The organism is Pseudomonas sp. SWRI51 (genome assembly GCF_014268825.1).
Taxonomy (GTDB): domain Bacteria; phylum Pseudomonadota; class Gammaproteobacteria; order Pseudomonadales; family Pseudomonadaceae; genus Aquipseudomonas; species Aquipseudomonas farsensis.
The window spans coordinates 1-52,094 of sequence record NZ_JABWRG010000024.1; the positions used below are offsets into that span (position 1 = coordinate 1).

Genomic DNA, 52,094 nt, shown 5'->3' on the forward strand with positions numbered 1-52,094 from the left:
GCGCAGCAGCCCTGAAAACCCAAGGGGCTGCTACGCAGCCCAACGCGGGGCAAGCCCGCTCGCCACCAGAGGAAATATGTCTGGCGGGAACAGGCTTGTACAAAACCATAGAATCTCCCACAGTCATCTGGGCAAGCCCGCAATGTCGCGACTTTGCGCGGTCCGTGTGGGAGCTGGCGACAGCCTGCGATTGGGCCGGCAGGCCGAGTCGAGTTGCCCGAACCGCAAGCCCACGGTGCTGGATGTGATAGACAGCCAACCTTGAACGCAAAAACGGCCGGGCCCCGCCAAGGGCCCGACCGCTTTAGGTCACGCTAACGCTTAATGACGCTTGGCGCTACGGATCTGGTGCACCACACCCATCGCCACCACCACACACGCAGCAATGCCAGTCGAGATCACCAGAATCTGGTAGTCAGGCATAAACGCCATGGTCACCAGGGCAGCGACGATAAACGCGATTACCAGGTAGGTCAGCCAGGGGAACAGCCACATCTTCAGCTGCACCTGCTTGCCTTCGGCAATCAACTTGCGGCGCATACGCAGTTGCGAGCAGGCGATCACCAGGTAGACCAGCAGCGCGATCATGCCCGTGGTGTTCATCAGCGTATCGAGCACGTCTTTAGGGCGCAGTGTCTCGCTGAAGTTGATCAGCGCACACACCACAGCGACCGCACAAGAACCCAGAATCGCGTAAACCGGCACCCCGGTGCCTGCACGGGTGATCTTGAACAACGATGGAGCATCGCCACGCTGGGACAGCGAGAACAGCATGCGCGAAGCGGTGTAGTGCCCGGAGATCAAGCAACTGCTCACCGAGGTCAATACCACGAAGTTCATCAGCAGCTCGGCATACGGCACACCCAGCAGCTCCAGCGTCCGACGGTAGGCGCCATAGCCCGAGACCCCCAGGTGCGGGTCGTTCCAAGGCACCAGGCAGACGATCAGGAAGATCGAACCCACGTAGAACAGGCACACGCGCCACACTACCGAGTTGGTCGCCTTGACGATCTGTGCAGCCGGGTCCTTGGCTTCGGACGCCGCGATGGTGACGATTTCAGCCCCCAGAAAGGCGAACATCACCCCAAGCAACGCACCGATTACCGTGGAGATGCCGTTGGGCATGAAGCCTTCAGCCGTCAAGTGCGTGATGCCGCGCACCTCGCCGAACTGCCAGACGTTCATCACCGCAGCGGTGCACACCACCAGGAAGCAGACAATCGCCACCACTTTGATCAAGGCGAACCAGAACTCGAACTCGCCGTAGTGCTTGACGTTGAAGAAGTTGACAGTGATCAGCAGCAGCGTCGTGGCCAGCACGAACACGTTGACGCTGACGTCGGGGAAGAAGCCGTGCAGAATCTTGCCCGCCACGTAGGCTTCCCAGGCCATCAGGATCACCCAGTACCACCAGTATAACCAGCCGATGGTGAAACCGGCCCAGCGGCCAATGGCGCGGTCAGCGTAGGTGGAGAACGAGCCGGTGTCCGGCGAAGAGGTCGCCATCTCGCCCAGCATGCGCATGATCAGCACCACCAGGATGCCGCCAGCGAGGTAAGCCAGCACGGCTGCTGGGCCTGCGCTGTGGATGACGCTGCCGGAGCCGACGAACAGTGCGCCGCCGATAACACCGGCGATCGACATCATCGTCAGGTGGCGCGATTTGAGCGAGGCACTGAGTTTGCTCTCGTGCTCGCCTTTCGCGGTGGTGGATGTGGATGTTGCGTCCATCAGTTATGTACCCCGTGCTTCTTTTTATCCAAGGAAAACTGTGAAACCCCGATGGCTATCGGTCTCACCTGTACAGTGCAAATGCGGGCAGGGAGGTGTGCGCAGCACACGCAGGCCATCCATGGCGGCCTGCTCACGCGGTCAGAAGTCGCCCTCTGAACGTGCAGAACCATGCTGGGGCCAGGCCATTGAAGGCCGACCGGCAGAAAGAAGTTTCGAGGCGAACCTCGACGGTGAAGCGGCGATTTTATGATTATTCATGACGCTGGTACGCGCTGTGTTGGAGATATCTGACACGTAATGTAAAAATGTCTGACGCAGAGAGCCATGCACAGTGGCATGAAATCCGCACTGCACTGTACAGGCTGCCAATGCAATACACCCCGCAGGCGCTTGGCGTTACGCACCCCGAAGGCACCCGAATGTTCCAGCTACACCCTGAATCCCCTACCCCGCTGGTCAACCAGATCATTGACGGGTTGCGCCAACTGATCGACAACCAGACCCTCAAACCTGGCGCGAAGGTGCCGTCGATCCGCGCGTTCGCCGCCACCTACTCGGTGAGCACCTTCACCGTGGTGGAGGCGTACGACCGCCTGGTCGCCCAGGGCTTGCTGGTGAGCAAGGGCAATGCAGGCTTCTTCGTCAATCGTGCTGCCAACGAACTGATAGAAAGCCAGAACGTCGAAGCCGACACCTCGCGCCCGACATTCAACTCCGAGTGGTATCTGCAACAGATCTTCGAAATCCGCCAACTGCCGTTCAAGCCCGGCTGCGGCTGGTTGCCCAATGAATGGATGTACGAGGAAGGCCTGCGCCGCGGCCTGCGCCAAGTCGCCGGCAGCCCGCTGGAGCTGTCGGGCTATGGCGACCCCATGGGCCTGGCAGAGCTGCGCGCACTGACTGCGCAGAACCTGCAACAGGACCTGTCGATCGTCGCCAACCCGGCGCAATTAATGCTCACCCACGGCGCCAGCCAGGCCTTGGACCTGGCGGTGCGAACCCTGGTTCGCCCAGGTGACGTGGTGCTGGTGGACGACCCCGGCTACCCCAACCTGATGAGCATCCTGCGCACCCAGGGCGCAACCCTGGTTGGCGTGCCGCGTACCCCGGCCGGCTACGACCTGGACCAGCTCGAACGCCTGCTCGCCCACCACCGCCCTACCGCGTTCTTTACCCAGCCGCACCTGCACAGCCCGACCTGCTCGCGCACCCCGCTGGCGCAGTTGCATCGGCTGCTGCAACTGGCCAGCCAGCATGGTTTCCGCCTGGTGGAGAACAACCTCTACGCCGACATGATCGCAGACCCGCTGCCATGCCTTGCCAGCCTCGACCACCTGCAGCAGGTGGTGTACGTGGGCAGCTATTCGAAAAGCATCTCGCCCAACGTGCGGGTCGGCTACCTGCTGGCCAACCCTGAACTGACCCAGCAACTGGTGCACCTGAAAATGCGTTCAGGCCTGACCACCTCCCAGGTGATGGAGCGCGTGGTCTATGCAGCGATCATCGACGGGCGCTGGCGCAAGCACCTCAAGCGCCTGCGCCAGCGCCTGGCCGAGGCGCACCAGGAGGTGGGACGCCACTTGCACCGGCTCGGTTTCGAGCTGTTCACCGAGTCCGACGAAGGCATGTACGTCTGGACCCGCCACCCAGCCATCCCAGACAGCGCTGCGCTGCTGGACGACGCCTTGGAGAAAGGCATCATGCTCGGCCCCGGCCAGTTGTTCATGGTCGATGCCAAAGCGACCGGGTGGATGCGCTTCAACGTGGCGTTCAGCACCGACCCTGCCATGTGGGAGCTGTTAGAAAAAGTGCTGGTCAAGCATGTAAAGCGCGGCAGCATGTAGCGCACCGCGGGCTCTATCGGCAGCCCAGCCAACCCAGTGAAACTTTCGCCAACCCCGCCCAGTCCAGACCCCTATCGATCAATGACTGGGAGCAGATGATGACGGGTACGGTAGGCGACTTTCTGGTGGAACGTTTGTACGAGTGGGGCGTGCGGCGCATATTTGGCTACCCAGGCGACGGCATCAACGGCGTGTTCGGCGCGCTGAGCCGCGCCAACGGCAAGATCCAGTTCATCCAGGCCCGCCACGAAGAGATGGCTGCGTTCATGGCCAGCGCCCACGCCAAATTCACTGGCGAGCTAGGCGTGTGTATCGCCACCTCTGGCCCTGGCGCCTCGCACCTGCTCACCGGCCTTTACGATGCGCGCATGGACCACCAACCGGTATTGGCCATCGTCGGCCAGCAGGCGCGGGCAGCGCTTGGTGGCCATTACCAGCAGGAACTCGACCTGGTGTCGATGTTCAAGGACGTAGCGGGTGCGTTCGTACAACAAGCGTCCACCCCTTCGCAGGTGCGTCACCTGCTGGACCGCGCAGTGCGCACCGCCGTCGGCGAACGCCGCGTGACAGCAGTGATTCTGCCCAACGACCTGCAAGACCTGCCTTACAGCGAACCGGCCAGGGCCCATGGCACTGTGCACTCCGGCGTCGGCTACAGCAAGCCGCGCGTGGTGCCTTTCGAGGCGGATCTACAACGCGCAGCCGATGTGCTCAATACCGGGCGCAAAGTGGCAATTCTGGTGGGGGCAGGTGCGTTGCAAGCCAGTGAACAGGTTCGGGCTGTCGCGGAAAAACTTGGCGCCGGTGTGGCCAAGGCGCTGCTGGGCAAGGCTGTGTTGCCGGATGACCTGCCGTGGGTCACCGGCGCAATTGGCCTGCTCGGCACCGAACCCAGTTACCAGTTGATGAACGAGTGTGACACCTTGCTGATGATCGGCTCGGGCTTCCCCTATTCGGAGTTTCTGCCCAAGGAGGGCCAGGCGCGCGGCGTACAGATAGACCTGCAGCCAGACATGCTCAGCCTGCGCTACCCGATGGAGGTCAACCTCACCGGCGACGCCGGCGAAACCCTGCAAGCGCTGCTGCCGCTGCTCGAACACAAGGACGACCGGCGCTGGCGGCGCAAGGTAGAAGGCTGGCGCGCGCGCTGGGACAAAACCGTGCACAAGCGCGCTCTGGCCAAGGCCGAGCCGATCAACCCGCAACGTGTGGTACACGAGCTGTCGCCACGCCTGCCAGACCACGCCATCATCACCAGTGACTCGGGTTCCTGCGCCAACTGGTTCGCCCGCGACCTGCAAATCCGCGAGGGCATGCAATGCTCGCTGTCGGGCGGCCTGGCATGCATGGGCGCGGCGGTGCCCTACGCCATCGCCGCCAAGTTCGCCCACCCCCAGCGCCCGGTGGTGGCATTGGTGGGCGACGGCGCCATGCAGATGAACAACCTGGCCGAGCTGATCACAGTGGCCAAATACTGGCAGCAGTGGGAAAATCCACGGTGGATCTGCGCGGTATTCAACAACGAGGACCTCAATCAGGTGACGTGGGAGCAGCGGGTGATGGAAGGCGACCCGAAGTTCGAGGCGTCGCAGTCAATCCCTGACGTGCCGTATCACCTGTTTGCAATATCCATTGGCCTGGAAGGTATTTTCGTCGACCGCGAAGAGGACGTGGGCCCCGCCTGGGAGCGAGCGCTGGCGGCAGATCGCCCGGTTTTGATCGAGTTCAAGACAGACCCCAACGTGCCGCCTTTACCGCCGCACATCAAGCTTGAGCAGGCGAAGAAGTTCGCCGGCACCCTGCTCAAGGGTGACCCCGACCAGGCCGGGGTAATCGTGCAAACCGCCAAGCAGGTGCTCAAATCGGTGTTGCCGGGCTGACCGTGCCATCGGACCCCTTCCCCCTCTTGCAAGCTGCGTGAAACAAGGCATGCAAGAGGGGGAGCGCTGGGCTTATGCCTCTTGAAGCGCACGTGGCCGAGCGTTGCGCTGTTCAGCACCGCTGTCAGCGGCATTCTGCAACTGGAAATCAAACTTCAGTTCAGCGTAGCGGCCAGGCACGCCGCGAGCGCCGTCTTCGCGGAACACGATTTCCCCCACCAGCCCTTCTCGCGTCGCATAGGCGAAGTCGTCCCACAGGTACTTGTCACCCGAAAGGTTGATTTGAGTGGTCAGGTGGCGGTAGCCCGGCGCAGAAATGAAGAGGTGCACATGCGCCGGCCGCTGGCCATGACGGCCCAGCAGATCCAGGCATTCCTGAGTAGGGCCTTGCGGGTCGCAACCGTAGCCAGAAGGCACGATCGAACGCGCGCGATAGCGGCCTTGCGCGTCAGTGACGATGCGCCGACGCAGGTTGTAGTCCGACTGGCTCTTGTCGAAGAACGAGTACGTGCCACGGGTGTTGGCATGCCAAAGGTCGACAGTGGCTCCGGCCAGGGGCTTGCCCTGCGGGTCGAGCACCTGCCCTTCAAGGAACATCACGGTTGCGCTGCCGTCTTCACTGCCATCATCCATCCGCGCTTGCCCTTCGGCGAGCGGAGCACCTGCTACGTACAGAGGGCCCTCAATCGTACGTGGGGTGCCGCCCGTAAGGCCAACCTCGGCATCCTTGGCGTCCTGGAGCAAATCAAGGAAGTGCTCGAGCCCCAGGCCTGCTACCAACAAGCCAGCCTCGCCCTTGCCGCCCAGGCGGTTCAAGTAATCGACGGCATGCCAGAATTCATCCTCGGTGACCTCGAGGTCTTCGATCAACCGCGCGGTGTCCTGCAGAACGCGGTGGATGATGGTCTTGATGCGGGCGTTTCCGTCGGTGTTGCCAAACCCGCTTACCTCGTCGAAGAACTTTTGGGTCTCGGCAGATTGCGAAATTTTCACGGTCATGATCGGGTGCCTCGTCTTGTTCTGGTTGGATCGCAGCTCAGCGGTCATCGCTGTGGATGGACGATGGGTGGCGGCAAAGGCCTTCGACCTGGATGTCCATGTAAGGGAACAGCGGCAGTTGCATGAGGGTGTCGTGCAGCGCCTCAACGCTCGGCACATCAAAGACGCTGTAATTGGCGTACTGCCCCGCAATACGCCACAGGTGTCGCCAGGTGCCGTCTCTCTGCAGGCGTTGCGCCAGGTCTTTCTCGTCGGCCTTGAGCTTGGCGGCCTGTGCCGGGTCCAAGTCGACGGGGAGCTTCACGGTCATCTTTACGTGGAAAAGCATCTGTTCTTTCTCCTTGCAGATCAGCATCAATGCCGGCAGAAACGCGCCAGGCGTTCTTCATTCAGGCTCAGGCCAAGCCCCGGTGTCCGAGGAACATGCAGCTCGAAGTCCCGGTAAACAGGAGGCTCGTTGACGATTTCTTCTGTCAGCAGCAGTGGCCCGAACAGCTCGGTCCCCCAGGTCAACTGGCGCAGCGTCAGAAACGCATGGGCAGAGGCCAGGGTGCCGATCGAGCCCTCGAGCATCGTGCCGCCATACAGAGCAATGCCGGCGGCCTGTGCGATCTGCGCAGTGCGCAGCACTGCGCGAGGCCCGCCATTTTTGGCGATCTTCAGTGCAAAGATGCTGGCCGCACCGTCGGCTGCCAGGCTGAAGGCATCTTCAACACTCTCGATGGATTCATCGGCCATGATGGGCGCTGGGCTGCTTTGGTTGAGCCGGATCTGGCCACTACGGTTGATGCGTGAAATGGGCTGTTCGATAAGGTCGATGCCGTTGTCAGCGAGCAGCCGGCAAGCCCGGATGGCTTGTGACTCGTCCCAGTACTGGTTGACATCGACCCGCACGCTGGCACGCTCGCCCAGCGCGCGTTTGATTGAAATGACGTGTTTGAGATCTTGTTCGAGCGGGTTCGCGCCAATCTTGAGCTTGAAAACGCGGTGACGGCGAATTTCAAGCATATGTTCCGCTTCCGCGATATCGCGGGCCGTATCGCCGCTGGCCAAGGTCCACGCAACTTCCAGGCTGTCGCGCACACGGCCGCCGAGCAGCTCGCTGACTGCCAGCCCAAGACGCTTGCCTTGCGCGTCGAGCAGTGCAGTCTCGATACCTGACTTGGCAAAGGTGTTGCCCTTGGCCAGTTTGTCCAGTTTCTGCATCGCAGCGTTGATGTTGCCAGCAGGCAGGCCAAGCAACGCCGGAGCAAGGTACGCATCGATGTTGGCTTTGATGCCTTCCGGGCTCTCGTACCCATAGGCAAGCCCACCAATGGTGGTTGCCTCGCCGATGCCTTCTACACCGTCACTGCAGCGCAGGCGCAGCACCACCAAGGTTTGCTTCTGCATCGTATGCATGGCGAGCTTGTGCGGGCGAATGGTCGGAAGGTCGACAATGATGGCATCGAGCCTGTCGATTGTTGGGTAGGTCATGGTGAAGTCCGTTTGGTCAGAGAGATGATGGTTTGATGTGCCCGGCGCTTGCGCTTCGCCGCTACCCCAAATCCCCTCCCCCCACTGGAAGCGTGACGCCGGTGATGTAAGAGGCATCGTCCGACGCCAGGAACAGAATCGCGCCCACCTGCTCATCGATGCTGCCGTAGCGCTTCATCAGGCTACTGCTGAGGGTCTGGTCGACAATTTGTTGGTACCAACCCTCCTCGTCCTGGCTCTGCTGCTCGCTGTTTCGCGGTATGCGCCGCGGTGGTGCTTCAGTACCGCCTGGCGCCGTTGCGTTCACCCGCACCCCACGCTCCGCTGTCTCGAATGCAAGGCACGAAGTCAGTGCGTTGACACCGCCCTTGGCGGCGCCGTACGGCACGCGGTTGACGCCTCGCGTGGCGATGGAGGAGACATTGACGATCGCGCCGCAGCCCTGTTCAAGCATGTAAGGCAGAGCGGCATGGCAACACCATAAAGTCGGGAACAGCGAGCGACGTACCTCCGCCTCGATCTGATCTTTCTCGTAGTGCTCGAACGGTTTGGCCCAAATCGTGCCGCCAACATTGTTTACAAGCACATCCAGCTTTCCGAATGCCTCTACCGCCGCAGCCATTACCCGACTGCACGCTTCATGCTCTTCCAGGTTGGCCGTCAGGGTGAGCACACCAGGGCCGGCCAGTTCATGAACAAGATCCGAGCGATCCACTGCGACGAGCAATGCCCCTTCAGCCTTGAGCTGCCGAGCAACGGCCAGCCCTATTCCCTGGGCAGCGCCTGTCACCAAGGCGACTTTGCCTTGAAATCGGTTCATACACTTCTCCCTCGCCGCCTCCTGCATGACCGCCAGGAAGCACGCGCCAGGACGCCATGACAGCGTCGAATAAAAAAGAGGGCTGCCTTCACCCGCGCGATGACAGCCCCCAAAGGTCAGGATGCGGCTGCGAATTTCTCGTAGTAGAAATTGGCCGGGGTAAGGCCTTGCTCAGCCATATAACGGTGGACTGCCTCCACCATGGCAGGCGGGCCGCACAGGTAAACGTCAACGTCACCCTCATTCAGGTGGGCCGGTGCGATGTGCTGGGTCACGTAGCCTTTCAGTGGGTGCTGGCTTTCAGGGTTCGCCACACAAGCGCCGTAGGTGAAATTCGCAATGCAGGCTGTAAACCGGTCCAGACGCTCGATCTCGACGAGGTCGAAATCGTTGGTCACGCCATAGATCAGGTGCACCGGAAAATCACTGCCCTGCTCGGCGATCCGCTCCAGCATGGCGGTGAACGGTGCAAGCCCAGTCCCCCCCGCCAGCAGCAACAGTGGCCTCTGGATGGGGCGCAGGTAGAAGCTACCCAGTGGGCCGACCAGGCTCAGGCTGTCGCCTACCTTGGCTTCGCGGGTCAAGAACGTACTCATCAAGCCGCCCGGCACGTTGCGGACCAGAAAGCTAACCTGGCCATCCTTCTGCAAGGTGCTGAACGAGTAAGCACGCGAGTGTTCGGTGCCTGGCACCTGAAGGTTGGCGTATTGCCCCGCAAGGAATGCCAGCCGCGCCAAGGCGTCGCCCTTGATAGAGAGCGCAAGGGTGCTCTCTGACAGCTGCTCGACGCTGCTGATGACTGCCTGGTAACGGGCTTGCTCCAGCTTGCACACCTGTGAGGACGCAGGAATGCTGATGACGCAATCGCTTTCGGCGCGCATCTGGCAAGTCAGCACCAGGCCTTCGGCGATTTCTTGCTCACTCAGTGCGTCTTCAATGAAATTGTCACCCAGGTCATAGCGCCCGGATTCGGCTTTGCACTTGCAGGTACCGCATGCCCCGTCACGGCAGTCCAACGGAATATTGACCCCCTGGCGATAAGCGGCATCGGCTACGGTTTCGTGGCCACCGGCTTCGATGAAGCGTGTCACGCCATCTTCGAAATTGAGTGCGATCTGGAAACTCATGTTGCACCTCGCGGGCGAGTTCCAGCACCGCGCGCCGAGGCACGCGTGCGGACACTCGCCTTGCTTCGTATCAGATGTGGTAGATGTCGATGACCTGACGGACATAGTCATTTTTCAGTACCACTTTTTTCGCCTTGATCAGCGGCTGTTCGCCGCGCAGATCCAAGGTGTAGAAGCTGGTACCGAAGTAGCTGTCAGTGGTCTTGTAGCGAAAGCTCAGCGTGTGCCAGTTGAAACGAACGTTGCACACGTCATTGCTGTGCTCGACAACTTCGATGTTGCTGATGTTGTGAGAGGTGCGTGTATCCGGGACGGTTGCGCTCGAGCGCTCGGTCTTGATGCGGAATACACGGTCCTCAAGCCCGCCACGGTTGCCGTACCAGATCAGCGATATTTCACTCTGCGGGTCTTCGGTCAGCGTGTCGTCATCGTCCCAGGACGGCATCCAGAAGCTTGCATCGACTGCATACAGCTCCAACCACTCATCCCACCGAGCGTCATCCAGCAAGCGTGCTTCGCGGTACAGGAAGTCGCGGACCGTTTCATGAAGGCTCATTGCACAGCCTCCACAGGGATGAGTTTCTGCTCGTGCTCAAGCGCCTTGATCATCATGTCCTGCCAATACTTGTGCTGCAGGACGAACAAGCCTTCGTCTTCCGTACGCACGCCAGACATCAGAGGCTTGAGTTCGATTTCCTGCGCCGCCTGGTCTGCACCTTCAACCCAGTGTTCAGCCCCGCGGGACATATCGTTCCAGCCTGCCCCGCCACCATAGCCGGTCTGGCAAGAGCGGAACTCTTCAAGGTCATCCGGGGTGGCCATGCCACTGACGTTGAAAAAGTCCTCGTATTGGCGAATCCGTTTTGCCCGAGCATCGGCGCTCTCGCCTTTCGGGGCGATGCAGTAGATGGTGATCTCGGTCTTGTTGACGGAAATCGGTCGCGCCACACGAATCTGGGAACTGAACTGGTCCATCAGGTAGACGTTCGGGTACAGACACAGGTTGCGCGAGTTCTGGATCATCCAGTCCGCGCGTGCCTGCCCATGGTCCTGTGCCAGTTGCTCACGACGCTCGAACGCCGGGCGGTCCTCGGGGTTGGCCCAGCGGGTCCAGAGCAGCAGGTGGCCGTGGTCGAAGGAGTAGAAGCCGCCCCCTTGCTTGGCCCAGGCGCCTGCACTCATGGTCTTGATTTCATCGCCCGCTTCGCGCTGCTTGCGCTGATTCTGAGTGGCGGCGTAGTTCCAGTGTACGGAGCTTACGTGGTACCCATCAGCGCCGTTCTCGGCGGTCAGTTTCCAGTTGCCTTCATAAACATACGAGCTGGCGCCGCGCAGTACTTCCAGCCCCTCAGGGGACTGGTCGACGATCATGTCGATAATCTTGGCAGATTCGCCTAGATGCTCGACCAAGGGTTTGACGTCTGCGTTGAGGCTACCGAAGAGGAAGCCGCGGTAGGATTCGAAGCGGGCGACTTTGGTTAAATCATGCGACCCCTCGCAGTTGAAACTGGCAGGGTAGCCCGCGCTGCTGGGGTCTTTGACTTTGAGCAGCTTGCCGCTGTTGTTGAATGTCCAGCCGTGGAACGGGCAGGTGTAGCTGGAGCGGTTGCCACGCTTGTGCCGGCACAGCATGGCGCCGCGGTGGCTACAGGCATTGAGAAACGCATTCAGCTCCCCGTCCTTGTTGCGCGCGATGAAGATCGGCTGGCGCCCCATGTTCAGGGTGATAAAGTCATTTTTCTCCGGGATCTGGCTTTCATGCGCCAGATAGATCCAGTTGCCCTCGAAGATGTGCTTCATCTCAAGGTCGAACAGGCGTGGGTCAGTGAACATCTCCCGCTTGCAGCGGTAGACACCCTTCTCGCGATCGTCCTCGAGCAAGGCATTGAGGTAGTCGAATCCCAGGAACATGGCCAGGGCCTCCATTGTTATTGTCAGGCCAGGCCAGCTTAGGGCGAGCATCTGCGTTCAGATATCCACTCGCTGCACAGTGATATCCACTCCTTGCATTAATTCGGTAGGATTGAGGGCTCAGCATGGAATGTCACATTCGTCCCGCCACGAGCAGAGATGCAGTAGCGATAAGCCGCGTAGTCATTGCCGCCCTGCGGGAGTCAAATTCACAGGACTATCCGCCTGGTGTGATCGCTCAGGTTGAGCAAAGCTTTTCTCCTGACGCCATCACCACACAGCTTACGAAGCGTAAGGTCTTCGTAGCCTTGTTGGGCGAAAACATTATTGGCACTGCCGGTCTCGACGGTGATGTGGTCAGAAGTGTTTTCGTTGACCCGGCTCACCAGAAAGGCGGTATCGGGCGGCATTTGATGGATGTCATTCATACAACTGCTGCCCACGCAGGAGTTGGCGCTGTACGTGTGCCATCGTCAATTACAGCTGAACGGTTTTATACCGCGTTGGGTTATCAAAAAATCCGCGACGAGTTTCATGGGGCGGAGCGCACCATCGTCATGGAGAAGCGGCTGTAGGATTAGCCCAGACTATTTACCCACTTATGCGACACGGGCTTGTCTGTTAATGGGCTAGCGGCTGTTCCTGACGGTTTCCGACGGCAACTCGCCAAACTGCTGGCGATAGGTTTCGGCGAAACGCCCAAGATGGGTGAACCCGTACTCAACCGCGATCTCGGTCACACTGCGAACCGCGCAGCTTCTGTCGCTCAGGCAGGCGTGCACCCGCTCAAGCTTGCGCTGGCGAACATAGCGCTTAGGCGTGACCCCTAGATGCCGCTCAAACAGCACGTAAAGCGACCGCACACTCATGCAGGCCTGCGCAGCGAGGGTATCCGGCGATAGTTCGAGCTTCAGGTTACGCTGGATGTAATCCAGAATCGGCGCCAGACCCCTGTTCGGACTCCCGAGGCATTCGTACCGAATGTTGGTGCTGAGCAGCGTCAAAAGCTTGCTGGCGACGATTTGGCTGTAGTGGGACTGAACGCGAGGCAGAGAGTCTACAACCTCCGCTTCATGGCAAATCATCGACAGCAACGGGACAAAACCCGCCAGCTCATCCAGCCGATACTGATTCCTGGTAAACCTCACCCCTTGAGCCGGTCGCGCCCATCGCTGCTCGTCGCAAATGGAGTCAACCAACTGCATGGGCACCTTAAGGATGAACTTCTCGCAGTCAGCGGAATAGGTCAGGTCGACCTGCTCATCCGGGTTGATGAGCAGCAATTCCCCAGGTACCAGGTGATGCGCTTTCTCCCTGCTTCGCCACAGGCAGTTGCCGCTTAGCAGCACTTGGAGGTGGTATACGTTTTCCAGGGCTGGGGAGGTCACGCGAACGCTCCCCCCGTAGCTGATCCGGCAGAGGTCGAGCTCAGCAAGTTTGCGATGGCTGAGACTCGCCTGGGGATGAGTGGTATGAGACAAGCCGATGCAGTGCTTCCCTACATGCCGGTTAACGTAGTCCGACACGGCATAGGGGTCAGCGTGCTGGAACACGCTACTACTTTCGCTTAGCAGACGGCTTTCCATTAGGCAGGCACTCGGTGACGTCGTTATTGTGTGCCGTTTCCTACTAGGCTTGTGGCCTGTGGTCACGGTCAGATTCGTTGCGCCGCGGCCGAGGCCGCGGGCACATAACCAGCATCGTATGAAGTTTGCGAAGCTTCAGGCAATGAACCCGACGAAAAGCCTGTTCGATTAACGAACAGCTACCCTCACCCGGTCACCACCTGGTAAGTCACTTGGTGCGCCTCAGTGGGCAACGGCACCTCCCACTTGAACAGCATCCGGCGGATGTCATCGTTACGCAGCGAGGTGTCGCGCCGCTGGTTGCGCCGCATGATTTCGCCCTCCGGGCGCTCCAGGTACACCATCTGCACCTGCGCGCCATAACCGTACAGCAAATCCAGTGTGCGGCTGCGCATCTGCGCCGACAGGTGCGTCGAGTTCCACACAAACGGCCGGTGCTCGCGCAACAGGGCCTTGGCGCGGTCAATGGCGTAGTGCGCCGCCGCCCCTTCGTTCTGCCCATGGCGCAAGCCCAACGCCTGCCGCGCGTCGTCAAACGACACGACCGGCAGTTGCGGGTGATGCTCGGCGGCCCAGGTATCTTTGCCACTGGCCGGCAGGCCCGACAACATCAGCACCTGCGAGCCCTGGGGTTGGTGCAACGAGTAGTCCGGATGCACCCGCGCACCGCGCAGGTACTGGATGCGCGTGTAGTCATCGGCAAATGCACGGGGCCCATGCAGGCAGCCTTCTTCTGCAGCCAGCTCGCGCCACACCTCGATGGCCGTCAGCACATCGGCCTTGCCACTGAAGTGCCGGCCCTCCATGTCAGCCTCGGCAATGGCACACAGCATCCAGACCGGCAGCTCCCAGGACAGCTTGTGCAGCAGGAACTCCGCGCTGCGCCCGCTGCGGTCGCCTTGCAGGGCGAAGAACGGCAACTGATGCACCGCGATGATTCTGCAGATCTGCTCGCGCAACGCGAACGGTACGCCCGCCCGCCACAGCAGCAAGCGCGCATCCACCGCCCCACGCCGGGAGTGGCCGGGCTGGCCGATACGCCCGGTTTCGGGGTCGATGACGGTGGTATCGGGTTTGGCGATGTCGTGCAGCAAGGCTGCAAAAAACAACACAAAACGCTGGTCCGCCGTGGCCTGCTGGTAGGCGCGCTGCGCCAGCAATGCCTGCACCACCATGCGCGTATGAATCCAGACGTCGCCCTCGGCGTGGTAGGTCGGGTCTTGCGGGGTGTCCGCCAGGCGAGCCAGCGCCGGGATAACCGCAAGGCACGCCGATGCGTCCATGTCGTGCCCGGGTGCGGGCACCAGCTGTTGCAAGTGTCGAATATCCATTTCCGGATGCTCCTTCAGTAGCCACGGCGCGGGCCGTGCCAGTCCATGGACAGGCTCGGTGCGTAAAGGTCGACGCCGTCGGCCAGTTGATTCGGGATGAACGGTTGGCTGGCATGGTGCTGGTCGGCATCAAGGATTGCCTGCACAAAATCCTGCCGTACCCATTTGAGCCGCCCCAGGGTCTGCTGGTGGTCTTCAAGCTTCAGGTACAGACCCTCCATGCGGCTGGAGTGATCGCATTGGCGCCAGGCGCGGGCCAGGTCCAGGCCCTCGCGCTGCACCACCTGGGCGAATACCTCGCGCCACTGCGCGCTCTTGGCCAATGAGTCGCCCACCAGTGCCATCAAATCGGCATAACGCGCCGGGGCCGGCCCCTCATACAGCACCGGCACCGACAGCACCGGCCCACCATCGAGCAGGCGCCGGCGCGCTTCAGTGGACAGGAACAGGCCCCTGGCCCGGTCCCAGACATCGAACTCGCAGAAGTAATGCGGCAGACGGTCGTAGAACACCGAATGCTTCTTGTGCAGCCACTCGCCGTACAGCACGAAGCGGTCTTCCAGGCGTTCGAGCAACCAGTGTTCATGGGCTACCGCCCACTGCTTGAACAGGTTGAACTGTCGCTCGCGCCCGCCTCCGGTGAGGTAATGGCCACGCGATTGCAAACGCAGCTCGCCACCTTGGGTAAAGCTGATGCCGGCGTTAGCGCCGTCGAGTTTTTCTTCTACCACAAGCCAGGCACCGGCCAGAGCGCTGTAGCGAACCTGGCCGTCGTCAGTGTCGCCATCCTGCAGGCGTGAGCCTTGCAAGTGCGGCGTGCGGGGGTATTTGAGCAGATCAAGGGTGTGCGCATCGGCACGAAAATCCATGTTCATGGGTTTCTCCACAGAAATTGGGAAAAACCGACGACAGGATCAGGCAGGCATGGCGATGAAGCGCCGCCGCGCACAGGCGCAGGCAGCCATCAGGCAAGATGGACCGTCGTCGGTATCAGGCGTGTTGGCTGAGGCAGGGCACTGGCTTCACCACTTGGAAAAAGGTTGCAGGGGTTTGAAGGCGCGCATTCAACAGCAACTGGCAGGGCCAGGTCAAGGGCAAATGTGCATCGACTGTTTCAACCGCCGGCGAGCAGGCTGCGGTCAAACACGAACCCACGAGGCTCACGCGGAGTGTGCCGATACAACTGCTGCGGGCGGCCCAGGCGCGGCTGGTTCTTGTCGCCGGTATCGACCACCCAGCCCTCGCCTTTCATGCGCTCAAGGCGCTTGCGCACCGAAGTGCCATTAACTGGCTGGCCCAGGCACGCCTGCATCGCGGCCAGGGCATCGAGCACCGTGAAGCGCTCCGGCACCAGGTACAGCGGCAAGTTGGTATACAGGCTTTTGGCAGCCAGGCGCTCGCCAGCGCGCTCAACCAACAGCCGGTGATCGAACGGCAGCGCCTGCTTGCCGGTCAACAGGCTGTCAAGGTCGTGAAAGGCTAGATGCTCGCTTTGCAGGGCCGTGTCCGGGTCGAGCAGCGCCAGGTAATAGGTGCTCAATGACCAGCCACGCGGATCGCGCACGGCATTGCCCTCGGTCCCCACTTGCTCCAGATGCCGTGGTTGCACCAGGGCCTTTTCGCTCAACGCGCGGGCAGCAGCGGCATCGAGGCTGCTATCGGCGCTGCGGCCATTGACGATGACACCGGGCAACGCCCACTGCCCGGCATGCGGCTCACGCTCGCGCTGATGCAGCAGCACCTGAAGGCGCAGATTATGCGGTGACAGGCGCAGGGCAACGATATCTACGCTGGCCAGGACTTCTGCTGTGCTCACTTGATGCCTCCCCTCTGAGAACCTGCCTATATTCCACCAGAGCAATTAAATAGGGCAAGCAACAAATTATTTGGTTGGCCGGCCTTGACACACTTAGTGCACCAGATGGATTATGTACCCATTCCAGCCGGGGAGACCCCTCAGATGAAAATCGCAAGCTTCGATGTTGACGCCCAAAATGGCTTTACCAGCAACGCCCCGCACGAGCTGCCGGTGCCGGGTGGCGAGCTGATCGCCCCGGCGCTCAACGCCATGGCCCGCCGCGCCGACCTGCGCCTGGGCAGCAAGGACGCCCACCCAGCCAATGCGGCCTGGGCTGTCGCCGAACACGGGCAAATGCTGCAACCGCTGACGCTGGCCAATGCCGACCTGACCTGGGTCAGCCACTGCGTCCCCGGCACCGCAGGCTTCGAGCTGCTACCTGGCCTGCCCGCCCCCATCGACTACGACTACTTCGTCTGGAAAGGCGTGGAGCCAGACCTGCACCCCTACGGCGCCTGCTACCACGACCTGGCCGAACGCCGCTCCACCGGCGCCATCGAATACCTCAAGGTGCAGCAGGTGCAGGCGATCATCGTCGGCGGCCTGGCCCTGGACTACTGCGTGCGCACCACTGCCCTGCAACTGCGCCGGGCGGGCTTCGAAGTGCTGCTGTACCTGCCGGCCTGCTGCGCCCTGAGTGCCGATGGCGCCAACGCCGCATGCAGCGAGATGCAAGCCGCCGGTATCTACCTGTGCGCCGACGAACAAGCGCTAGACACCCAACTCACCGCCCTCAAGGAGCCCCGCCCATGACCGACAGCGTATTCGGCCCACGGATCGTTCAGAACCTGCTGGACACCGACTTCTACAAGATCACCATGATGCAGGCGGTGCTGCACAACTACCCCAACGCCGAAGTGGAATGGGAATTCCGCTGCCGCAACAACGAAGACCTGGCGCCGTACCTGGCCGAGATCCGCTACCAGGTCGAGCAGTTGAGCGAGCTGTCGGTCACCCTGGACCAGTTGGCCTACCTTGAGAAGATCCCGTTCATCAAGCCGGACTTCATTCGCTTCCTCAGCCTGTTCCGCTTCAACCTGCGCTACGTGCAGGTAGGCCTGGACGATGCCGGGCAACTGGCCATCCGCGTGCGCGGGCCGTGGCTGCACGTGATCCTGTTCGAAATCCCGTTACTGGCGATCATCAGCGAGGTGCGCAACCGCTACCGGTACCGCGACGTGGTCATCGAGCAAGTCGGCGAGCGCCTCTACCAGAAGCTTGATTGGCTCAAGGCCGAGGCCAGTGCCGATGAACTGGCCGGCTTGCAGCTGGCCGACTTCGGCACCCGGCGGCGCTTCTCGTACCGGGTGCAGGAAGAGGTGGTGCACATTCTCAAGCGGGACTTCCCCGGGCGCTTCGTCGGCACCAGCAACGTACACCTGGCCCGCGAGTACGACTTGAAACCCATCGGCACCATGGCCCATGAATGGTTCATGGCGCACCAGCAACTCGGCCCACGCCTGGTCGACAGCCAGGCTGCTGCGCTGGAATGCTGGGTTCGCGAATACCGCGGGCAGTTGGGTATCGCCCTGACCGACTGCATCGGCATGGATGCGTTCATGCAGGACTTCGATCTGTATTTTGCCAAGTTGTTCGACGGCCTGCGCCACGACTCCGGCGACCCATTGGTCTGGGCCGAAAAAGCCATCGCCCACTACCAGCGCCTGGGCATCGACCCGCAAAGCAAGACGCTGATCTTCTCCGACGGGCTGGACTTCGCCAAGATGCTCGAACTGTACCGGGCACTGAGCGGCCGCATTCACGTAAGCTTCGGTATTGGCACCAACCTCACCTGCGATATTCCGGGTGTGGCGCCGATGAACATGGTGATCAAGATGACCGCCTGCAACGGCGCCCCTGTGGCCAAGATTTCCGACAGCCCAGGCAAGACCCAATGCCGGGACGAGAATTTCGTGAGCTATCTGCGGCATGTGTTCAAGGTGGCGTGAGGAGCAAGCGGCAAGCAAAAGCGGATTGGCGCTTTCTTGCAGCTTGTAGCTTTGGGCTCGAAGGTCCAAAAAACGCTGTGAATCGGTAGGTGCATGGTTATAAGATAACGTTTCTTATCGTGATCTTTCTGCCTGTGACCTCTCCTCCATGACAAGCGCATCAGCCCCCCCTACCCTGCTATCCCAGCGCCTGCAGAGCATTGACGCCCTGCGCGGGCTGGTGATTCTCTTCATGCTGCTCGACCACGTGCGTGAGACGTTCTTCATGCATCATCAGGTCAGCGACCCGATGAACGTCGAACTGACCGACCCCGGTCTGTTTGCCAGCCGCACCCTCGCCCACTTGTGCGCACCTGTGTTCGTGCTGCTCACAGGGCTGTCAGCCTGGCTGTACGGCGAGAAGTACCAGGGCCGTGGGGATGTCTCGGCGTTTCTGTTCAAGCGCGGACTGTTTCTGGTGGCGCTGGAATTCACTCTGGTCAACTTCGCCTGGACCTTCCAGTTGCCGCCGACGGTGATCTACCTGCAGGTCATCTGGGCGATTGGCATCAGCATGATTGCCCTGTCCGTACTGGTGTGGCTGCCGCGCGCTGCGCTCATCACCCTGGGCACAGTGATCATTGCCGGGCATAACCTGCTCGATGCCCTGCATTTTGGGCCTGAGTCGGCACTGCACGTGCCGTGGGCCATCCTGCATGACCGTGGCTGGCTGCAAGCCTGCGACAGCCTGCGCCTGCGCACTTCCTACCCAGTGCTGCCGTGGATTGGCGTAATTGCCATAGGCTATGGCCTTGGGCCGTGGTTTGGCCGTGCCAGCCAGGCAGGGGCCCGGCAAAAGCGCCTGTTGCTGGCCGGTAGCGCGGCACTGCTTGGGTTCGCGCTGCTGCGCCTGATCAATGGCTACGGCGAAGCGCCATGGAGCAGCTACGCGAACGTCACGCAAAGTGTGATGAGCTTTTTCAACATCACCAAGTACCCGCCGTCGCTGGTGTTTCTGACCCTGACGCTGGGCTGTGGGCTGTTGTTACTGCGCGGCTTCGAACGAGCCGGGACTACCCGCTGGATCAACGCGCTGACAGTGTTTGGCGCGGCGCCCATGTTCTTCTACCTGCTGCACCTGTATGTGCTGAAGCTGTTGTACCTCGCCTGCGTGGCGGTGTTTGGGCTCAACCGTGGCGGGTATTTCGGTTTTGAGGCTATCAGTGCGGTTTGGCTGGTGGCAGTGGTACTGGCGGCTGCCCTTTACCTGCCAGTGCGTTGGTTCGCGCAGTTGAAGGCTCGCCGGCGGGATATCGCCTGGCTCAAGTATCTGTAATGCCACTATCTGCCCCTACACCGCGCTGTGGTTTATGTGGGCAGCAAAAACGTTTCCCCCTGGCGGCTGATGGTCTACCATGCCGTCCGCCGGTTTCCCCAGGGAACTAACAGGGAATCCCCGGCTTGCCAGTGGCAAGCCAACGGGAACTGCCCCCGCAACTGTAGGTGCCGAGCCCGCGCCATCAATGCCACTGGAGCGAACCTCCGGGAAGGCTGGCGCAGGGCCAGGACGCACCAGTCAGGAGACCTGCCGGCGCACATTCACCAACCGGCGGGGTGTCCGGGATGGCCATCTCCACCCCTTGCGGGTGCTGTCCGTTGCCGGCCGCAATGGGCCTTGCGATGCCTGTCCGTGTGTTCATGCCGTACACAGCCCGATAGGAGATCGCCCCTCATGCTGCCCCGTTTCGCCACACTGCTCGCCAGCCTGTCGCTGGCATGTGCTGCCCATGCTGGCGCCACGCACTACCCGCTGACCGTCGACAACTGCGGTGTAGCGCAGACCTTCGCCCAAGCCCCGGAGCGTGCAGTGACCATCGGCCAGGCCGGCACCGAAATGCTCTATGCCTTGGGCCTTGGTGAGAAGCTTGCGGGCACCTCGCTGTGGTTCAACAACGTGCTCCCCGAGTTTGCCGAACAGAATGCCAAGGTGCCGCGTTTGGCGGACAACGACCCAAGCTTTGAGGCCGTAGTCGGCAAGCGCCCGCAGTTGGTGGCGGTGCAGTTCGAGTGGATGGTCGGCGCCCAGGGCGTGGTCGGCACCCGCGAGCAGTTCGCCGAGCTTGAAATCCCGACCTACCTGCTGCCATCGGACTGCGAGGGCAAGGACAATCTGGTGGGCGCCGACGGCACCCGCCTGCAGCCGTTTCGTATCGACAGCATCTATAAAAGCATCAGCGAGCTTGCCGAAATCTTCGACGTTCAGGCGCGGGGCGTGGCCCTCAATGACCAACTCAAAGGCAAGCTCAAGCATGCTCGCCAGCAGCTTGCCGGCAAGGACCTCAGCGCCACCAGCGCGCTGTTCTGGTTCTCCAGCGCCGACCTTGAGATGGACCCTTATGTAGCAGGCCGCCAGGGCGTGGCCGATTTCATGCTGCAAACCCTGGGCGTGCGCAACGTGGTCGAGTCCAACGAGGAGTGGCCGACCGTGGGCTGGGAGACGCTGGCCAAAGCCAATCCCACATGGCTGATCATCGCGCGCATGGACCGCCGCCGCTTCCCGGCGGACGACGTCGAAAAGAAGCTTGAATTCCTGCACAGCGACCCGGTAGCAAAGAACATGGACGCGGTCAGGAACGGCCGCGTAATAGTGCTCGATGCTGACGCCATGCAAGCCGGCATCCGCTTGTTCCCTGGGCTGGAGCGCCTGTCCACGGCCTTCGCCACCGGTAAAGCACCGCAACCATGAACCGCATGCTTCCTCTTGGCGCCGTCGCGCTGCTTGCCTTGCTGGCAGCGCTGCTGGCCGGTATCGCAATCGGCGAAACGCGCCTGAGCTTCGAGGTGGTCGCCCAGGTGCTGGCCAACCACCTGTGGCAGGCAGGCCACGTGCTCGACCCGATAGACGCCGGCATCATCTGGAACTACCGCCTGCCGCGCACGCTGGTGGCTGCCGCCTGTGGTGCTGGCCTGGCCACCTGCGGGGTAATCCTGCAGGCGCTGTTGCGCAACCCGCTGGCCGAACCCTACCTGCTAGGCCTGTCTGCCGGCGCATCGACCGGCGCCGTGGCAGTTGGTTTGCTGGGCTTGGGGGGGACGCTGCTGTCATTGTCTGGTGGTGCTTTCGTCGGTGCGTTGGCGGCGTTCGCGCTGGTTTTGCTATTGGCGCGCGCCAGCGGCAGCAGCCACAACAACGCCCAGGTAATTCTTGCCGGCATTGCCGGCTCGCAGCTGTTCAACGCGCTTACGGCGTTTCTGATCACCAAGTCGGCTACCGCCGAGCAGGCCCGCGGCATCATGTTCTGGCTGCTGGGCAACCTCAGCGGTGTGCGCTGGCCATCGGTGTGGCTCGCCCTACCTGTGGCCCTGCTGGGGCTGGTGGTGTGCCTGTGGCACCGCCGCGCGCTGGATGCCTTCACCTTTGGCGCCGACTCCGCCGCCTCACTCGGGGTGCCGGTGCGCCGCACGCAACTGCTGCTGATCAGTTGTGCCGCGCTGGTCACGGCGGTGATGGTGTCGATCGTCGGCGCCATCGGTTTTGTCGGCCTGGTTATCCCCCATGCCCTGCGCTTGCTGCTGGGCCCGGGGCATAGCCGCCTGCTGCCTGCCAGTGCGCTCGGCGGAGCGCTGTTTCTGATCGTCGCTGACATTCTTTCGCGCACACTGATCAGCGGGCAGGTAATCCCGGTGGGCGTGGTCACTGCGCTGATCGGCGCACCGGTGTTTGCACTGATTCTGATCAGCCGCCGGGGCCGCCCATGACCCTCCTGCATACCATCGTCAGCGCCCCGCTCGCCTGCCAGGGCTTGAGCTTGCGGCTGAGTGGGCGCGAGGTTTTGCAGGGCATCGACCTTGCGGTAAAAGCCGGCGAAACCCTGGGCATCGTAGGGCCCAACGGTTCGGGCAAATCGACCTTGCTCAAGCTGCTCGCCGGGCTGCTTACGCCAAGTAGCGGCAGCGTGGAACTGCTCGGTGAGCCATTAGCCAAGCTACCGCGCCGGCGCGTCGCACAGTTGCTTGCACTGGTGGAGCAACAGGCCGACACCCAGGACAGCATCAGTGTCTACGACGCCGTGGCACTAGGCCGCACACCGTGGCTGTCGGCACTGGCGCCGTTCAGCAAGGCCGACCGCGCCATTGTCGAGCAAGCCCTGGCGGACGCTGATGCCAGCCACTTGGCCACGCGCATCTGGCGCGAGCTGTCCGGTGGCGAGCGCCAGCGCGTGCACATCGCCCGGGCCCTGGCCCAACGCCCGCAGTTGTTGCTGCTGGACGAGCCGACCAACCACCTCGATATTCAGCACCAACTGAGCCTTCTGCATCAAGTTCAGGCGCTGCCGGTGACCACCTTGGTGGCGCTGCACGACCTCAATCAGGCGCTCACCTGCGACCGCCTGGCGGTGCTCGACAAAGGGCGCCTGGTCGCGCTTGGCACCCCAGAAGCGGTACTGACCCCGGAGCGTTTACTGAGCACTTTCGGTGTGCAGGCCCACTACCTGACCGACCCATTCGATGGCGCGCGCATCCTGCGTTTTCGCGCCCCCTGAACAGGATGTTCTGCCCATGTTGCTGCGCCCTGCTGCCCTGCTGCTCACCACGCTATTCGCCGCCACAGGCGCGCTAGCTGAAGTGCATGAAGTAAGGATGTTGAACCGCGGCGCTGATGGCGCCATGGTGTATGAGCCCGACCACCTGCGTATCGCACCTGGCGACACGGTGCGGTTTCTACCCACCCAGGCCGGGCACAACGCCGCCAGCATCGCGGGCCTGCTGCCGGACGGCGCGGTGGCATTCAAGAGCAAGATCAATCAGCCGTTCGAGCAGACCTTCGCAACACCAGGTCTGTACGGCATCCAGTGCATTCCTCACCTGGCGATGGGTATGGTGATGCTGATACAGGTAGGCGAACCCGGCGCGGCGACGATCCCCGAAGCCCTGCCCGACCGTGCCAGGCGCCGCCTGGCTGCGCAACTGGAGAAGTTGCGGGCACAGCCTTGAGGCGGGTGGTGCAGCCGCCCAGTGGGCGGTTCTGCAAGTGTGCGCCGTCAGGCAATCCTTGGCCTGATCGGCGTCCATCCTGCAGCGGTGGTGAAGTGGCTTGGCTGAGCGAGGGCTTACGCCAACGCGCCAGCGCATCACCGGCCCTTCTTGTATCGCCTTAAACGCCTTATTGGTTCAGTTTCCACTGCTCTTTTTCTTGGGGAGTAAGGCTGGCCTTTACCTCGCCGAATGTCTGATTGAACTCGCCACTGACATTGCCAAACACCGAGAAATTGGTCAGCAAATAGCGCTTCACTGTCGTTGGCCATCGACCCTGGCGATGGGCAGCGTTAATGATGCCCTTGGCGTCCTGATAAGTGGTTTGGCGATTGACTTCGGTCAAGCGGCGTTCAAAATCGCCGAAGGTCCATTCATCGGTGCGGGCTTCGAATTCGTCGAGCAATTTAACTTTATAGAGAGCAAGGTTTGGCATCGTGCGTCTTCCTTTGGTTGTATGGAAAGAAGACGGTAAGCGACCCTAGGCGGTTTGAAAATATACACGGTGTTACTCAAACCGATTGATAGGTAGGAAGTTTCTGACTTCTATCTGACATTACAAGCATCAAGTTCAGCCTGGCGTTGCAAGCGCGTTTCAATGCCCAGGCGGTAACGGCAGTAGTCGATGACCATCTCACGCTCATCGGCGCGCAGCCGATACAGCGGTTTGTCATCACCTTCATTGGCAAAAATATTGAAGAACTGCAGGCGCGGCGTCAGCCCGTGTTTGATAAAGAACGTGGTCTTGATTTCCTCGTCTTCGTAACTGGTGTAGTAACCAAGTTTCAGTACCAAGGCCACGAGCAACGCAGCGGCCAGAACAAGCCATTTTTTCATCGGGAGTGCCTCACCGGCAGCGCACACTGCATATGGGTGGTCTGCCAGACCGGGTCGTTTTCGACATCGACGATGGCGAACCCTTGGCGTTCCCAAAAACGGATCGCCCCCGGGAGGAATGGATGGGTGTGCAGGTACAAGCGCTCTACCCCTGCCTGCAGCGCATGCTCGCGCAATGCGGCAAACAACGCGGCTGCCAGGCCGTGGCGGCGGTAGCCAGGGGCGACGAACAGACGCACGATTTCCACCGTTCTACAGGTGTGATAGTCCAGTTGAGCAAAGCGATGATCGTAGGGCAGGTAGCCGATGCCGGCGATGAGCTGACCTTGGTCGTGAGCGACCAGAAAATGGCCGGGGCCGTCGATATACGTTTCGTTGAAGGTGGCCAGGTCCGCAGGCATGGGGGAGCTGGCGAGCAGTGGAAAAAGGCCGCGTCGGGCACCGTCGATGAAGCGCACGGTTGCGGCAGTGGCGGCTCGGCTGACGGGGGCGATGGTCCAGGTTGGCATGCATTTGGGCTGGTTGCTGGGTGTGGGGATGTTCTACCGTAGCGGGGCGTCACGATCAACCAGCTGAGATCCACACCATCGCTACAAGCAGCAGGCACGAAGCTATTCTCATGCGCCTCGCAAGACCGCGCGGAAAGCTTAGATAATCATCCTTATCCAGCTCACCACGGCGAATAAAAAACTGCGGCCATAATAGCGTCGCCGACATTGAACTGACCTTCATACAACGCATGTGTAGCGTGGAAAAGCCTCCGCCCAAGCCATCATAAAGACATTGGCTGCGCTGAAGCGCACTGCACATCAACTCAAATTGCTTTGCAGTTGCAATATGCATATGTAGCGCCATACCCGAAAAAATGACAATAAGCTGCACAGAAAACACCAACAACTCAAACCCACTAGAGGAATAGTTTAGACTAATCATAAAGGCGCTCAAACATCACCTCCCCGGCCGTTAGATAACGACGGCTCGAGGAGAATCCTGCGAGCAAGATCAAACGAAACATGTATGAAGCGCCCGAGCATCACGTGTTGGTCACTTTCACGAAGGCGATGAGTATTCCCAGGATCAAAAACCCCAGCAGCAGGCTCCAGGTACTGATTAACAACATCCATCTCAGCCGCCGAGGGAATTCTTCGCTGTCCTCAACGCTCAACCACCCGTGGCGAATGCCGAGCGATGGATAGATAACGGCAAGGCTCATGGCGCTGACCACCAATATACGCGACCTCAGCGTCGAGGCCCCCCAGCAATTAATTTCATCCTCAAAACCGCTACTACGCCGAAAGGCGCGTCGCAGCGCATTGAAGTATCTAGAATGGGCGATGAATGCTTGAGTTGCCGTACCGATAATCAGAAATGTGAAGGGCAGCAGCACAATGAATAACCGCACGCTCGCAGGCCATGCAACAAGGTCAATCATAATTGGCCTCATATAATAAATCACCCGCCCACTCTCCGACGAAACTCCCAGCCTTGGTGCCTCCGAAAGAGCCTGCACCGATAACGGCTATCCCACATATGGCTTTACCCACGACGCCGAAATTACAGATCGCCTTGACTGCTAACCCCCCAATGCTACCGCCCGCAGCACCTCCGGCCACGCTTCCGGAAAAACCACCGACCTCTATAAACCGCACCCTTTTACAACTGTTGGTTTCACCGGCCTGACAAGCCTCCACTACTTTCAAATACGACGAGCCTGCGCCTAATCCAATCGCTACAAATGCACCCGCTTTCAAATATTTTGCTGCCCTGGCGACCTCATCCAAATGCGTCGTATAACCCGGTATCGAACCAGGCGTTCCTGCTTTAATCCAGTGATGCACTAGACTCTTGGTGGAAATACCTAACCCCTTGCGTAAGCGCTCATGCCCACCTAGCGTGAGGTACTTATCCAGAAACGCGCTGCGTAATTGAGCGTCCAGTTGCTGATACAAAAACCGTCGCGATTCAAAGAACTGCGGGCTGTTTAATCTCCCATGTGCAGAAAACTCGCGCTGATGTAGCAGCTCAATACCCTTTAGCGTGTCTTCCACCCGACCAAGGCCGCTTGCAAGCATGTCACGTCCGACACCCATCGAGAGGCTTGCCCCACTCAAAACACCCGCAATTTCGCCGATATGCTCCATCATGAAGTTGGCTTCCTGCTCATCGAGAATCGCCAACGCGTCGCGCGCACGTGCTGCGGCCGCCATCAGGTGTGCTTCTTCCTGCGTGCAGGCATCGGCGTTGTCGGGGTCACCCAGAACGAATAGTTCGCCAGCCTTGAAACCTTGATCGAAGGTGGGGTTGAGCCGCTGCACGCGGCTGATGGGCAGCAATGGGTCATGCCCGAGGACCTCAGCCAGCACCTGCGGGCCGGACATGCTGCGCGGGACGATATAGAAACCCGGCTGCAGTGCACCTGACCTTGTGCCGGAGGCCGTCACGCTTTGCGCAGGGAGTGAAGCGCCGCCCAGCGGCGCGATGACTCGGTTGCTGCCTGGAGGGCAGCCGCAGGCTACCAGCGCGCCGTCGACGCAGACCTCACGACCGCCGGAGGTAAACCAAGGGATGCCCTCCACCACCTTACCCACTTGCCCGCAGCCTGGGCACTCGCTGGTGGCATCGCCGTTGCGCAGGACCTGATGGCCGTCACTGCTGTAGCCGGGGTTGCTGGCAATGCATCGCGCACCGGTGGTGGTGATATCACCGTCCAGCGCCTGGCCCTTCCCCTCGATATTGACGCGGCTCATGTGCAGGCCTTCCTGTGCAAAGCACGGGAAGCTAACAGCTCTCAGGGGGATGGAAATGCAAGGATCAGGGGTTTGGGAATAGGCTTACAACAAGTCAGGAATGGGTAACTGCTGGGCAAGTCTGGATAGCGCAGCCTGGCGGAGAATGAATTCTGTGGGAGATTCCATGGTTTTACACAACCTGCACTGGCCTCATCGCAGGCTGGCGCCAGCTCCCACGCAGGCCGTGCTCAACCGCAACATTGCTGGTTGGACCCAATCCTGTGGGAAATGATAGGGAGTCGTGGCGATATCCGGGTCTGGCTCAGGTTTCTGTGGGAGCTGGCGCCAGCCTGCGATGAGGCCAGCAGACCGAGCCGAGCCACCTGCTCTGACGCTAATCCCCGCGCAACATCTCCCTGGGCACATACTTGCCAATCTCATACTTGCCAATAGCCGCCCGGTGCACTTCATCCGGCCCATCGGCCAGGCGCAGGGTGCGCTGCATGGCGTACATATAAGCCAGCGGGAAGTCACCGCTCACCCCTGCCCCACCATGCATCTGAATGGCCCGGTCGATGACATTGAGTGCAACGTTGGGCGCCACTACCTTTATCTGCGCAATCTCGCTGCGCGCCACCTTGTTACCCACCGTATCCATCATGTACGCCGCTTTGAGGGTCAAGAGCCGCGCCATGTCGATTTCCATCCGCGAGTCGGCGATCTTGTCGATGTTGCCCCCAAGGCGCGCCAACGGCTTGCCGAAGGCACTGCGTTGCGCCGAGCGCTTGCACATCAACTCCAGCGCACGCTCGGCCATACCCACCGAGCGCATACAGTGGTGGATGCGGCCAGGCCCAAGGCGGCCTTGGGCGATCTCGAAACCTCGGCCCTCGCCCAGGATCACGTTTTCATACGGCACCCGCACATTCTCGAACAACACCTCGGCATGGCCATGGGGAGCATCGTCGTAGCCGAACACCGGCAGCGGGCGCACGATGGTCACCCCCGGGGTATCACGGGGCACCAGAATCATCGAATGCTGCGCGTGGCGCTGGCCATCCGGGTTGGACAGGCCCATGAAAATCATCACCTGGCAACGCGGGTCACAGGCCCCGGAAGTCCACCACTTGCGCCCGTTGATCACCCACTGGTCACCGTCGCGCACCGCCGTCGCGGCCATATTGGTTGCATCCGAAGACGCCACCTCAGGTTCGGTCATGGCAAACGCCGAGCGGATCTCGCCGCGCAGCAGCGGCTCCAGCCATTGGCGTTTCTGTGCCTCGCTGCCATAACGCACCAGCACCTCCATATTGCCGGTGTCCGGCGCCGAGCAGTTGAACGGCTCCGGCCCCAACAGCGAGCGGCCCATGATTTCGGCCAGCGGGGCGTATTCCAGGTTGGTCAGCCCTGCGCCATATTCCGACTCAGGCAGAAACAGGTTCCATAACCCCTCGTCACGGGCGCGGGCCTTGAGCGTTTCCATGATCGCCGTGGGCTGCCAGCGGTCACCCTCGGCTACCTGGCGCTCGAATACCGGCTCTGCCGGGTATACGTGGGCGTCCATGAACGCACTGACGCGCTCGCGCAGTGCCTGCACCTTGGGCGAATAGGCGAAATCCATCGGGGCTACCTTCCAGTCTGTGGGCAACATGGACGCAGCCTAGAACAGGCAGGCTCAATCCACCTAGCCTATTTTCTGCGTGTATAAACATTCATAACCGATATATGATCCGGCAATAATTCCAACAACGAGCGGCGCCATGAACCTCAGCAAGGTCGACCTCAACCTGTTCATCGTCTTCGACGCCATCTACACCGAAGCCAACCTGACCCGCGCCGGGCAGATCGTCGGCATCACCCAGCCGGCGGTGTCCAATGCCCTGTCGCGCTTGCGCGAGACCTTCAATGACCCGCTGTTCGTGCGTACCGCCCAAGGCATGGTGCCGACGCCCATGGCGCAGAACATCATCGGCCCGGTACGCAACGCGTTGGCCCTGCTGCGCACCTCGGTGCAGGAAAGCCGCATTTTCAACCCGCAACAGGCCAACAAGACCTTCCGCATCAGCATGACTGACCTGACCGAAGCGGTGATCCTGCCCCCATTGTTCCAGCGCCTGCGGCGCCTGGCCCCGACCCTGGTGATCGAGAGCTTCCCATGCAAGCGCCGTGAAACCACCAAGGAGCTGGCCGCCGGGCGCCTGGACTTTGCCGTGGACGCACCGCTGAACACCGACCCTCAAGTCCGCCACGTCAGGCTGATGCAGGACCACTACGTGTGCGCCATGCGCCCCGGCCACCCGCTGGCCGAGAGCAAGCTGACGCTGGACAGCTACCTGGGCATGACCCATATCCATATATCGAGCCGGCGCAATGGCTTGGGCTATGTTGACCTGGCGCTGGGCAAGATGGGCGTGCAGCGCCGCGTGGCGCTGCGTTCGCAGCATTACCTGATGGCCTCGCAGGTGCTGCAACAAACCGATATGGTAATGACCGTGCCGGAACGTTTTGCCCGGCGCCACCAGTTGCGCCATCAGCCGGTGCCGGTCGAGGTACCGGCACTGGAAACCCACCTGTACTGGCACGAGAGCACCGACCAGGACCCGGCCAACCGCTGGATGCGCGAGCAGATCATCGAACTGTGCGAACGAGTGGCTGCGCAGGAGCAACAGGCCTTGGCCAGCGCCTGAGGCGCTTGGGCAGGTTGCATTGCCAGGTGCTTTAGGTAACCTTTGCGCGGCCCTGGTCCAGGGCGTGAGCCCTCCCCCGCACAAGGAATGCAGCATGCCCATAAGGATCTTGGTGATCGGCGCCTACGGCAACTTCGGGCGCATCATCTGCCGGCACCTGAACCCGATGCCAGGCGTGCAACTGATCGTCGCCGGGCGCAATGCCAATTCCCTGAAAAACCTCTGCGAACAGCTCGCTGGCCCCGCTGCGGCCTTGCACGGCAGTTGGTGCGGCGATGCCATGGCGCCAGGGTTCGCGGAAGCCCTGCGTGAGCTGGGCATCGACTGGGTAATCCATACCGGCGGGCCTTTCCAGCGCCAGCCCTACAGCGTCGCCCAGGCGTGCGTAGAGGCAGGGGCGAACTACTGCGACCTTGCCGACTGCCGGGTGTTCGTCAACGGTATCACCCAGCTTGATGCACAGGCGCGCGAGGCCGGCGTGGCACTGCTCAGCGGCTGCAGCTCAGTGCCCAGCCTGTCGTCGGCGATCATCGACGAACAGCGACACCGCTTCAGCCAGATCGAGGCGATCGAGCATGGCATCAGTTCGTCGGCGAAGATGCCTGGCCTTTCTACCATCGAAGGCGTGCTGGCCTATGCCGGGCGGCCCATCCCGCAGTGGCGCGATGGCCAGCCGTGCAGCGTCGATGGTTGGCTGGGCCTGCAACTGCGGCACTTGCCAGGCCTGGGCTGGCGGCTGCTGAACAATGTCGATGTGCCCGACATGGACATCTTCGCCCGCCGTTACGGCGCCGGTACGCTTGCATTCAAGGCCGGCGCCGGGCTGATGGCCGGCGGGGTGGCCAACGCCGCCCTGGCCTTGCTGGTAAAACTGGGGCTGGTGCGTGACCCGCTGCCGTGGGCCCGCCGCCTGCACCGCCTGGGTGTGTATTGCGAGCGGCTGGGCGACGGCAAGAGCGCGATGTACATCCGCGTGCGTGGCCTCGACCCGCAAGGCCAGCCGCTGCACATGCACGCACAGGTGACCGCGCTGGATGACAAAGGCCCGCAAATCCCAAGCTGCGCGTCGGTGGCGTTGATGGCCAAGGTGCTGGCGGGCTACCGCCCGCAACCAGGCGCCCGCCCCTGTGTCGGCGAAATCAGCGTGGCCGAGTACCTGGCCGCCATCGGCGCGCCCCATCAGCTTCGCTACAGCCTGGATTTCCAGCAGGGCCGCAGCTGAGATGGATTACGTCCTGCTCAAATATCTGCATGTCATTGCGGCTGTGTTTCTGTTCGGCTTTGGCATGGGGTCGTACCTGTACCTGATCGCAGCCCATCGCACTGGCGATGCTCGGGTGATCGCGGCGGTGGCGCGCATGGTAGTGCGTTTCGATGCCTGCATCACTACGCCCGCTGGGTTTGTGCAACTGCTGACCGGGTTTGCCATGGTGCGGCTAACCGGCATGGATTGGACGGTGGGCTGGCTATTGGCCGCGCTGCTGATCTTCTTCGGCGTCGGCGCGCTATGGCTACCGGTGCTGATGCTGCAAAAACGCATGCAGGCAATGGCCGCTGCCGCCGCAGGCACCCACGCAGCGCTGCCTGCGGCATACGCGCGGCTGTATCGGTGGTGGCTGTGGATGGGCGTGGCGGGGTTTGCCGGCATGTTCCTGATGGTGCTGGTAATGGTCAGCAAACAGGCCCCCTGGCAGTGGTTTTGACCGCAAGCCGCTTGCAGGAGAATTTTTTTCTCCGTCATAAGCTAATGGCGAAACGTTATTTCTGAATGATGCCCGACGTACGGTAAGAAGAGGAAACCTTCGCCGCAGCGGCCCTTTAGCATGCGGTTCATGGATGCCGAACAACGGCCTCCCTGCACGGACTTGCCCGATATGACGACTGCCCCGCTGTACTTCGATTACGCCGCCACCACTCCGGTCGACGACCGGGTCATCGAAACCATGCTCACTTGCCTGGGCCGCGAGGCTAATTTTGGCAACCCCGCCTCCAGCGGCCACGCATACGGGCAAGCTGCACGCGAAGCGGTCGACCAGGCGCGGCGCCAGGTCGCAGAGCAAATCGGGGCGCAAGCGGACGACCTGGTGTGGACCTCGGGCGCTACCGAATCGAACAACCTCGCTCTCAAGGGCATCGCCCAGGGCTGCAAACAGCCCGGGCACCTGATCACCAGCCAGTTGGAGCACAAAGCGGTGCTGGACACCGCCGCTGAACTGGAACGCCAGGGCTGGGCGGTGACGCGCCTGGCGCCCGATGCCGAGGGGCTGATCCAGCCTGAGGCGGTGCAGGCGGCGCTGCGGGCCGATACGCGGCTGGTGTCGCTGATGGCGGTCAACAACGAGCTCGGCACCATTACCGATTTCGCAGCCATCGGCCAGTTGCTGCATGCACACGGCGCGTTGCTGCATGTGGATGCTGCACAGGCAGTGGGCAAGGTCACTATCGACCTGGCGCGCCAGGCGGTAGACCTGATGTCGTTCTCGGCACACAAGGTCTACGGGCCTAAGGGCATCGGCGCACTGTACGTGGGGCCGCGCGCCCGTGACGGTTTGCGCGCCCAGATGCACGGCGGCGGGCACGAGCGCGGGCTGCGTTCAGGCACCCTGCCCAGCCATCAGATCGTTGGCATGGGCAGCGCCTTCGCCCTTGCCGGGCGGCCGGGGGATGCCGAGTATCAGCGAATCGCAGCCTTGGCTAGCCGCCTGCGCGATGGCCTGCTGGCTTTGCCTGGGGTCAGCTTGAACACAGCCTCTGCGCAGCGGGTTCCGCACACGCTCAACCTGTGTATCGACAGCCCGGGGTTCAACAGCCGCGCTTTGGCGGGGGATCTGGCGGTGTCTAGCACCTCGGCCTGCAACTCGGCCAGTAATGCCGCGTCGCATGTGTTGCTGGCCTTGGGCATCGGTGATCAGCGTGCGCGTAACAGCGTGCGGGTGAGCGTTGGGCGTTATACCCAACAGGCCGACGTGGACCGGGCGATTGCTGCGTTCGAGCGGGTAGTCGGTGCGGCGGCCTTGGCGCTGTGGTGATGTGACAGCAGCAGGTAGTTTTGGCTGCGACTGGGCTACAGTTGCAGCATCCGCCCGATTCAAGAGCACGCATGGCCTTCCATCACCTGACCCGCACCCATCCTCGCCTCAGCATCGCCACGCTAGTCGGGCTGTTGGGCGTATGGCTCATCCCCACACCCGACACGGTGCAACGCATCCTCGCTGGCTGGAACCTCGGGGTCTGGCTGTACCTGCTGATGGTGTTGTGGCTGAGCATTGGCGCCAGCCCCGAGAAGGTGCGCAAAGTGGCGCGTATCGAAGACGAGAACGCAGGCCTGGTGCTATTCACCGTGAGCATCGCTGCAATTGCCAGCCTTGCGGCGGTCACGCTGCAACTGGTGTCCAGCCGCGGCCTCGAAGGCAGCGCGCTGGTGCTGCACTACCTGTACACAGGGCTTACCATCGCGGGGTCATGGCTGTTGATAGGCTGCATTTTCAGCCTGCATTACGCCCGCCTGTTCTACTCGGACGATCGGCACGAGCCGCCGCTGCGCTTCGCAGACGGCGAGCGCAACCCCGATTACTGGGACTTCCACTATGTTTCGTTCACCATCAGTGTCGCCGTGCAAACCTCCGATGTGGGTATCAGCGGCCGGGGCATGCGCCGTGTGGTGCTTGCCCATTCGCTGGTGGGCTTTGTGTTCAACACCGCCATCCTGGGTTTCACCATCAATATTGCCGCTGGCCTGCTCGGCTGAGTGCCGCCGGTCCGAAAGTTCTGCGCGCTTCTGACAATACCCAGCCACTGGAAAACGTTTGCTTCACCGGCACACCGGGGCCGCACAGCCAAGCGGCTGTGTGACCGCCGTCATGCATTGGCACATTGGTAATATTTTCCCCGGATCGTAGCCGTTGCGGGTGCTATGGTTAGCTCCCGAGGGGCCAGGCAAGGCCCGGTTTACTTAAAAGTCGTCGAATCACCGCGTTCCACCCGTGAACAAGGAGGCTGGCATGAACAAGATGACATTTCCCAACGCCTGCCAGGTGATGCGCTGGCATTTCCATCCGCTTGGCTTCGAAGCCACCATGGATGCCCCGCGCAGCATGATCGTGCGCTTGTTCGACCGCGCCAGCGGCGAAACCTTGCTGGCGATTGCCGGCATCCCCTGCGCGGCAATCATGGCCGCCACCGACGTCGAACGCATCATCGAGGCGGTAGAAGCCGAAATGGACACCTTCAACCTGGGCTTGCCGGTATTGCCCGATGCGGTTTGAGCCGCACCAGCAATTTACTGCCTGAGCTCGACCCCGCCCCTGGCGTCAAGCTTGGCCATGAACTGCTCGGCCGGCACCGGCCGACCTAACAGATAACCCTGCAGCGAATCACAGCCCAGCCGGGTCAGGAATTCCTGCTGGCCGTCGGTTTCGACACCTTCTGCGACAATCCGCAGCCCCAGCGCCTGGCCCAATGCGACGATGGCCGAGACAATCGCTGCGTCGTCACCATCCTGTTCCAGGTCGCGTACAAAACCGCGGTCGATCTTCAGCTCATTGGCGGGCAGGCGCTTGAGGTACATCAGGCTTGAATAGCCGGTGCCAAAGTCGTCGATCGACAGGTCAACGCCCATGTCCGACAACCGCTGCAACACCGCAAAGCTGGCATCGGCATCCCGCATGGCCGTGGTTTCGGTGATTTCCAGGGTCAGGCGGTTGGCTGGCAGGCCGTTCTGGGCAAGGGCCTGGGCCACGCTATCAACCAAGCCCGCGTGGGAGAACTGGATCGCAGACAGGTTCACCGCAACACGCCACTCACCGTAGCCCTCGTCCATCCACTGACGCATTTGCCGGCATGCTTCGGCCAGCACCCAGTCGCCAAGCGGGATGATCAGCCCGGTTTTTTCGGCCAGGCCAATAAATCGGTCCGGGGCCATCAGACCGTGCTGTGGGTGCTCCCAGCGCAACAAGGCTTCGGCACCGATAGGCTCACAGCTCACAGCGTCGAACTTGGGCTGGTAATGCAGGCGAAACTCATTGTTGTGCAGCGCTGCGCGCAGATCGTGCAGCAGTTGCAGTTGCTGGCGCGCGTTGTTGTTCATCGAGGTATCGAAGAACCGGTAGCCGTTCTTGCCGGCGTTCTTGGCGTGGTACATGGCCGCGTCGGCGTTGCGCAGCAGCTCGTGCTGGTCCATGCCGTTGCCTGGATACAGCACGATGCCAACGCTTGCCGACAACTGCAGGTCATGCTCGGCCACCCGGAACGGCTTGGCCACCAGATTCACCTGCTTGACCGCAACACCCATGGCGTCGTCCGGCTCCTGCAAACGCACCAGCAGCACGAATTCATCACCCCCTATGCGGGCCAAGGTGTCCTGGCTATGCAGGTGGCCGCGCAGGCGGCTGGCTACGGCCGTCAGCAACTGGTCGCCCACATGGTGGCCAAAGGCATCGTTGACCGGTTTGAAGCCATCCAGGTCGATGAACATCAGCGCAAAGCAGCCGCCCTGCTCGGCGACCCGGGCCATGGCCTGGTCGATACGGTCGGCCAGCAGGGTCCGGTTGGGTAACCCGGTGAGGATGTCGTGCAACGCCAGCTGGGTCAGCTCCTGGTTGGCCTGGGTGAGTGAGCGGGCAAGCTCGGCGGTGCGCGCGTCCAAGCGGGCATCCAGAACCGAGGTGAGTAGCGCCACGGCCAGCACCGCAAGGGTGGTGATCAGCACCAGGTAGTCCAGCCCATCGCCGGCAAGCCCATCGGGCAGCGCGCCGCAGAAGCTGCCGACGGGGAAGTTGGCAGCGGCCATGCCGGTGTAATGCATGCCGACGATGGCAACGCCCATCACTACCGCCGCTGCGCCGCGAATCTGCCGCACATATGCCGTCTGCTGGCGGAGCCGGAAGGCAATCCACAACGCCGCTGCCGAAGCGCCTACGGCAATGGCCAGGGACGTGCCGAACAGCGATGGGTCGTAGTCGATGCCTGGCTGCATGCGCAGCGCCGCCATGCCCATGTAATGCATGCAGGCAATGCCTGCGCCCATCACCAAGGCGCCCAACCCCAACTGCAACCACGGCAGGCGTGGCTGGCTTACCAGCCATAAGGCAAACCCCGAGGACAGCACCGCAATCAGCAGTGACAGCGCCGTCAGGGTCGTGTCGTAGCCCAGGCCCACCGGCAGACTGAACGCGAGCATGCCGATAAAGTGCATGGACCAGACGCCCATGCCCATGGCCAGCGCCCCGCCGAGCATCCACAGATACACCGCCCGCCCTTTGGCCGTGGCAATACGCCCGGTCAGGTCCAGCGCGGTGTAGGAGGCAAGAATGGCCACCAGCAACGAGATCAACACAAGCGAGGATGAATAGCTACCGATCAGCATGGGCACGTCCGCGGGTAGGCCAGGAAAGGCCTGAAAATCGCGCAATTGTACGCAAGCGTTGGGGAAACGCACGGTTTTAGTGCTGGCAAAATGATTACAGCTGGCCGCATCGACACATTTTGCCAGCATCGGATTGGTGTACCCTGCGCGCCACACGTCTAATCTGAACTACACACCCGCACCAGGGGGCTGCCATGCGCACCAACATTGCCCGCAGTTATCTGCTCCCGCTGACCTTGCTCGCCCTCGGCCTGGTATTGACCGGCTGCTCAGGCAAATCTGCACGCTATTCAGCCCAAGGTTCGAACTGTTACGCCAAGGCGCTGCCCAGCAGCGGCGAAGGTGGCTTGGCCTTTGGCCCAACCCTGGCCGCTGCCAGCCGCAAGTCGATGGATAGCTGCATGCGCTACGCGGGGCGCTCTGGCGGGTCACCGAAAACCTGCCAGGTGGTGGTGGCCAAGTGCAAAAGCTAGGCTCGCGCGCTCAACGCCCCTCCTGATGCTGGCGCTGCCAGCGCTCAAGGTTTTGCGCCAGCAGTTGTTCAGGCAGCGGCCCGCTCGCCAGCTCCTGCATCTTGCCCGCGAGCTTTTCACGCAGCACCGCTTCGTTGCACGCCGACTTGCGCGACAGCGCCAGGTACATGCCTTCGCTCGATACCGGCGGTTCCACCACCTGCAACAGCTTCTCCTTGCCCAACTGGCGGGCCAGCGCCATGCCGGGGTAGCGCTCGAAAACCACGTAGTCATTGCGTTTGAGCAATAGTTTTTCGAACGCCTGGGTGGCGGTCGGCACAGCCTCAAGGTTCAAGTGTTGCCGGGCGTAATCATCGAACGCCTCGCCGTGGCTGTTGTTGACCAATGTTCCGCCGCGCAGCCCTTGCAGATCGGCCCAGTCGCTGTAGCGCAATGCCTCGCCCTCACGCACCCACACCACGCTCGAATTGAACAGGAATGGCGGGCTGATGAAGTCCATCAGTTGTTCACGCGCCTGGGTCCGGAAATAGCCGGCCATCATGTCGATGCGCCCGCTTGCCACTTCCTCCTGTGCCCGTGACCAAGGCCCGGCATAAACCACGTCCACCACCAGACCGAGTTCGTCGGCGGCATGGCGCAACAGGTCGGCATTGGCGCCGATCAAGTGCCGGGGGTCACGTGGGTCCCGCCACAGATAAGGCGGGTATTCAGGGTTGCCGGTGGCCGTCAGTTGCTGGCAAGCAGGCTGCGCCGAAGCTACTGCGGGCAGCCAGATAATGGCGAGCGTCAGTCCCATCCACTGGCACAAACTCCGTGCGCTCATTGCGATCCTCGCGCTACCGCTAGGTAGTGGGTAATGGCAGGCAAACAGGTGAGCCGGGTTCACCGGCGAACACACAGTGTGCACCAGAAATGGCCATTAGCCACGCATTCGTTCGGATGTTTGCGCCTAACCGAGCCGAATCACTCGCGGGGGCTCAGCGTAGCCACATCGACCGGTGTCGATGGGGTCAGGCGCAGCACGCGGTCACGCCCGCCTTCGGCCACCAGATAGCCGCCTTGACCGTCCGCAACGATGGCCTGCGGCGCCTTGAGAAAACTCAAGACCGTGTGCCGCGAGCCATCGCCGGCAATGCGCAGCAGCCGCGCACGGTGGGTGGAGTCTTCGCTGATCCACAAACCGCGCTGGTCGCAGAACAGAAATGTCGGGTTGTTGAGGCCATCGACCACCACTGGGTCGGTGCCCTCGGGGTTGTACGCACGCACCTTGCCATTGGCCTTTTCGGTGTACAGCAGGCGGCCATCGATGCAGCGGGTCAGGCCTTCGGTTTCGCTCAACCCTTGGCGCAGCACGTCAAGCTGTGCAGTGCGCCAGTCATAGCGCAGCAACCGGCCATCGCCCTTGCGGTCTTCGATGGCGTATAGATAGTCGCCGTCATTGAACAGGCCCTGCACGTTATTGCCCTGGAACAACATGCGCACCTGGCCATTGCGCGAGACGCTGACTGGCGCACCGCCGACCTCCTGGCTGAACGCCCAGCCGCCGGCCACGGCCACCATGCCATCAGGTTTGGACAGGCCATCGACCACCACCACCCGGTCGCCGCCTGCGGTGATGCGCAAGATACTGCCGCGCCCGCTGTTCAGTTCGCGGCTGACCAGCAGGCTGCCGTCGCGCTCAGGCAGCAGGGAGGCGGCCTTGTCGACCGAGTCGTGCAGCACCTGCACCCCCCAACCGTCGCTTGCCTGGACGGGGTAGAACGACTGCCAGGCAAAGAAACCCAACGCGCAGGCGACCAGGCCGGCAGCAGTGGCCACGGCCACGCGAAAAGTGCGCGTGCGCAAGACATGCATCATTGTTGGGCTCCAGAAAATATGCCGGCGATGCTAACAAGCCGATGTGAAAAAAATGTCGTGGGGGTATACGCGCGAACCTTAATTAAACAAAAGGATATAAAAAGAACAAAACAATCTAACTAATACGCATAAACAAATTGAACATTGCCCTGCCCGCTACGTACGCTGCATGCACATCCCGTTACCTCGCAAAGGAGTTTCACCGTGCCTGCCCGTGCCTTCTCTCCCCTGCGCCGCCTGCTGATCGGCGGCCTGCTGGCCAGCGTTGCCAGTGCCCTGATTCCATGGTCCAGCGCCGTTGCCGACGATGCCAAGACCCTGCGCATCGGCTACCAGAAGTTCAACAGCATCAACATTCTCAAGGGTAGCGGCGCCTTGGAAAAAGCGCTGGCACCGCAAGGGGTGAAAGTCAGCTGGCACGAGTTCGCGGCAGGCCCGCAGTTGCTCGAAGCCCTGAGTACGGGCGCCATCGACCTGGGCCACGCCGCCGACGCGCCATCGGTATTCGCCCAGGCCGCGGGCAAGCCTGTGGTCTACCTGGCAGCCGAGCAGCCCTACCCGCGCGGCATCGGCCTGGTGGTACGCGAGCAGGACCACATCAACAAGGTCGAAGACCTCAAAGGCAAGCGCGTGGCCACCGGCCGTGGCTGGAACGCCCAGTACCTGTTGGCGGTAGCCCTCGAACAAGCCGGCCTCAGCTACCAAGACATCACCCCCGCCTATGTCAACAACGCCGCCGATGCGGTAGCCGCGTTGCAGTCTGGCAGCGTGCAAGCCGTGACGCTGTGGGACCCGTTCCTGGCCGCAGCAGAAAGCCAGCCGGGGCTTAAAAACCTGCGTGACGGCAGCGGGCTGTCCAACAACCGCACCTTCTACCTGTCCACCGCAAGCTTTGCCGACCAGCACCGCGACTTGCTCAAGACCTTCTTCAGCGAGCTGAGCAAGGTCAGCCAATGGGCCAACGCCAAGCCCGGCGAAGTCGCAACCCTCCTGGCGCCGCAACTGGGCATCAACGCCAGCGTGCTGGAGGTGGCCAGCGAGCGACGCAACTACAACGCCGTGGCCATCACCCCGCAAATCATCGCCGAGCAGCAGAAACTGGCCGATACCTTCCAGGGCCTGGGGCTGATCCCGCGCAAGCTCAACGTCGCCGAGGCGGTCTACCCCACCGCCGTGCTGCCGTAAGAGGAACGCCTGGATGCCCCGCCCGATCCGATTCAACGCCTTCAGCATGAACGCTGCCAGCCACCAGTCGCCCGGCCTGTGGCGCCACCCGCGTAACACCAGCGTACAGTTCAACCGCCTGGATTACTGGGCCGACCTTGCCCGCCTGCTAGAGCGCGGGTTGTTCGATGCGCTGTTCATTGCCGATGTGCTGGGCATCTACGATGTCTATCAAGGCGGCCCTGACGCGGCCCTGCGCGGCGGCGTTCAGGTGCCGGTCAACGACCCGCTGCTGCTGGTCCCAGCCATGGCCGGGGTGACCGAACACCTGGGCTTTGGCGTGACCTTTTCGTTGACCTACGAGCACCCGTACCCCTTCGCCCGGCGCATGTCCACGCTCGATCACCTGAGCAACGGCCGAGTGGGCTGGAACATCGTCACCGGTTACCTGGACAGCGCCGCGCGCAATCTGGGCCAGGTGCGTCAACTGGGCCACGACCAGCGCTACGACCTGGCAGAGGAATACCTGCAGGTGCTGTACAAACTCTGGGAGCGCAGCTGGGACGACGATGCCGTGCTGCTGGAGCGCGACAGCGGGCGCTATATCGAGCCGTCGCGGGTGCACCCTATCAACCACCACGGCGAGCACTTCCAGGTGCCGGGCATGCACCTGTGCCAACCTTCGCCGCAGCGCACGCCGGTATTGTTCCAGGCCGGCGCCTCGGCGCGGGGGCAGCAGTTCGCTGCGCGGCATGCCGAATGCGTATTTATCAGCGGCCCGACGCCAACGGTGCTGCGCCGCTATGCCGACGGCATCCGCCAAGCCTGCGAGGCGGTCGGGCGCGGGCGTGACGAGGTGCTGATCTATGCCCAGGCGCTATTGATCGTCGGTGCCACACGCAGCGAAGCCGAGGCACGCTTTGCCGAGTATCGGCGCTATGTCGACCTGGATGCAGCCCTGGCGCTGCTCTCAGGCTGGACCGGTATCGACTTCGCAGGCCTGGACCCCGATGCGCCAATCGAATATATCGAGAACGATGCCGGCCGCGCCGCCCTTGCAGCCTTTACCGCTGCCGACCCCAACCGCCGCTGGAGCGTGCGCGAAGCCGCCGAGTTCATAGGCTTGGGCGGCCGCGGCCCGGTTCTGGTGGGCAGCGCCAGCGACGTTGCCGACCAGTTGGAGCATTGGTTGGATGCAACCGGCATCGACGGCTTCAACCTCACCTATGCCGTGCAGCCGGACGACCTCGCCCAGGTGGTCGAGTTGCTGGTACCGGAGCTGCAGCGCCGCGGCCGCTACCCGACGGCCTACGCCGACGGCAGCCTGCGCCACAAACTGTTTGGCCAGGGCGATAAACTGCCGCAGGCCCATGTGGGGCGTAATGTTCACATTCAGTAAGTGAATACCGAGTATTTCAACATTTAATTTGTGGATGCTGCGCTACGGCTCTTATGCTGTCCGGGCATCCCCTGCACGCACCGGCCGGTGTGGTCCAAGGCAATGGGGAGAGAACAACAAGTCGAGACCGTTCATGTCGAAACCATCCTACTTCGCCCCCCACGGTGGGCACCCAGCTCAGACCGAGCTGCTCACTGACCGTGCCATGTTCACCGAAGCCTATGCCGTGATCCCCAAGGGCGTGATGCGTGACATCGTCACCAGCCACCTGCCGTTCTGGGACAAGATGCGCATGTGGGTCATCGCCCGTCCGCTGACCGGGTTTGCCGAGACGTTCTCGCAATACATCGTTGAAGTCGCCCCAGAAGGCGGCAGCGAGCGCCCAGAGATGGACGCCAACGCAGAAGCGGTGCTGTTCGTCGTCGAAGGCGAAATCGACATCACCGTCGAAGGCAAGCATCACACGCTGGTCCCGGGTGGCTATGCCTTCCTGGCGCCAGGCGCCGACTGGAGCCTGCGCAACAACAGCAAGGCCAATGTCACCTTCCACTGGCTGCGCAAGCACTACCAGAAGGTTGAAGGCCTGCCGCTGCCGGAGTCGTTCGTCACCCATCGCGACAACGCCACCGTCATCGAGATGCCAGGCACCGAAGGTTGCTGGAAGACCACCCGCTTCGTCGACATGGCCGATATGCGCCACGACATGCATGTGAATATCGTGACCTTCCAGCCAGGCGGCGTGATTCCGTTTGCCGAAACCCACGTCATGGAGCACGGCCTGTACGTGCTCGAAGGCAAGGCGGTTTATCGCCTGAACCAGGATTGGGTCGAGGTCGAGGCCGGTGACTTCATGTGGCTGCGTGCCTTCTGCCCGCAGGCTTGCTACTCCGGTGGCCCAGGCCCGTTCAGCTACCTGCTGTACAAAGACGTCAACCGCCATGTGCACCTGACCCTCAACCCTCAGCGTTGAGCCCCGGTTGATGTAAACGAAGCCCGCCTGCATGGCGGGCTTTGTGTTTGTGGCCATACTTGCAGCTATTAACTGCCACCGGGCCACGATCATGCGCCTGCCACACCTGCTGGCTTGCTTTGTACTGTTAATTGCATCGCCTCTGCGGGCCGCCGACAGCTGGGACCTGGCCTATGACCGCGAGGGCATCCGGGTGTACCTGAGCGCCGTGGAGGGTTCGGCGTATAAACAGTTTCGTGGCGTCAGCACCATGCAGGCGAGTGTGCGCACGCTTAGCGACCTGCAAGAGAACCTGCGGGTGGCCTGCAAATGGCTATATGCCTGCGCGCAGATGCGTTTGCTCGAGGTCGACGGGGACGCGACCTGGATTTACCTCACCACCGACCTGCCGTGGCCCACACAGCCCCGCGACATGGTACTCAAGGTGACTACCGAGCGGCTGGATGACGGCACTCTGGTGCGTCACCTGAGCGCCGACCCCGGCAAAATCCCTGAGGAAAAGGGGCGAATCCGCGTTCAGCGGCTGGCTGGCGAGTGGATCATGAAGCCCTTGGGCGAGCGCGAGACTGAAGTGACCTACCAGTTGCGAGCAGACCCAGCTGGCGATGTGCCTGGCTGGCTGGCCAACCGTTTCGTGGTCGATGCGCCGGTGGTGACCTTGCGCACCCTCAGGGCTGTGGCACAGCGCCAGCCGTGAGGCCCTTGAGCCTGCATGCCCAAGCGCTGCCCTCCGGTTCTGTGGTTAGGAATCGTCCCACGTTTGTATGGGAAACCGTGACCTGTTACATCGCGCACCAGCGGGAGATCCTGCCCACCCGACAACTCCCACTTGGGCCATGACATGTCTTCCCCGCTGCGTTCACGCGTTCTACTCGCTTCCTTGACACTCGGCATCCTGCTGACATCCGGCTGCGTATCATCACCCAAGGCCAGCGCGCAAGCGGTTTCTGAACTGCGCTTTCAGGAAAACGTGCAATACATCCTAGTGCGTAACATGCAAATCGTCAGCACGGTCGGGTTGAGGGGTCCGGTGGTGCTCACCTTCACCCTCGACCGCACCGGGCGGCCTCTGGCCTGCGTTGCCAGGCCGATGCGCCAGACCGACATCGCAGGGCCAAACGCACAGCGCTTGTCGGCATTGCTCCAGCTCGTGCAACAGCGGTGCCTGGCGACAGAATTCCCAGCGCCGCCTGAGACCTTGCTCGATGAGCGGCGCCAGGTTGAAATCAAGGCACCGCTGATATTTGCCGATCAGTTTGGCGCAAGACTATTTGCAACTTGATTACAAGCGCTCGAAACCGGCCAGCGCAGACTGACCAGCAGCCCTCGTACGCTCGCGCAACTGCCAATGTCGCCCTCGACAATGCGCAGCCTGCGCCCAGCCGCTCTACTGGCTGCACAACAACGACGGCGCCCACGAGCGCGCCGCATCAGTCCTGGCTGCCCAGACCTTCGGAGAGCACATCCATGTCCACCCCCCATGAGGTATCACCTACCACCCTGCGCCGGGTGATCGCCGCCTCGGCCATCGGTAATTTCGTCGAGTGGTTCGACTTTGCCGTGTACGGGTTCCTCGCCACGCTGATCGCCAGCCAGTTTTTCACGGGGCAAAGCGCAAGCGTCGGCCTGCTGAAAACCTTCGCGGTGTTCGCTGTGGCCTTCGCCCTGCGCCCGTTGGGCGGCATCGTGTTTGGCGCCCTGGGCGACCGCCTTGGGCGCAAGCGCATCCTGTCGCTGACCATTCTGCTTATGGCCGGCTCCACCACCCTGATCGGCCTGCTGCCAACCTATGCCAGCATCGGCGTACTGGCGCCGGTACTGCTCACCCTCGCGCGCTGCCTGCAGGGCTTTTCTGCCGGGGGCGAATATGCGGGCGCCTGCGCCTACCTGATGGAGCACGCCCCGCAGAACAAACGGGCCTTCTATGGCAGCTTCGTGCCGGTGTCGACGTTCTCGGCATTTGCCTGCGCGGCGGTGATTGCCTACGGCCTTGAGGCCAGCCTTACTACCGAGGCGATGAACACCTGGGGCTGGCGCGTGCCATTCCTTGTAGCCGCCCCGCTTGGCCTGGTGGGGCTCTACCTGCGCTGGCGCATGGAGGAAACCCCGGCGTTCCGCCAAGCCATCGCCGAGGGCAAGCAACACGCCCATTCCCCGCTGGCCGACACCCTGCGCCACCATGGCCGCACCATCCGTAACCTCGGCGCGTTCATCTCGCTGACGGCGCTGTCGTTCTACATGTTCACTACCTACTTTGCGACCTACCTGCAAACCGTCGGCCAGTTGAGCCGCGCCCAGGCCCTGCTGGTGTCCACGGTGGCGCTGCTGTTCGCCGCCGCAGGCTGCCCGCTGGCCGGCGCGTTCAGCGACCGCATCGGGCGTCGGCGCACCATCGGCCTCACCTGCATCTGGGTAATGGTGGCGGTGTTTCCGGCTTACTGGCTAGCCAGCTCCGGCTCGCTGAGCGGAGCCCTGTTGGGGGTCATCCTGCTGGCCATTGGCGCCTTGATGAGCGGCGTGGTCACTGCAGCGCTGCTGTCGGAGTGCTTCCCGACTCGCAGCCGCTACACCGCTTCGGCAATCACTTACAACGTGGCCTACACCTTGTTCGGCGGCACCGCACCGCTGGTGGCGACCTGGCTGATCGAGTCGAGCGGCAGCCGACTGGCACCTGCGTTCTATCTGGTGGTGATTGCACTGCTGGCACTGGTTGGCGGGTTGGCGTTGCCGGAGACATCGCGGGTTTCGCTGCATGATGAGCCATCGACGGATACGCCCGCCCACGCAGAGTCAGCCTAAGCGCTCGTGGCCTGTTGTAGCACAAGCCCCAAGCAACTGAGTAACTGTAGGGGCAGTAATACCTTGCCGCCCTTACAGTTGAGACACCATCGCAATTACGCATTAAATAACATCAACTCAACCCGCCTGTTTAAGACAAAACAATGGCTTGCCGGGCCATTGAGTTTTTAAAGCAGCCTGCACGCTGCGGCCTCGTCGTCATTCTTTATGCCAATTCCTTATTGCATAACGGGTTTATGACGCCAAATGAAAGGCATCAAAACCTGCCACGGAAATCTTTTAAACAATAATTGAGCTTAACCCTACAAAAGTGATGGCAATTCCCCATCATCTCACGCTAGGATCCAATCCAATCTCCGCTGCACGGTCGCCCTTCTGCGTATGGCCGACGCATCATGGAGTCCAGGGAATGGACGGCGCCCACGCAAGGGACACCGCATTCTTCCAAGGTTGAACTAATTATCAGTCGTTTTCGATTATGCAGCCCTGCGCGCGTTTGCAGGCCTGCCGTGTGCCTGATGTTTATACCTGAAACGGAGATTGAGTCATGGAACCGTTCGTTGGCGAAGTTCGCCTTTTTGCTTTTGGTCGCATTCCCAGAGGCTGGTTACCGTGCAATGGCCAGTTATTACCTATCAACACCAATCAAGTCTTGTTTACCTTACTCGGCGTCACCTACGGCGGCGATGGGGTAACTACCTTCGGCCTGCCTGATCTAAGCGGCCGCGTCGCAATTTCCCGCAACGATGTCGCCTCGCCAAGCCCAGCCTTGGATGTGCACCCATTGGGCAGCAAGGGTGGCAACGAAGCGATAAGCATGACCCTGGCGCAAATGCCCACACACACCCACCAGGTGGCAGCCAGTACTCAGAAAGAAAACCAGGCAAGCCCGGCCAACGGCTTCTTCTCCGCCTCGGCGACCGTCGACGGCAAAGCGCTGTCGCAGCCGGTATATGCCGTCAAGAGCGGGAGCGCGGTGACGCTGGACCCCATGGTGGTCGATTCCGCAGGTGAAGGGGCGCCCATGGCCAACATGCAGCCGTTCCTGACGCTGAGCTATTGCATCGCCTCCATTGGCATCTTCCCACCCCGCCCTTGACCCAACTTACTGGAGCATTTTCCATGTCAGATGCCTACGTAGGTGAGATTCGTCTGTTTGCCGGTAACTACGCCCCCCAAGGCTGGCGCTTTTGCGACGGCAGCCTGTTACAAGTCAATCAGAGCCCCGCACTGTTTGCATTGATCAGCAGCCTCTATGGCGGTGACGGCCGCACGACATTCGCCCTGCCGGACCTGCGCGGTCGCATCCCGGTGGGCCAAGGCCAAGGAGCCGGCTTGAGCAACCGCCCCCTTGCGAGCTTCGGCGGTACCGAAACGGTGCCGGTCACCAGCAACAACATGCCGGCCCACAGCCATGGGTTTACCACCACCAGTGCCGTCGCCACCACTCCGACGCCCGGGCCTACGCTGCTGCTCTCGAGTTTCACCAAAACCCAGGTGGTGACAGGCCTGTACGCCAAACCGGTCAACCCGCCCCCCGCCCCGCCGACTGCGACCGTAGCGCTGAACCCTAACGCAGTGATGGCCGCAGGTGCACCCGCGGCAACACGCAGCAACCTGATGGGGGCCCTGGCGATCAATTACATCATCTGCCTGGATGGTTATTTCCCGGACTTCAACTAACGATCAGCCCCTTTCGTAACGGAGTTACCCATGGATCCCTTTGTCGGTGAAGTCAGGCTGTTCCCCTATAACTACATTCCCAGCGGCTGGATGCGCTGCGACGGCACGGTATTGCCGATTCAGACCAACGCGGCGTTGTATGCGGTGATCGGCCTTGCCTACGGCAGCGCCGGCGCCAACACATTCAAGTTGCCCAACCTCAACGGGCGGGCCGCTGTAGGTGCCGGTGTATCGAAAACCGGGACCACATGGCAGCTTGCCCAGCCCACCGGCGCCGATACGGTGCAACTGAACGTCAACAGCCTGCCGCAACATAACCACGGGCTGAACGTCATCCCTTCGGTCACCGCCAGTACCGCGATCAACGCCCCTGCCAACAACGTGGTGCCGACGCAACCGACCCGGGTCACGCTCTACAACAAGGCGGCCGATACCTCACTGTCGTCCGAGACCCTGGCACCGGCAGGCGGTTCAGCGCCGATGAACATCATGCAGCCCTACCAGACACTGGTTTACTGCATCGCAGTGCAAGGGATATACCCACCACACCCATGAGCTGCCTTGACGCACTGCAAAGTCTGCTGGGCGCAACCCCCAGCCTGCCCCTCCCCGGCTTGCGCAGGCAAACCGGGGAGGATGTCTCGTTGCTGCGCGCTCTATTTGTGGCGCGGCGCTGGCAGGAAGTCAGCGCCGCGCCCGGATGGAGCGATGCACAACGCCTGGCCTTCCTGCACGCGCAAGAGCAGATGCAGCGCGCGCATTACGAGCGGCATTATCCGCAAGCCGATTTTCTGGTGGTCATACAGCAAAACCAGCCTGTAGGCCGGCTTTGCCTATGGCGCGCGGACCAATCGCTGCGGGTGGTCGACATTGCCCTCCTGCCGGCATGGCAGGGCCGCGGCATGGGCAGCCTTGTGCTTGAGGCAGTGGTGGCACTGGCCGACCGACTGGCTACACCTTGCTGCCTGAGCGTCGAACCGTTCAGCCCGGCACGGCGGCTTTACACGCGCCTTGGCTTCCTGCCTGGAGAAGACCAGGGTGCCTATCTGCAGATGCACAGGCCAGCCCTCCCACGGAGCGACGCCATGAACTAGCACTGCCACCTACGCAAGGAAGCATGGACAGCTCGGCATCGCCCGAAGCGTCCCCGATTCACGTCGAACGACACGTGCTGCGTGATCGTCCATCGGCAGGATGCAGCATGAACGCACCGACCCCATTCATGGCCCATTGGGCCCGCTCTTTACTGGCACTGTGCCTGTTGACCCTGGCCGCGCTGCTGTCGGCCGAGGCCCAGGCCGTGCCAAGCCTGGTCAGCCCTGCCAAAAACAGTACGCTGCCTCCGGCAGCTCTGAACCAGCCCTATAGCGTCAACTTCACCGCTTCACCGGGCACAAGCGGCATCGCAGGCTGGTACGAGTGCGACATTAACGACCCCTCCTACGACGGCACCCAACGCTGCTTGCCTGCTGGGCTTAGCATCGCCGAGTCACCCGGCAGCGCCACGACCACCCTGACGGGTACCCCGACGGTTGCCGGCACCTATACGTTCGACATCTCGGTGGCCGACGATAACTTCGTGGCGGACGTCGGCTCCTACACGCTGGTCGTGGGCTCAAGTGCCGCACCGACGCTCAGCGGCATCAGCCCCGCCAGCGGCAGCACGGCAGGCGGCACCAGCGTGACCCTGACCGGTACCAACCTCAGCGGCGCCACAGCGGTCACCATTGGTGGCACAGCCGCCACAAACATCGTAGTGGTCAATGCCACCACCATCACGGCCACTACGCCGGCCCATCCTGCGGGCGCGAGCAACGTGGCCGTCAGCACGCCGGGGGGCACAGCCACCCTGACCAATGCCTATACCTACACCACCCCAGTGCCAACCCTGAGCAGCGTCAGCCCTAACAGCGGCAGCACCGCAGGCGGCACCAGCGTGACCCTGACCGGCACCAACCTCAGCGGCGCCACGGCGGTCAGCATTGGTGGCACAGCCGCCACAAACATCATCGTGATCAACGCCACCACCATTACTGCCACTACGCCGGCCCATGCTGCGGGCGCGAGCAATGTGGCCGTCACCACGCCAGGGGGCACAGCCACCCTGACCAATGCCTACACCTATGTCACCCCAGCGCCAACCCTGAGCAGTATCAACCCCAACAGCGGCAGCACCGCAGGCGGCACCAGCGTGACCCTGACCGGTACCAACCTCTCCGGAGCAACGGCCGTTACCTTTGACGGCGTTGCCGCAACCGGGCTGGTGGTCAACTCCAGTACATCGGTGACAGTCACTACCCCCGCCCATGCTGCCGGCGCTGTTGCGGTCAGCATCACCACCCCTGGCGGCATTGCGACACTGGGCAGTGGGTATACCTATTTGGTCGCTGCCCCTGTCGCAGGGCCGGTAAGCGCGACCGTGGCCGCCAACACCAGCAACAACACGATCACGTTGAGCCTCAGCGGCGGGGCCGCCTCAAGCGTTGCAATTGCCGGCGGCCCAACCAACGGTACCGCCACAGCCAGCGGCACCACGATCACCTACACGCCAACCGCCGGGTATTCGGGCGCTGACGCCTTCACCTATACCGCCACCAACAGCGGAGGGACCTCGGCGCCTGCAACCGTCACTGTCACCGTCAGTCCGCCAACCCTCACTGTCGCCCCGGCCACCTTGCCGAACCCAAGTTACGCCAGCGCATACAGCCAAACCCTGACGGCGAGCGGGGGTAACGGCAGCTATACCTATGCCGTGACAACCGGTGCACTGCCCACAGGTTTGACGCTCTCGACGGCAGGCGTCCTGGCCGGCACCCCGTCAGCAACTGGCACATTCAACATCACCGTAACTGTAACTGACGGCAACGGCGCAACCGCAAGCCAGGCCTACACATTGACTGTGGCGGCGCCGGCGGTGGTGGTCACCCCCTTCAGCCTGCCGAATCCGATCTATGGCAGCGCCTACAGCCAGACTGTCACGGCAACAGGCGGCATCGGTAGCTACAGCTATGCAGCCACCGGCACGGTCCCTACCGGTTTGTCGTTGACAAGTGGCGGCACGCTGAGCGGTACCCCTACCGCTGCCGGCTCCTTCAACTTCACCGTGACCGCAACGGACACCAACAATGTGTCGGGCAGCCGTACCTACACCCTGACCATCGCTGCGCCAACCCTGAGTCTGAGCCCAGCGACGATACTCGCTCCAGCGACCGGTACCAGCTATAGCCAGACCTTCAGCGTCAGTGGCGGTGCGACCCCTTACACCTATGCCATTACGTCGGGGACACTGCCGGCCGGCCTGACGCTAAGCGGCGCGACCGTTTCAGGTACACCGACCACCGCTGGGCCCTATTCCTTTACCGTAACGGCCACCGATGGCACCGGCTTCACGGTGTCTTCTACGTATTCCGGCACCGTCAGCAGCTCTGCGCCAATCGCAGGCGCGGTCAGCGTCACAGTGGCAGCCAACAGTTCGGCCAACCCTGTTACCCTCAGCCTGAGCGGCGGCGCGGTCACCAGCGTGGCGATCAGCAGCAATCCCACCCATGGCACTGCAGTGGCCAGCGGCACCAGTGTTACCTACACCCCCGCAGCAGGTTATTCGGGCAGCGACAGCTTCAGCTACACCGCGACCGGCCCAGGTGGCACATCGCCGCCCGCCACGGTCACCGTTACCGTCAGTGCACCGACCTTGGTGTTGGCCCCCGCCAGCGCCAGCCTGCCGGATGCCAGCCTGAATACTGCCTACACCCAGGCGTTCACTGTCAGCGGCGGTGCGACGCCCTACACCTTCGCGGTGACCAGTGGTGCACTGCCGCCCGGGCTGAGCCTCAACGCTGCCAGCGGCATGCTAAGCGGCACCCCGACCACCGCAGCCACCAGCAGCTTCACCATCACCGCCACCGATAGCAACAGTGCGACCGGCAGCGGCAACTACACCTTGCAGGTGCAATCCCAGGCAGTCGTAGTACCGCCGAGCAGCGAAACGGTGGTTGCCGGCCAAAGTGCCACCGTGGACCTTACCCGTGGCGCGACCGGCGGCCCATTCACCAGCGCGACGCTGTTGTCAGTCAGCCCGCCTTCGGCCGGTACCGCGCGCATGACCGGCCCGTTCACTCTGAGCTTCACCCCGGCCGCGGCGTTTACCGGTGCTGCGGTGGTGTCCTTCAGCCTGAGCAATGCCGGCGGCGCAGTGGCCAGCTTCATCACCTTTGCCGTGCAATCGCGCCCCGACCCCTCCAAAGACCCGGAGGTAATCGGCCTGCTGAACGCGCAGTCGCGCGCCGCCGAGCGCTTTGCCAGCACGCAGATGGACAACTTCAACCGCCGCCTGGAGCAACTGCACCGCCCCACCTGCGACCGTAATTCGTTCAATGCCAGCGTGCGCCACGGCCGTGAAGATGTCAGCCTTGGCGGGCTAGGCAGGGCCTTGCGCGACGAGCTTGAAGGCAACGGCAAGGGCCGCGATGCGGATGACGATGAAAAACGTCGCCAGGACAAGGACAGCTCACGCGCAACCACCGGTGAGTGCCGGGAAGACGCACTGGCCTACTGGACCGATGGCTTCGTCAACACCGGCTCCAACCGCGCTCGCGGCGCCCAGGACAACAGCTTTACCACCTTCGGCCTGAGCGCCGGCGTGGACTACCGGCTGTCGCCGAGGACGGTGGTAGGCGTGGGCTTTGGCTACGGCAACGACCGCGCGGACATCGGCGAGCATGACTCGCGTAGCGATGGCGATGCCCTGGGGCTGGCGGCCTACCTGAGCGTCAACCCACTGTCGCAGGTGTATGTCGACGCGCTGCTGGGCTACAACCGGATCAGCTTCGATTCGCGCCGCTACGTGACCGAAGACCCCTCCAATGGCTACGCCAAGGGCTCGCGCGATGCTGACCAGTTATTCGCCTCGCTCACCGCAAGCTACGAATATCGCCACGGGGCGTTGTCGCTTGCGCCCTATGCGCGGGTCAACAGCAGCTTTACCCGGCTCGATGCCTACCGCGAGCGCGGCGGGGGTGAGTTGGCACTGGCTTACGAGGAGCAGACGCTGCGTTACTTCACCTCGTTCGTCGGCGTGCGCTCTGGATACGACATCGAAACCCGGCTTGGCATGCTGACGCCGCGGGTCGGGCTGGCCTGGGGCCACAACTTCAGCCGTAACCAGGATTACCGGATGCGGTATGCAGACCAGGGCAATGACGGGGTGACGTACCGGTTGTCGCCAGACCCGCTAGACACCAATTTCATGGACCTGGATACCGGGCTGGACTTGAGCCTTGGCCGGAGTTGGCGTGTGGGGGTTTCCTACAAGACTGCGCTGGGCACCAACGAGCGCAATGAGATGTTCCGCATTGGGCTGGACGGCAAGTTCTGACCCCCAAGCTTTGCCGGAAGGCCCCTTCGGGGGCCTTGCCTTTGGAGGTAGTGGGGTTGCGCCTGAGCAAGCCTGTGATGGCCCCATCGCAGGCTATCGCCGGCTCCCACAGTTAATTTGTCCAGCCTCGATATTGTGGATTGACCCAGACCCTGTGGGAGATCACCCAGCCCTTCCGGGCTGCGCTGTCGCGCAGAGAACTGGGCACCGTGGGAGCGGGCTTGCCCCGC

General features: G+C 62.1%; 50 protein-coding genes and 1 riboswitch. Of the genes, 28 read left to right on the forward strand and 22 right to left on the reverse strand.

Annotated elements, in window-relative coordinates; all coding sequences use genetic code 11:
* Positions 1–321 precede the first annotated feature (321 nt).
* Positions 322–1,731: an amino acid permease gene (locus tag HU720_RS10215; protein WP_186519747.1), complete on the reverse strand. Its 1,410-nt coding sequence runs from the start codon at positions 1,729–1,731 to the stop codon at positions 322–324.
* Between the two features lie 422 nt (positions 1,732–2,153).
* Between HU720_RS10215 and HU720_RS10220 the strand changes: the two genes are divergently transcribed.
* Together HU720_RS10220 and HU720_RS10225 are read left to right on the forward strand one after the other, a co-directional pair.
* Positions 2,154–3,578 carry a PLP-dependent aminotransferase family protein gene (locus HU720_RS10220; protein ID WP_186519852.1) on the forward strand — a complete coding sequence of 475 codons (1,425 nt, stop codon included), beginning with the start codon at positions 2,154–2,156 and terminating at the stop codon, positions 3,576–3,578.
* Between the two features lie 98 nt (positions 3,579–3,676).
* On the forward strand, positions 3,677–5,458 hold the full coding sequence (locus HU720_RS10225; protein ID WP_186519749.1) for a thiamine pyrophosphate-requiring protein: 1,782 nt from the start codon (positions 3,677–3,679) through the stop codon (positions 5,456–5,458).
* A gap of 72 nt (positions 5,459–5,530) precedes the next feature.
* On the opposite strand, the gene catA is transcribed toward HU720_RS10225, so the two are convergent.
* The 7 genes from catA to benA all read right to left on the reverse strand — a co-directional run bounded on the left by catA (position 5,531) and on the right by benA (position 11,791).
* Positions 5,531–6,457: a catechol 1,2-dioxygenase gene (catA, locus tag HU720_RS10230; RefSeq protein WP_186519751.1), complete on the reverse strand. Its 927-nt coding sequence runs from the start codon at positions 6,455–6,457 to the stop codon at positions 5,531–5,533.
* Between the two features lie 37 nt (positions 6,458–6,494).
* Positions 6,495–6,785: a muconolactone Delta-isomerase gene (catC, locus tag HU720_RS10235; protein WP_186519753.1), complete on the reverse strand. Its 291-nt coding sequence runs from the start codon at positions 6,783–6,785 to the stop codon at positions 6,495–6,497.
* A gap of 26 nt (positions 6,786–6,811) precedes the next feature.
* A complete protein-coding gene (locus tag HU720_RS10240; RefSeq protein ID WP_186519853.1) occupies positions 6,812–7,933 on the reverse strand; it encodes a muconate cycloisomerase family protein in 1,122 nt (373 codons plus the stop codon).
* A gap of 61 nt (positions 7,934–7,994) precedes the next feature.
* On the reverse strand, positions 7,995–8,753 hold the full coding sequence (locus tag HU720_RS10245; protein WP_186519756.1) for a 1,6-dihydroxycyclohexa-2,4-diene-1-carboxylate dehydrogenase: 759 nt from the start codon (positions 8,751–8,753) through the stop codon (positions 7,995–7,997).
* Positions 8,754–8,869: 116 nt separating this feature from the next.
* Positions 8,870–9,880, reverse strand: coding sequence for a benzoate 1,2-dioxygenase electron transfer component BenC (gene benC / locus HU720_RS10250; RefSeq protein WP_186519758.1), 1,011 nt, complete (start codon positions 9,878–9,880; stop codon positions 8,870–8,872).
* 70 nt (positions 9,881–9,950) lie between these two features.
* Positions 9,951–10,436 carry a benzoate 1,2-dioxygenase small subunit gene (gene benB, locus HU720_RS10255; protein ID WP_186519760.1) on the reverse strand — a complete coding sequence of 162 codons (486 nt, stop codon included), beginning with the start codon at positions 10,434–10,436 and terminating at the stop codon, positions 9,951–9,953.
* On the reverse strand, positions 10,433–11,791 hold the full coding sequence (gene benA / locus HU720_RS10260) for a benzoate 1,2-dioxygenase large subunit (protein WP_186519762.1): 1,359 nt from the start codon (positions 11,789–11,791) through the stop codon (positions 10,433–10,435). The genes benB and benA overlap by 4 nt, the downstream gene beginning before the upstream one ends.
* Before the next feature lie 125 nt (positions 11,792–11,916).
* On the opposite strand from benA, the gene HU720_RS10265 reads away from it, so the two are divergent.
* Positions 11,917–12,366 (forward strand): GNAT family N-acetyltransferase, encoded by a 450-nt coding sequence (locus tag HU720_RS10265; protein ID WP_186519764.1) that lies wholly within the window; start codon positions 11,917–11,919, stop codon positions 12,364–12,366.
* 54 nt (positions 12,367–12,420) lie between these two features.
* Here the strand turns inward: HU720_RS10265 and HU720_RS10270 are convergent, their stop codons facing one another.
* The 4 genes from HU720_RS10270 to HU720_RS10285 form a co-directional block, all read right to left on the reverse strand.
* Positions 12,421–13,377: an AraC family transcriptional regulator gene (locus HU720_RS10270; RefSeq protein ID WP_186519766.1), complete on the reverse strand. Its 957-nt coding sequence runs from the start codon at positions 13,375–13,377 to the stop codon at positions 12,421–12,423.
* Between the two features lie 185 nt (positions 13,378–13,562).
* A complete protein-coding gene (locus HU720_RS10275) occupies positions 13,563–14,708 on the reverse strand; it encodes an AAA family ATPase (protein ID WP_186519768.1) in 1,146 nt (381 codons plus the stop codon).
* Between the two features lie 14 nt (positions 14,709–14,722).
* Positions 14,723–15,583: an RNA ligase family protein gene (locus HU720_RS10280; protein WP_186519770.1), complete on the reverse strand. Its 861-nt coding sequence runs from the start codon at positions 15,581–15,583 to the stop codon at positions 14,723–14,725.
* A 239-nt stretch (positions 15,584–15,822) separates the two neighbouring features.
* On the reverse strand, positions 15,823–16,524 hold the full coding sequence (locus HU720_RS10285) for an NUDIX hydrolase (RefSeq protein WP_186519772.1): 702 nt from the start codon (positions 16,522–16,524) through the stop codon (positions 15,823–15,825).
* 144 nt (positions 16,525–16,668) lie between these two features.
* On the opposite strand from HU720_RS10285, the gene HU720_RS10290 reads away from it, so the two are divergent.
* The 7 genes from HU720_RS10290 (at position 16,669) to HU720_RS10320 (ending at position 23,489) form a co-directional block, all read left to right on the forward strand.
* A complete protein-coding gene (locus HU720_RS10290; RefSeq protein WP_186519774.1) occupies positions 16,669–17,319 on the forward strand; it encodes a nicotinamidase in 651 nt (216 codons plus the stop codon).
* Positions 17,316–18,515: a nicotinate phosphoribosyltransferase gene (gene pncB / locus HU720_RS10295; RefSeq protein WP_186519776.1), complete on the forward strand. Its 1,200-nt coding sequence runs from the start codon at positions 17,316–17,318 to the stop codon at positions 18,513–18,515. Before HU720_RS10290 ends, pncB begins: the two co-directional genes overlap by 4 nt.
* Positions 18,516–18,663: 148 nt before the next feature.
* Positions 18,664–19,830, forward strand: a complete 1,167-nt coding sequence (locus tag HU720_RS10300; protein ID WP_186519778.1) for a heparan-alpha-glucosaminide N-acetyltransferase domain-containing protein — start codon at positions 18,664–18,666, stop codon at positions 19,828–19,830.
* Between the two features lie 73 nt (positions 19,831–19,903).
* A riboswitch (cobalamin riboswitch) is annotated at positions 19,904–20,102 on the forward strand.
* A 124-nt stretch (positions 20,103–20,226) separates the two neighbouring features.
* Positions 20,227–21,240, forward strand: a complete 1,014-nt coding sequence (locus HU720_RS10305) for an ABC transporter substrate-binding protein (RefSeq protein ID WP_186519780.1) — start codon at positions 20,227–20,229, stop codon at positions 21,238–21,240.
* Complete coding sequence (locus HU720_RS10310; RefSeq protein ID WP_186519782.1) at positions 21,237–22,253, forward strand: iron ABC transporter permease; 1,017 nt, start codon at positions 21,237–21,239, stop codon at positions 22,251–22,253. Before HU720_RS10305 ends, HU720_RS10310 begins: the two co-directional genes overlap by 4 nt.
* Entirely contained in the window at positions 22,250–23,038 is a 789-nt protein-coding gene (locus HU720_RS10315; protein ID WP_186519784.1) for an ABC transporter ATP-binding protein, read from the forward strand. The genes HU720_RS10310 and HU720_RS10315 overlap by 4 nt, the downstream gene beginning before the upstream one ends.
* A gap of 16 nt (positions 23,039–23,054) precedes the next feature.
* Entirely contained in the window at positions 23,055–23,489 is a 435-nt protein-coding gene (locus tag HU720_RS10320; RefSeq protein WP_186519786.1) for a pseudoazurin, read from the forward strand.
* Between the two features lie 169 nt (positions 23,490–23,658).
* On the opposite strand, the gene HU720_RS10325 is transcribed toward HU720_RS10320, so the two are convergent.
* The 7 genes from HU720_RS10325 to HU720_RS10355 all read right to left on the reverse strand — a co-directional run bounded on the left by HU720_RS10325 (position 23,659) and on the right by HU720_RS10355 (position 28,715).
* Positions 23,659–23,964, reverse strand: a complete 306-nt coding sequence (locus HU720_RS10325) for a hypothetical protein (protein ID WP_186519788.1) — start codon at positions 23,962–23,964, stop codon at positions 23,659–23,661.
* A 110-nt stretch (positions 23,965–24,074) separates the two neighbouring features.
* Entirely contained in the window at positions 24,075–24,365 is a 291-nt protein-coding gene (locus HU720_RS10330; protein WP_186519790.1) for a hypothetical protein, read from the reverse strand.
* Positions 24,362–24,874 carry a GNAT family N-acetyltransferase gene (locus tag HU720_RS10335; protein ID WP_186519792.1) on the reverse strand — a complete coding sequence of 171 codons (513 nt, stop codon included), beginning with the start codon at positions 24,872–24,874 and terminating at the stop codon, positions 24,362–24,364. The genes HU720_RS10330 and HU720_RS10335 overlap by 4 nt, the downstream gene beginning before the upstream one ends.
* A 55-nt stretch (positions 24,875–24,929) precedes the next feature.
* Entirely contained in the window at positions 24,930–25,310 is a 381-nt protein-coding gene (locus HU720_RS10340; RefSeq protein WP_186519794.1) for a hypothetical protein, read from the reverse strand.
* 88 nt (positions 25,311–25,398) lie between these two features.
* Entirely contained in the window at positions 25,399–25,797 is a 399-nt protein-coding gene (locus tag HU720_RS10345) for a hypothetical protein (protein WP_186519796.1), read from the reverse strand.
* Positions 25,790–27,112: a PAAR domain-containing protein gene (locus HU720_RS10350; protein WP_186519798.1), complete on the reverse strand. Its 1,323-nt coding sequence runs from the start codon at positions 27,110–27,112 to the stop codon at positions 25,790–25,792. Before HU720_RS10350 ends, HU720_RS10345 begins: the two co-directional genes overlap by 8 nt.
* A 376-nt stretch (positions 27,113–27,488) precedes the next feature.
* Positions 27,489–28,715: an acyl-CoA dehydrogenase gene (locus tag HU720_RS10355; RefSeq protein WP_186519800.1), complete on the reverse strand. Its 1,227-nt coding sequence runs from the start codon at positions 28,713–28,715 to the stop codon at positions 27,489–27,491.
* 139 nt (positions 28,716–28,854) lie between these two features.
* On the opposite strand from HU720_RS10355, the gene HU720_RS10360 reads away from it, so the two are divergent.
* The 6 genes from HU720_RS10360 to HU720_RS10385 all read left to right on the forward strand — a co-directional run bounded on the left by HU720_RS10360 (position 28,855) and on the right by HU720_RS10385 (position 34,046).
* The gene (locus HU720_RS10360) at positions 28,855–29,781 is read left to right on the forward strand and encodes a LysR family transcriptional regulator (protein WP_186519802.1); all 927 of its coding nucleotides are present in this window, start codon (positions 28,855–28,857) and stop codon (positions 29,779–29,781) included.
* Positions 29,782–29,875: 94 nt separating this feature from the next.
* Positions 29,876–31,003, forward strand: a complete 1,128-nt coding sequence (locus HU720_RS10365; protein WP_186519810.1) for a saccharopine dehydrogenase NADP-binding domain-containing protein — start codon at positions 29,876–29,878, stop codon at positions 31,001–31,003.
* Between the two features lies 1 nt (position 31,004).
* The gene (locus tag HU720_RS10370; RefSeq protein WP_186519812.1) at positions 31,005–31,484 is read left to right on the forward strand and encodes a DUF2269 domain-containing protein; all 480 of its coding nucleotides are present in this window, start codon (positions 31,005–31,007) and stop codon (positions 31,482–31,484) included.
* A 171-nt stretch (positions 31,485–31,655) separates the two neighbouring features.
* Positions 31,656–32,810, forward strand: a complete 1,155-nt coding sequence (locus HU720_RS10375) for an aminotransferase class V-fold PLP-dependent enzyme (RefSeq protein ID WP_186519814.1) — start codon at positions 31,656–31,658, stop codon at positions 32,808–32,810.
* Positions 32,811–32,881: 71 nt separating this feature from the next.
* Positions 32,882–33,529 (forward strand): DUF1345 domain-containing protein, encoded by a 648-nt coding sequence (locus tag HU720_RS10380; protein ID WP_186519816.1) that lies wholly within the window; start codon positions 32,882–32,884, stop codon positions 33,527–33,529.
* 253 nt (positions 33,530–33,782) lie between these two features.
* On the forward strand, positions 33,783–34,046 hold the full coding sequence (locus tag HU720_RS10385; RefSeq protein ID WP_186519818.1) for a DUF1652 domain-containing protein: 264 nt from the start codon (positions 33,783–33,785) through the stop codon (positions 34,044–34,046).
* Positions 34,047–34,060: 14 nt separating this feature from the next.
* On the opposite strand, the gene HU720_RS10390 is transcribed toward HU720_RS10385, so the two are convergent.
* Entirely contained in the window at positions 34,061–36,145 is a 2,085-nt protein-coding gene (locus tag HU720_RS10390) for an EAL domain-containing protein (RefSeq protein ID WP_186519820.1), read from the reverse strand.
* Positions 36,146–36,339: 194 nt separating this feature from the next.
* Here HU720_RS10390 and HU720_RS10395 point away from each other — a divergent pair, with 194 nt between their 5' ends.
* Positions 36,340–36,618: a hypothetical protein gene (locus HU720_RS10395; protein ID WP_186519822.1), complete on the forward strand. Its 279-nt coding sequence runs from the start codon at positions 36,340–36,342 to the stop codon at positions 36,616–36,618.
* Positions 36,619–36,628: 10 nt separating this feature from the next.
* On the opposite strand, the gene HU720_RS10400 is transcribed toward HU720_RS10395, so the two are convergent.
* Both HU720_RS10400 and HU720_RS10405 read right to left on the reverse strand, forming a co-directional pair.
* Positions 36,629–37,414 (reverse strand): transporter substrate-binding domain-containing protein, encoded by a 786-nt coding sequence (locus tag HU720_RS10400; RefSeq protein ID WP_238337676.1) that lies wholly within the window; start codon positions 37,412–37,414, stop codon positions 36,629–36,631.
* Between the two features lie 167 nt (positions 37,415–37,581).
* Positions 37,582–38,475 (reverse strand): hypothetical protein, encoded by an 894-nt coding sequence (locus HU720_RS10405; protein ID WP_186519826.1) that lies wholly within the window; start codon positions 38,473–38,475, stop codon positions 37,582–37,584.
* 204 nt (positions 38,476–38,679) lie between these two features.
* Here HU720_RS10405 and HU720_RS10410 point away from each other — a divergent pair, with 204 nt between their 5' ends.
* From HU720_RS10410 to HU720_RS10460, 11 genes are all read left to right on the forward strand, one after another.
* Positions 38,680–39,660 carry an aliphatic sulfonate ABC transporter substrate-binding protein gene (locus tag HU720_RS10410; protein ID WP_186519828.1) on the forward strand — a complete coding sequence of 327 codons (981 nt, stop codon included), beginning with the start codon at positions 38,680–38,682 and terminating at the stop codon, positions 39,658–39,660.
* Between the two features lie 13 nt (positions 39,661–39,673).
* The gene (locus HU720_RS10415; protein WP_186519831.1) at positions 39,674–41,038 is read left to right on the forward strand and encodes an LLM class flavin-dependent oxidoreductase; all 1,365 of its coding nucleotides are present in this window, start codon (positions 39,674–39,676) and stop codon (positions 41,036–41,038) included.
* 133 nt (positions 41,039–41,171) lie between these two features.
* Positions 41,172–42,008 (forward strand): bifunctional allantoicase/(S)-ureidoglycine aminohydrolase, encoded by an 837-nt coding sequence (locus HU720_RS10420; protein ID WP_186519833.1) that lies wholly within the window; start codon positions 41,172–41,174, stop codon positions 42,006–42,008.
* A 91-nt stretch (positions 42,009–42,099) separates the two neighbouring features.
* Positions 42,100–42,705 (forward strand): START domain-containing protein, encoded by a 606-nt coding sequence (locus tag HU720_RS10425; RefSeq protein WP_186519835.1) that lies wholly within the window; start codon positions 42,100–42,102, stop codon positions 42,703–42,705.
* Positions 42,706–42,849: 144 nt separating this feature from the next.
* A complete protein-coding gene (locus HU720_RS10430) occupies positions 42,850–43,290 on the forward strand; it encodes a hypothetical protein (RefSeq protein WP_186519837.1) in 441 nt (146 codons plus the stop codon).
* A 185-nt stretch (positions 43,291–43,475) separates the two neighbouring features.
* A complete protein-coding gene (locus HU720_RS10435; protein ID WP_186519839.1) occupies positions 43,476–44,807 on the forward strand; it encodes an MFS transporter in 1,332 nt (443 codons plus the stop codon).
* 547 nt (positions 44,808–45,354) lie between these two features.
* Positions 45,355–45,906 (forward strand): tail fiber protein, encoded by a 552-nt coding sequence (locus HU720_RS10440; protein WP_186519841.1) that lies wholly within the window; start codon positions 45,355–45,357, stop codon positions 45,904–45,906.
* Between the two features lie 23 nt (positions 45,907–45,929).
* Positions 45,930–46,490, forward strand: coding sequence for a tail fiber protein (locus HU720_RS10445; protein WP_186519848.1), 561 nt, complete (start codon positions 45,930–45,932; stop codon positions 46,488–46,490).
* Positions 46,491–46,520: 30 nt separating this feature from the next.
* Positions 46,521–47,045 carry a tail fiber protein gene (locus HU720_RS10450; protein ID WP_186519849.1) on the forward strand — a complete coding sequence of 175 codons (525 nt, stop codon included), beginning with the start codon at positions 46,521–46,523 and terminating at the stop codon, positions 47,043–47,045.
* An 89-nt stretch (positions 47,046–47,134) separates the two neighbouring features.
* Positions 47,135–47,584: a GNAT family N-acetyltransferase gene (locus HU720_RS10455; RefSeq protein ID WP_238337674.1), complete on the forward strand. Its 450-nt coding sequence runs from the start codon at positions 47,135–47,137 to the stop codon at positions 47,582–47,584.
* Positions 47,585–47,691: 107 nt separating this feature from the next.
* On the forward strand, positions 47,692–51,864 hold the full coding sequence (locus tag HU720_RS10460) for a putative Ig domain-containing protein (RefSeq protein ID WP_186519851.1): 4,173 nt from the start codon (positions 47,692–47,694) through the stop codon (positions 51,862–51,864).
* Positions 51,865–52,094: the final 230 nt, after the last annotated feature.

Excerpts from the sequence above, each read along its gene's own strand:
- HU720_RS10215 (WP_186519747.1), bottom strand. The coding sequence starts at position 1,731 with ATGGACGCAACATCCACATCCACCACCGCGAAAGGCGAGCACGAGAGC.
- HU720_RS10220 (WP_186519852.1), top strand. The coding sequence starts at position 2,154 with ATGTTCCAGCTACACCCTGAATCCCCTACCCCGCTGGTCAACCAGATC.
- HU720_RS10225 (WP_186519749.1), top strand. The coding sequence starts at position 3,677 with ATGACGGGTACGGTAGGCGACTTTCTGGTGGAACGTTTGTACGAGTGG.
- catA (WP_186519751.1), bottom strand. The coding sequence starts at position 6,457 with ATGACCGTGAAAATTTCGCAATCTGCCGAGACCCAAAAGTTCTTCGAC.
- catC (WP_186519753.1), bottom strand. The coding sequence starts at position 6,785 with ATGCTTTTCCACGTAAAGATGACCGTGAAGCTCCCCGTCGACTTGGAC.
- HU720_RS10240 (WP_186519853.1), bottom strand. The coding sequence starts at position 7,933 with ATGACCTACCCAACAATCGACAGGCTCGATGCCATCATTGTCGACCTT.
- HU720_RS10245 (WP_186519756.1), bottom strand. The coding sequence starts at position 8,753 with ATGAACCGATTTCAAGGCAAAGTCGCCTTGGTGACAGGCGCTGCCCAG.
- benC (WP_186519758.1), bottom strand. The coding sequence starts at position 9,880 with ATGAGTTTCCAGATCGCACTCAATTTCGAAGATGGCGTGACACGCTTC.
- benB (WP_186519760.1), bottom strand. The coding sequence starts at position 10,436 with ATGAGCCTTCATGAAACGGTCCGCGACTTCCTGTACCGCGAAGCACGC.
- benA (WP_186519762.1), bottom strand. The coding sequence starts at position 11,791 with ATGTTCCTGGGATTCGACTACCTCAATGCCTTGCTCGAGGACGATCGC.
- HU720_RS10265 (WP_186519764.1), top strand. The coding sequence starts at position 11,917 with ATGGAATGTCACATTCGTCCCGCCACGAGCAGAGATGCAGTAGCGATA.
- HU720_RS10270 (WP_186519766.1), bottom strand. The coding sequence starts at position 13,377 with ATGGAAAGCCGTCTGCTAAGCGAAAGTAGTAGCGTGTTCCAGCACGCT.
- HU720_RS10275 (WP_186519768.1), bottom strand. The coding sequence starts at position 14,708 with ATGGATATTCGACACTTGCAACAGCTGGTGCCCGCACCCGGGCACGAC.
- HU720_RS10280 (WP_186519770.1), bottom strand. The coding sequence starts at position 15,583 with ATGAACATGGATTTTCGTGCCGATGCGCACACCCTTGATCTGCTCAAA.
- HU720_RS10290 (WP_186519774.1), top strand. The coding sequence starts at position 16,669 with ATGAAAATCGCAAGCTTCGATGTTGACGCCCAAAATGGCTTTACCAGC.
- pncB (WP_186519776.1), top strand. The coding sequence starts at position 17,316 with ATGACCGACAGCGTATTCGGCCCACGGATCGTTCAGAACCTGCTGGAC.
- HU720_RS10300 (WP_186519778.1), top strand. The coding sequence starts at position 18,664 with ATGACAAGCGCATCAGCCCCCCCTACCCTGCTATCCCAGCGCCTGCAG.
- HU720_RS10305 (WP_186519780.1), top strand. The coding sequence starts at position 20,227 with ATGCTGCCCCGTTTCGCCACACTGCTCGCCAGCCTGTCGCTGGCATGT.
- HU720_RS10310 (WP_186519782.1), top strand. The coding sequence starts at position 21,237 with ATGAACCGCATGCTTCCTCTTGGCGCCGTCGCGCTGCTTGCCTTGCTG.
- HU720_RS10315 (WP_186519784.1), top strand. The coding sequence starts at position 22,250 with ATGACCCTCCTGCATACCATCGTCAGCGCCCCGCTCGCCTGCCAGGGC.
- HU720_RS10320 (WP_186519786.1), top strand. The coding sequence starts at position 23,055 with ATGTTGCTGCGCCCTGCTGCCCTGCTGCTCACCACGCTATTCGCCGCC.
- HU720_RS10325 (WP_186519788.1), bottom strand. The coding sequence starts at position 23,964 with ATGCCAAACCTTGCTCTCTATAAAGTTAAATTGCTCGACGAATTCGAA.
- HU720_RS10330 (WP_186519790.1), bottom strand. The coding sequence starts at position 24,365 with ATGAAAAAATGGCTTGTTCTGGCCGCTGCGTTGCTCGTGGCCTTGGTA.
- HU720_RS10335 (WP_186519792.1), bottom strand. The coding sequence starts at position 24,874 with ATGCCAACCTGGACCATCGCCCCCGTCAGCCGAGCCGCCACTGCCGCA.
- HU720_RS10345 (WP_186519796.1), bottom strand. The coding sequence starts at position 25,797 with ATGATTGACCTTGTTGCATGGCCTGCGAGCGTGCGGTTATTCATTGTG.
- HU720_RS10350 (WP_186519798.1), bottom strand. The coding sequence starts at position 27,112 with ATGAGCCGCGTCAATATCGAGGGGAAGGGCCAGGCGCTGGACGGTGAT.
- HU720_RS10355 (WP_186519800.1), bottom strand. The coding sequence starts at position 28,715 with ATGGATTTCGCCTATTCGCCCAAGGTGCAGGCACTGCGCGAGCGCGTC.
- HU720_RS10360 (WP_186519802.1), top strand. The coding sequence starts at position 28,855 with ATGAACCTCAGCAAGGTCGACCTCAACCTGTTCATCGTCTTCGACGCC.
- HU720_RS10365 (WP_186519810.1), top strand. The coding sequence starts at position 29,876 with ATGCCCATAAGGATCTTGGTGATCGGCGCCTACGGCAACTTCGGGCGC.
- HU720_RS10370 (WP_186519812.1), top strand. The coding sequence starts at position 31,005 with ATGGATTACGTCCTGCTCAAATATCTGCATGTCATTGCGGCTGTGTTT.
- HU720_RS10375 (WP_186519814.1), top strand. The coding sequence starts at position 31,656 with ATGACGACTGCCCCGCTGTACTTCGATTACGCCGCCACCACTCCGGTC.
- HU720_RS10380 (WP_186519816.1), top strand. The coding sequence starts at position 32,882 with ATGGCCTTCCATCACCTGACCCGCACCCATCCTCGCCTCAGCATCGCC.
- HU720_RS10385 (WP_186519818.1), top strand. The coding sequence starts at position 33,783 with ATGAACAAGATGACATTTCCCAACGCCTGCCAGGTGATGCGCTGGCAT.
- HU720_RS10390 (WP_186519820.1), bottom strand. The coding sequence starts at position 36,145 with ATGCTGATCGGTAGCTATTCATCCTCGCTTGTGTTGATCTCGTTGCTG.
- HU720_RS10395 (WP_186519822.1), top strand. The coding sequence starts at position 36,340 with ATGCGCACCAACATTGCCCGCAGTTATCTGCTCCCGCTGACCTTGCTC.
- HU720_RS10400 (WP_238337676.1), bottom strand. The coding sequence starts at position 37,414 with ATGGGACTGACGCTCGCCATTATCTGGCTGCCCGCAGTAGCTTCGGCG.
- HU720_RS10405 (WP_186519826.1), bottom strand. The coding sequence starts at position 38,475 with ATGATGCATGTCTTGCGCACGCGCACTTTTCGCGTGGCCGTGGCCACT.
- HU720_RS10415 (WP_186519831.1), top strand. The coding sequence starts at position 39,674 with ATGCCCCGCCCGATCCGATTCAACGCCTTCAGCATGAACGCTGCCAGC.
- HU720_RS10420 (WP_186519833.1), top strand. The coding sequence starts at position 41,172 with ATGTCGAAACCATCCTACTTCGCCCCCCACGGTGGGCACCCAGCTCAG.
- HU720_RS10425 (WP_186519835.1), top strand. The coding sequence starts at position 42,100 with ATGCGCCTGCCACACCTGCTGGCTTGCTTTGTACTGTTAATTGCATCG.
- HU720_RS10430 (WP_186519837.1), top strand. The coding sequence starts at position 42,850 with ATGTCTTCCCCGCTGCGTTCACGCGTTCTACTCGCTTCCTTGACACTC.
- HU720_RS10435 (WP_186519839.1), top strand. The coding sequence starts at position 43,476 with ATGTCCACCCCCCATGAGGTATCACCTACCACCCTGCGCCGGGTGATC.
- HU720_RS10440 (WP_186519841.1), top strand. The coding sequence starts at position 45,355 with ATGGAACCGTTCGTTGGCGAAGTTCGCCTTTTTGCTTTTGGTCGCATT.
- HU720_RS10445 (WP_186519848.1), top strand. The coding sequence starts at position 45,930 with ATGTCAGATGCCTACGTAGGTGAGATTCGTCTGTTTGCCGGTAACTAC.
- HU720_RS10450 (WP_186519849.1), top strand. The coding sequence starts at position 46,521 with ATGGATCCCTTTGTCGGTGAAGTCAGGCTGTTCCCCTATAACTACATT.
- HU720_RS10460 (WP_186519851.1), top strand. The coding sequence starts at position 47,692 with ATGAACGCACCGACCCCATTCATGGCCCATTGGGCCCGCTCTTTACTG.